The following is a 57,671-nucleotide window of genomic DNA, read 5'->3' as shown; positions in this document are numbered from 1 at the left end:
CGGCGTAATACGCTCTCGAACAGGACCACATCCATCAACACAGGCTTGATTTTTCGGTTGATGAGCCGCTGTCGCCGAATCTTGAGTTGCACGCGTCCTGCCAGCTCGATCGCAGAATCGGTTGGGCTTGCCGTCTGTGCGAGTACACGGGCGTAGTCCGCGATCTGGAGCAGGCCTGGCACGAGGTCGGGTTGATAGACCGTCAAGCGGCGTGCGGCGGATTCGAGGCCCATGTACACGCTGAAGTTGGCGGGGATCAGGTCGCCGAATTCATGCAGCCAGGACTTCTCGGCCGCTTCCTTCGCCAGCCCGCGCAGCCCCGCCGCTTCCTCCTCCTCGATGCCGTAGATCCCGATCAGGTCATCGAGGTCACGGATGCGAACTTTCTGATTCAGTCCCTTCTCCAGACGCTGGAGACTGCTCTTGCCCCATTCCATCAGGGCGGAAGTCTCTTCCAGCGTCATGCCGACGCCCTCGCGCGCCTCGCGAAGATAGCGGCCGAGCTGTCGGCGGGTGATACTGCTGTCGTGCTCGGTCATGATCGTGCCCCCATCAGTAGTCGCGATACCCCTTGATGGCGACATGGTTGCACGCAGTCGGGCCGCCATGTCGGTGAATCGGGCAGATTCATCGAATTCCCGTTTCGCGCCGCTGAATATCCAATGCGGTTGAACCACAATGGAATTCACCAGATCGGTGGCTGTGCATCCGCGCTTTCCGGAGTGGTGAACCTACCCGAGTCGGCGAGACTTCGTAGCCCCTGGTCGATACGACTCCGGCGCACCTGTGGGCGGCGTCTACGTATCGGACGATGATGATTCGATAGCGAATGGCTGGTAGAAATCATCAGCGGCAGTGAGGGTTTCGGTGGGTACCGAGGTTCGGGCGCTGGGTTGGGTGGCCGAGGTGTCGCTTGGGGCGAGGGTGTAGGAGAAGCGTCGTAGCCTCGGCAACCAGAGCTGTAGATCCGACAGGTCGGAGAATGATGTGACTTCGGATGCGCGGAGCAGTCCGCGGTGGAGTCGATGCCATTGCGGCACTTGGTCGTCCGGTATCGGTCCGATGATAAGATTCACCCAGCCGACCGCCGCGCGTTGCGGTTCGATATCCGCGACGAACTGAACCCACCTCGTGTTCGACGGCCGATGTGCGAGGCCGCCGGGGGCCGGACCCGCGGAATCCGGGGGAGTGTCCAGTACGGCCCCGCACAGGTGTGAGCGACTGGTCGACAGCGCGAGCAGAATCGCGACGGCCTCGAATTCCCCTGCCCGGCCGTCGAGTCCGAGAAAGCGGGAAGCGGGAGACAGCGAGCGGGTGGTGCGCACCATCCGATACACATTGAGCAGCCGCTTGGCTTCCCGCGGCGTATCGATGAACAGATCCAGCGCGCCCAGCAGTGCCAGCTCCGGCTGGGTGAGGCGAATCGGCGGTTGTAGACCCGGTGCGATCCGCCACTGTGCGGCCACCTCGGAACCGGCTTCGACCGGTATGGCGGTGACCGAGGGATCGGTCGACCCGATCGGCCGCCGATCGGTGTATGCGTCCTGTGGCGCTGCCGATTCCGCTGTCCCATCGAGAGGACCGGCGAGGTCGCTCAGCAGGGCGGACAGGCCCATCGTCGTCATTCGCGGCAGCATCACGGGGATGTTGAGGATCTTCTGGATGTAGTCCTCCGGGGTATGCGGCCGATCCGCCTCGATTCCGTTGTCGTACAACATTTCCGCGTAGCAGCTGCGCAGCGACCGACGTAGCCAGCTCAGATCGACGCCCACCACCACGACGAACAGATCGAAGGCGAGCAGCAGGTGCACGGCCTGAAGAACGTCGACGACCTGCTGTGCGGAGCAGCGGTCGAGATCGTCGATATAGAGCACGATCCGGTCGATCGGTTGCCGCGTCGAGGCCGGGTCCGGATCCTTGCGCCACTCGTGCATGAGGTCGACGAGCTGCTCGAGGTCCTTGCGGATGGTGGAGATGAGACCGAGCCGACCGGCATACCGCTCGCTGTCGGCTCGTTCGGCCAGGAAGGAATACAGCCGTCGGCCCGGCTCCAATTCGGCCAGTTCCCGGCCCAGCTCGCCGACGTGGGCGATGACATCGTCGAGTTGCGCCTGCGCGACTCGCTGTTCCGATTCGGCTGCGCGCAGGCGTGCCACGGTATCGGTCAGGTCGTTGCTGACCGACCTTTCGGCGGACGTTCTCAGCTCCGTGCGCAATTCCTCGCCGACCGCCCGCAGTCGTCGCAGGCCCCGGTGTATCCGGCTCGCCAGAAAAGTCAGTCCGCCGAGTCCGGTCGCGGTAGCGGAAAGCCCTGCGCCCCAGGCGGAATAGTCCCTGATGTGGCCCGCCAGGACCGGCACGAGGATGCCGAGACCGAGCAGTGTCACCGCTCCGGCCAGTGAGATCCACCCGATCTTCGTCGTCGCCGCTCGACCGAGCACTGCGGTCTCGCTGAGGGTGCCCTGAACCTGCTCCACCAGAAGTGCGGCTTGCTCGCTCTCGTCGTCGATACCGAGCTTGCGCCACATGCTCGAGATCGTTCGCCGAAATGACGACGTATTTCCCACTGCCGCAAGGAGATTGAGGGCCGATGTCTCGCGGCTCGTCACAGCCCGGTCCACTTCTTCGCGCAGTCGCGTCGCCGTGGTGCGCGCCTGCCGTGTGGCGTCCTCGAGTCGACGGCGCTGATCCATGAGCGGCGCGAGTTCTCCGCGAATCAGGTCCGCGCGGCCGGGTGAATGTGCGTCGGTACCGGCGAGCTGACGGAATATCTCGTCACCGAGACTGGCCCACAGATTGCTGTCCGCGTAATGCCATGCGTTGAAACTGATCTGCACGACCTCCCGGCAATACCGCTTCTCGCCGGACTCGGCGAGTGCGTGAATCCGGTCGCGCAGCATGGCCATGAAATAGCTCTTGCCCGAGCCCCATTCGCCGAATATCCCGACCGACAAGGGAAGTGGCGTGCTCTGGTCCGCGATGACGGTCGCCAGCATGGCGACGTAGGGTGCGACGCCGAGTCGATCCTCGTTCAGCGGTATGCCGACATTCGGGTCGACCAGATCCGTCGAGACGCCACCGGCCAGCGGAGTCGGATTCGACGAGTCCCCCGAAACCGTTGCGGTGAATTGCGCCGTGATGGCGTCGGCGGTCGTGTCGTCCTGGCACAGGAATACCAGCTGATCAACCATTCGCGCGGACTGCCGCTGCATGGTGTCGATGGCGGCGGGCACGATGATCCGCGCTGCTTGCTCGGCTGGTTTGAACAGCGAGCCGGTACCCAGGAGAGGCATGCCGATCCGCCGTGCGTTGGCAGTCGCCGCGGAATCGAGTGCGTTTCTCGTCGCAGTGGCCAGCGTCCCATCGGTGATGCCGCTTGATTCGTTGCCGTCCACATGCGGCGAGACCAATACGGCCCGGCCGAGAGTCACGTCGGTTCTGTTGCCCTTGGGCAACGCTATGACGATCGGGTGCTGGGGAGTTATGTCACCGAATGGGATGGTAGGCCAAACAGAATCGTCGAATTGGTGGCGTAGTGCGTTGCCGAGTGAGCCGAAACCGGACCCGACCGATACGACGATGGCATCGATGTCGAGCAGCCAGGGTTCGTGTGTCTGGGCGATCGAGTAGGTGATGCCATCCAGTTCTCCGAGTTCGATCGGAGCTGGGCGTTCCGTTGTGGTCACTGCGGAATCACCTACCGGCGCAACGGGTCATGCGTCGGAATGAAGATGTGACAGCTCTGGGCATGGTCCCCCCGCAAGGATGACGCCGTTACCCCTCCGGCTTCGGTCGGTCTGTCGAGAGTGTACTCGCCGAACCCCCGGCAGCCACTGCGGCGAGCAGGCAGTTCGCCGTAGTGGCTGATAAGGGGGTGGGGTGGGGTTTCGACGCGGATTGTCCTCCAGCCCAGTCCATCCGCGACGCGGAGGCGGTCGCCGCCGTAGCCTCGCGCCGGGCTGATCCGTGTCGTCGTGCTGACTTCGTCGAAGCTGAATTGGATGAAATAGTCCATGTCGGGGGCACATTGGTCCGGAGGATCAGGCCGAGGTACGAATTGTGCGCCCGCACATGGATGTACGGGCGGTCGCACTGGACATCGACGGCCGGTATCGGTGTCGCCGTGAGGTATTCGGTCCGGCTCACAGCGGCCGATCGTCGCGCACCGGATCGGCTCCGGGCCGATCGTGCGGTGGTATCGGTTCAGAGGGCCGCGTGCAGCCAATCGAAGCTGTCCGCGCTCGCGCCCGTGGGGATGTATTCAGCGGCGACGTGGCCGCGATAACCGGCGTCGGCGATCTTGCCCAGATAACCGAAGATGTCCAGGTCGCCGGTGCCGGGCTCGTGACGTCCGGGTGCGTCGGCGATCTGGACGTGGGCGATCCGGTCGCCGTAGCCGTCGATGACCTTGTCCAGATCGTCGCCGTTGACCGTCAGGTGGTACAGATCCGCGAGCAGGCCGAGATTCGTCACTCCGTGCGTCGTAATCACCCGATCGATGACGCCGATCGCGTCGCGCGCGGTTCTCAGCGGATAGGTGGGGATCCCGCTGACCGGCTCGATCAGGACGGTGCCGCCGATCTCACCGAGGGCTCGGGCGGCCACGCCCAGATTGCGGATCGCCACCTCGTCCTGCACGCCGGGGACCCGACCCTCGATTCGATTGCCGTAGAGGGTGTTGAAGGCGGGGCAGCCGAGCCGTCCGCCGATCCGCGCGGCCGCGGCGACGCCCGCGGCGAACTCCCGCTCCCGGCCGGGCCAGGAGACCAGGCCGCGGTCACCGGCGGGCATATCTCCGGCGAACAGGTTGAGCCCGATCAGCTGTACTCCGGCTCGCTCGATCGCGACGACGAAAGCGTCGGCCTCGGCGTCGGCCGGGGTCGCGGTCGGGAAGGGCCACCAGAACTCCACCGCGCCGAATCCAGCGGCCGCGGCCGCGGCGGGGCGCTCGAGCAACGGCAGTTCGGTGAACAGGATGGACAGATTCACCGCGTAGGGCAGGGGGTGTCGTGTCATGCCGTCTCCGTCTCGGTTGCGTGCGGTCGAATGCTGTCGATCTCATCATGCACATGACGGGTGAATTTCGTAATGCGGAATTTCACTTCCGTAATATGGCGGTAACGGCTGTCGGGCATGGTGGTCAACACTTTTCGTAGCACGATTCGGTAGTTCGGCCTCGGGGCTCGGGCCCGCCGGAACAATGGGACTCGGAGGTGTGGCGGATGCGGCAACCCGTGACGATGACGCAGCTCAGACAGCTGTCCGAGGATGATTGGCGGGCCGCGCTCGGCGAGGTGGTCGGGCTGGCGGAGTGGATCGACGCGATCGCGGCCGCACGGCCCTACGCCGATCGCGCGGCCCTGCTTTCCCTGGCCGAACGCGAGGTGCTCGCACTGCGTCCGGAGCAGGTGCGCGCCGCACTGGCCGATCACCCTCGCATCGGTGCGGCCACCGTACCCGGCTCGCAATCCGCGGGGGAGCAGTCCGGCGTCGACCCCGCCGACGCGGCGTTGCGCGACCGGCTGCGCGCGGGAAATCTCGCCTACGAAGCCAGATTCGGGCTCATCTACCTGGTGTGTGCCGCCGGTCGCTCCGGACCGGAGCTGCTCGCCGATCTCACCGCGCGCCTGGACAACGATCCCGATGCCGAAATCCTGGTCACGAGAAGAGAACTCGCCGCGATCGCGCGAAAGCGGCTGGAACGGATGGTAATTCGATGACCCGTAGCGCCATCACCACCCATGTGCTCGACACCGCCGAGGGGCGTCCCGCGCGCGATGTCCCCGTCCGGCTCGAAGTGCGTACGCCCGAGGGCTGGCGCGAGCTGGGTTCGGGCCGCACCGACGCGGACGGCCGCTGCACCGCCCTGGGCCCCGAGCGGGTCGCGGCCGGGGATCATCGGCTCACCTTCGACACGGCCGCCTACTACGGCGATCGCGACCACTTCTTCCCCGAGGTGACGATCACCTTCACCGTCACCGATCCGCAACAGCATCACCATGTTCCGCTGTTGTTGTCCCCGTTCGCCATATCCACCTATCGAGGGAGCTGACCCATGGCCATCCGGCTCGGGCCCAATCAGTACGGCAAGGCCGCGAACCGTCTCGTGCGCGTCTTCCGGGACACCGACCGCCATCGGATCCGCGACCTCAACGTCTCCACCGCGCTGCGCGGCAGGTTCGAGGACGCGCACGTCACCGGTGATCAGCGCGACGTGCTGCCCACCGATTCGCAGAAGAACACGGTATTCGCCTTCGCCAAGGAGAAGGGCGTCGCGGCGATCGAGGATTTCGCGCTGACCCTCGGCGACCATTTCATCGACCGCTGTCCGGGCGCGGACGGTGCGCGCATCGAGATCGACGAGTACTCCTGGGATCGCATTCCGGTCGACGGGGTCCCACACGAGCATTCCTTCGTGCGGACCGGCGGTGGTGTTCGCACGACGGTGGTCAATATCGATGGCGTCGGGCCGGATCGGCGGGCGCATGTGGTGTCCGGGATCAAGGATCTCGTGGTGCTGAAATCGACCGGTTCGGAATTCCACGGTTTCTTCCAGGACGAGTACACGACCCTGGAACCGACCACCGACCGGATCATGGCGACATCCCTGGTCGCTCGCTGGCGCTACGACACCGCCGACGCGATCGATTGGGACGGGAGTTTCCACTCGATTCGCTCGATCCTGTTGCGGCAGTTCGCGGTTGTGCACTCCTACGCCCTGCAACAGACCCTGTACAGCATGGGCCGCGCGGTACTCGAACAGCATCCGGACGTCGCCGAGATCCGCTTCTCGGCACCGAACAAACACCACTTTCTCTACGATCTGGATCGCTTCGGCGTGGCGAATCCGGGGGAGGTGTTCATCGCGGCGGACCGCCCGTACGGCCTGATCGAGGCCACCGTCGAACGCGACGACGCGCCCGACCCCGGCAACGCTTGGCACGGTATCCCCGGCTTCTGCTGAGCGGTGTCCTCGGCGCTGCGGAGCGCCTTCGAGACTGCGAGGATGGTGGAAACATCGATCTGGGAGGTGCGGCGCTGTGAGCGAGGCGCAGACGAGGGCCGGCGGCGGTGTGCAGTCCGTCGATCGGGCCTTCGAACTGCTGGAGCTGGTGGCCGACGCCGGTGGGGAGGCGACGCTGTCCCAGCTCGCGGAGGTTTCCGGGCTGCCGCAGCCGACCATTCACCGGCTGTTGCGCACGCTCATCTCGGGCGGGTACATCCGGCAGCAGCCATCGCGGCGATACTCCTTGGGGCCCAGGCTGATTCGTCTCGGTGAGACGGCCAGCCGGGCACTGGGCGCATCAGCCCGCACGCATCTGACCCGGCTGCGGGATCTGACCGGAGAGACCTCCAATATGGCTGTGCTGGACGGAGATCAGGTCGTCTACGTCGCGCAGGTGCCCTCCCCGCACGCCATGCGGATGTTCACCGAGGTCGGTCAGCGCGTGGACCTGCACTGCACCGCCGTGGGCAAGGCCGTGCTGGCCACCCTGCCGCCCGCCGAGGTCGATCGCATTCTGTCGCGAATCACGATGAGCCCCCGCACTATTCACACCATCACCGATCCGGCCGTGATCCGCGAGGAGATCGACCGCGTCCGCGAGCACGGCTATGCCGTGGACGACGGTGAGCAGGAGGCCGGCGTCCGCTGCTTCGCGGTGGCCATTCCCGACGCCCCCACCCGCGCCGCCCTGTCCATCTGCGGACCGCAGGCCCGCGTCTCCGGCCTGGATATGGCTACCGTCATCCCGCTGCTCAGGGACACCGCCGCGAGTGTCGGACGAGATCTCAGCGCGGCCAGCTGACGCTGAAACCTCAACGCGAACAACCAATTCCAACGTGTTGCGGCCTCGGTTTTCCCCCGCTGACGGTCGAGTCGACATCATGCGCCCAGCCACCCGCCCGATCACCAGCGCCGAGACGAACCACTGATCCCGCGACAACCGAAGCCGCTGCGACTTTCCGACCCGGTATCAGTATTCCAGTTCCGACCAGGGGATCCGAATGGGGAACGGGAAATCGAAAGTGATTCCGGCCGGGTCGAATACATCGCAATCCATGCCGTCCTCGGCCGCCGAGATACCGGACCGCCACTCGCCCGCGATAATGTAGTTGGCCGGTCGTAATGATGTCACTCCGGAGGGGAGCTGCGCGGGGCCGCTTTCGAGCCCGTATGCCCGGACGATAGTGGTGGGATGCGGGTCGCGTCCGAGTAGGACCTCCCAGTACCAGGGGATACCTGCGGCAGCATAGCGCATCTTCTTCGTCTCGATATCCCGTGGCGTATTCGACGGCGAAAGCACTTCACCGACCAAGTGGACGTCCGAGGCGCGAATATCCTGGTACCTTTCCGCGAGGCAGCCGTAGACCAGAAAGTCGGGCGTCAGAAAGTCGGATTTGCCGGTGTCGCCGAGGAATACGTTGGTCTCTACGCTCACCCGCCAGCACCTGTCCGGCCTCTCAGCCGTGTCCGCGCGGGCGCAACGCCGGAGTGCATTTCGGAATTCGACGGTGCAATCCTGATGTTCCGCGGGCCCGCGTCGTGCCCATACGACGCGGCCGTTCCACAATTCGATCTGACCTGCGATCTCCTCGGGGAGGAGTTCGAGTTCTTCCCAGGTCATATGCGTCGGAAGGTTCGGTGGCGCGGCGTATGGGACACCCATGCCGGTCATGATAACCGCAGATCGGGCGGCGGGGTCGGGTCGTTTTCCAGGCGCTGCGGCCGCACGCACTCGTGTTTCCGCGGTGTTCGGCACCGGCATCAGGCCGGGGTGACCTCGGGCGCTTATCGCCGGTGATGTTGTGACGCCGCTGGGCGGTCGGCCGGTGTCTTCACGCTGGTGGTCGTGCTGCCCGGGATTTCTCCGGAGCCGCGGGGGATCAGGCGGGTGGGGATGACTCGGTGGCGAGGTGGGGACGTGTCGCCGTCGAGGCGGGTGAAAAGGAGTTCGGCGGCGGTGCGGCCGATGCGGGTGGGGTCCTGGGCGATGGTGGTGAGGGGTGGGGTGATGAGGTCGGCGAGGGGGAGGTCGTCGAAACCTATGATGGCGATGGCGTGCTTCGGGTCGTACTTTCCGATGGTGCGCAGGAGGGCGGTGGTGATCAGGTTCTGGGCGCTGAAGACCGCGGTGGGACGATCGGGGCGGGTGAGCAGGGCTTCGGCCGCGGCGGTGGCGGCTTCCGGGGAGTGCAGGTCGGTGTGGATCAGGTTGGGGTCCAAGGTGATTCCGGATCGGGCCAGACCTTCGACGTATCCGGCGTAGCGGTGTGCGGCGGTCTGGATCGTGTGCAGGTCGCCGAGGTAGGCGATGCGGCTATGACCTTGTGCGGCAAGGTGTTCCACGGCGCGAATCGCGCCCTCGCGATTGTCGGCCGTGACGCTGTCGAATTCGGCGGATTCGGGTGCGCGGTCGACGAAAACCACTGGGGTGCCGCGCGTATGCTCGCGCAGCAGGATGCTGTGATCGGCGCCGACCGGCATCACGATGAGGCCGTCGACGCGGCGGGACAGCAGGGCTTCCAGCACCTCGCGCTGACGGTCCGGATCCTCGTCGCTCGAGACGGCGAACACCAATGTGCCACGGCCGTGGGCGAAATCCTCCACCGCCCGGTGCAGGGCGGCGGCGAACGGATTGGCGACGTCCATCAGCACCAAGCCGATCGCGGCGGTCTTCTGACCGTGTCCGCGCAGCGTGCTGGCCGCGAGATTGTGCCGGTAGTCGAGCATCGCGGCGGCCTCGGTGACTCGCGTGGTCAGCTCGGGGGACACTCCCGCCTCCCCGCGCACCACCCGCGACACGGTCTTGATGCTCACGCCCGCGAGCGCGGCGACCTCGCGCATGGTGGCGGCGCGTCGTGGTGCACCGGGGGGATGGTCCGGTGCGCGCGGATCCGACAACGCTGACATCGGCTCATTTCTAGCATGTCGAGGTGAGAACCCGCAGATGATATCCGGATTCCCTGGACGGATGGCAGGTCACCATCTATGGTTCTGACAACGTTGTCTTTTCATGATGCGGCGATCGTGACCGGTGAGGAGGTGGGCGGTGTCGGTGCTGAACGGCGAATCCGCCGCGGGGCCTGTGCGCATCATCGCCGTGGCCGGGGAAGCGCTGGTCGACCTCGTACCCGCCGACGTGCCGGGGCACTTCGCGGCGATGCCCGGCGGCAGCCCGACCAATGTCGCGGTGGGGCTGGTCCGGCTGGGGGCCCCGGTGCGGATGCTCGCGCGCATCGGCGCGGGCGCGATGGGGAACCGGGTACGGAACCACCTGCGGCACAACGGTTTGAGCCTCGACCACACGATCCAAGCTAAGGAACCGACCTCACTGGCCATCGTGGACCTGGACGCGAACGGCGTGGCGCAGTACGACTTCCGGATCGAGGGCACCGCGGACTGGCAGTGGACCGATGCCGAACTCGCCGACGCACTCGACGGTGACGTAATCGCCCTGCACACCGGCTCGCTGGCGATGACCCAGCAGCCCGGCGCCGATGCCCTGCTCCGCCTGATCAAACGCGCCCGGCCCGCGTCGACGATCTCCTACGACCCGAATATGCGGCCGCAGTTGATGATTCACGAACAGGCGCGGGCCAGGGTCGAAACCGTGTTGCCGCTGGCCGATGTGGTCAAGGTCAGTTCGGAGGATCTGGCCTGGCTCTACCCGGGACGTGCACCGCGCGACGTCCTCACGGACTGGGCATGCCGGGGCCCGGCGTTGGTCGTCGTCACCCTCGGCGGTGACGGCGCCCTCGCCGCCACCGCCGAGGATCGCACCCCGACTCACCACCCCGGTATGTCGGTCGAGGTGGTCGACACGGTCGGCGCGGGCGACGCCTTCTCCACCGGCCTGCTCGCCGGTCTGCTCCGCCGCGACCTACTCGGCGCCGATCGTCGAAAAGCGTTGCGCGCCATGGAACTATCCGACCTGGAACAACTCCTGGCCGAAGCGGCCGTGACCGCCGCCCTGACTTGCACCCGCCGCGGTGCGGATCCGCCCACGGCCGGGGAGGTCGACGAATTCGTGCACCGTCACCCAGCCTGATCGCTGCCTCGGGATGGGTGAGGTTACTCGAACCGCGAGGGACGCGGGGTTGATGCCTCGAGCCGGCGATCCCCGTGCAGCCGCCCGGTGATGGTTCTGCTGAGCCCGGCCGGTCCTCATGACTGGATTGTGGATCGTTCCGGTCGGAGCGGTTTCCGTGCGATCAGTTGGTCGTCGGAGCTTGCGCGTCCAGTTGCGTTCCCGGACCCGGGCCCATCCCGCCGGGGCCGAATTGCCCGGGCATGCTGGGCATCTGGTTGGGATCACCGCTGGTGTCGTCGTCCGCGCCGCCGGGATGCATGGACATGCGGCTGTTGCGGCGGCTCAGGCCGTTGCCGTTCTGGTTGGCGCTGGGCTCGGTGATGACCGTTGCCGTGGCCGTTCCATTGGCGTCGGTGGCCCGAATGCTCACCGTGTCACCGACTTTCAGGCCGGATTCGGACTGCGTCGAGGTGTTGATGGTATAGGTGTGGCTGTAGTCGTCGGTGCTCTTGGCGGTGATCGAATCAGCGGAAATCGCTGTGACAGTTCCGGTCTGGGTGAGTTCGGTGGTGTATCCGCCGTTGCCGTCGGAGATGACGAACTGACCGTGCAGAGTCGGCGCGCCGATCGCGCCGCCGTTGGCTCCGCCCGGACCGGCGGCATTCGCTCCGCCCTGGCCGCCGGGGCCGTTCATGCTCCAGCCGGGGCCGCCGCCCGGACCGCCGCGCCCGCCGTGCTCCGATGAATTGCCCGAGGCGGCGTAGATGACCCCGCCGCCGACGGCGGCGATGGCCGCGGCGATGCCGACCGTGGCGATGGTCTTGCGGGTGTTCCACGTCGACGGGGTGGTCTGCGGCGCGCCCCAGGTCGGTTCGGCGTGTTCGGGCTGCTCAGGGCGCTGGGGCTGCTCGGGAGCGGTCATGATGGAGGTACTCCTTGGGTACGAGGGCCCGACAGGGTCGTCGGTGTTCGCTCCACCGTGTGCGGCGAAGCTGTGTGCGGGCTGTACGCGGAGTCAGCGTTGGATATGTGCGCGCTGGTCAGGACTGTTTTCCAAGGTGGGCGTTTCACAGGTAGCGCACAGCCGAGACAAAGCCCGCACCGACAAACGGGCGCGACCATGATGAGGTGACCGCAATGACCAGTGCCAATTCCCCGACCGAACGCCCCGTGATGCGCCGTGCCGACGGCAGTCCCGTAACCGTGCTGGTCGTCGACGACGAGCCGATGCTGGCGGAGATGTTGTCGATGGCGCTGCGGTTCGAGGGCTGGGAGGTGCACAGCGCCGGCGACGGCCGCACCGCTATCGCCCGTGCCCGCGAGACCCGTCCCGACGTGGTCGTCCTGGACGTCATGCTGCCCGATATGACCGGGCTCGAGGTTCTGGGCAAGCTGCGTGCGGAAATCGCTCACCTGCCGGTTCTCCTGCTGACCGCCAAGGATTCGGTCGAGGACCGCATCGCCGGGCTCACCGCGGGCGGCGACGACTACGTCACCAAGCCGTTCAGCATCGAGGAGGTCGTGCTGCGGCTGCGCGCACTATTGCGGCGCACCGGAATCACGTTGCACGACAGCGGCGCTCAGATCGTCGTCGGCGATCTCGTCCTGGACGAGGACAGCCACGAGGTGACTCGCGGCGGCGACCCGATCACCCTGACCTCCACCGAATTCGAATTGCTGCGGTTCTTCATGCGCAATCCCAAACGCGTGCTGAGCAAGGCGCAGATCCTGGACCGGGTCTGGAACTACGACTTCGGCGGCACCTCCAATATCGTCGAGCTCTACGTCTCCTATCTGCGTAAGAAGATCGACAACGGACGCGAGCCGATGATCCACACGCTCCGGGGCGCGGGCTATGTCCTCAAACCTGCTACCTGAGCCCCCGGTGACCGGCGCGGCCGCGGTGCCGTTGCGGCGGCGGTCGTCCGGACCTGACGCGCGCAAGTTCGCAAGGGACACAGCCGATTCCGATCGGTCCGGTCTGTTCCGGCGTCGTCCCCGAGCCGGTGCCGCGCAGGAATCCTCCGACGAACAGGGCCGCTACCGCCGGCCCGGTCGCTGGTCCCCCCGACGTTGGTCGCTGCGACTGCGGCTGCTGGTGGGGCAGGTGCTGCTGCTGGTCCTGGTGGTCGTCGGCATCGGCACCGCGACGGAGATCGCGTTGCAGCAGTTCCTGGTTCATCAGCTGGATACGCAGCTGGTCGAGAGCGAGAAGCACGCCGTATTCGATTCCGGCGGCGGTCCCGACGTCGGCCCGCTTCCCGATGGTATGCCCGCGCATCCTCCGCCCGAGTCCAAGTCGTCCGGACCGGGTCCGGACTTCCTGAACCGCGGCGGTGTCCAGCCCGACTCGATCGGTGCTGTCATCACCGACGGAAAGGTAACGGCCGCAGGCAAAATCGGCTCCGACGGTGGTGAGGCGGCGCTGTCCGATGTCGCGAAGAGTCAGCTGACCGATATCGCGACCGACGGTAAGCCCGTCACCGTCGATCTGGACGGTATCGGCAGTTACCGGGTCGTGGCGGAGCAGACCTACAAGCACACCACCGTCATCACCGGCCTGCCGATGGCCTCGGTGAACGCGACACTCGTTCGGGGACTGCTCGTTTCGGTGATCGTCACGATCGTCGCGCTGGCCGTCGCGATCACGGTGGGCGTCTGGGTGATTCGTCGTGCCCTCGCACCGCTGGATCGGGTCGCGTCCACCGCGGCCCGGGTGGCGCGGCTGCCGCTGGATCGCGGGGAAGTCGAACTGCCCGTGCGTGTTCCGGCCTCGGACTCCGATCCGGGCACCGAGGTCGGCAAGCTCGGCGCGGCGGTGAACCGGATGCTGGACCATATCGCCGGGGCGCTCTCGGCTAGGCACGACAGCGAGACCCGGGTGCGGCAGTTCGTCGCCGACGCGAGTCACGAGTTGCGCACCCCGCTGGCCGCGATCCGCGGCTATACCGAACTGGCGCAACGGAATCGGGACGAGGTGCCGCCGATCGTCGCGGACGCCATGGGTCGGGTGGATGCCGCCGCGCATCGCATGTCCGGACTGGTGGAGGATCTGCTGCTGCTGGCCCGGCTGGATTCGGGCCGCCCGCTCGAACGCCAGACCGTGGATCTGACGCCGCTGACCGTCGACGCGGTCAGTGACGCCCATATCGCGGGTCCGGATCACCGCTGGGATCTTCGGTTGCCGGATCGTCCGGCGATGGTCGTCGGCGATGGCGCACGACTGCATCAGGTCCTGGCGAATCTGCTCACCAATGCCCGCGTGCACACGCCGCCGGGCACCGCCGTCATCGCCGCGCTCGATATCGATGCCGACGGTTCGGTGGTGTGGACCGTGCGGGACGACGGGCCCGGCATCCCGGCCGCGCTGCAACCGGAGGTTTTCCAGCGGTTCGCCCGCGGCGACTCCTCGCGGTCGCGTCATGCGGGCAGTACCGGGCTCGGGCTGGCGATCGTGGCCGCCGTGGTGAAGGCGCACGGCGGTGAGATCACCGTGGACAGCGTGCCCGGCCGCACCGAATTCACCGTCCGGTTGCCCTCGGCGCAAGTCGACTCGGCTGATCGCACGGCCTGAGCGCAGAACTCGTATCGTGCGGGAGGTAAGGCCTCCGGGTGGAGTTGCCCGCCAGCTCGCAGCGCACCCGGAGGTCTTCGTCACGTCGGGCAGCGGTAGTGATGGGCGGTACAACCTTCGGCCCATCTCACAGGCGATGCACAGCGACGACTTAGTGAGGAACCACGAATGATCCGGAGAATTGGAGCGTGACCTCGACATTGCTGGAACCTGTAGCCGCCCCGCCGGAGCCGCTGCCCGCCGAATCCCGGCGTCCGCAGCGGATCCGGCGCCTGAGTCTGGCGGCCCTGCTGGTCGCGACCGCGGTGTTGTATCTGTGGGATCTGGGTGCGACCGGCTGGGCCAACCAGTTCTATGCCGCGGCCGTGCAGGCCGGGTCGTCGAGCTGGAAGGCGATGCTGTTCGGATCCAGTGACGCCGCGAACTCGATCACCGTGGACAAGACGCCGGGTTCGCTCTGGGTGATGGACATTTCCGCACGGCTGTTCGGCTTCAATGCGTGGAGTTTGCTCATGCCCCAGGCGCTCGAGGGTGTCGCGGCGGTCGCGGTGCTGTATGCCGCGGTGCGGCGGGTCGGCGGCCACTGGGCCGGGATCCTGGCCGGGGCCGTGCTGGCGCTGACCCCCGTGGCCGTCGTGATGTTCCGTTACGACAACCCGGACGCGCTGCTGGTGCTGCTGCTGACCGCGGCGGCCTACTGCACGCTGCGGGCGGTCGAGAAGAATGCCGCCGCGTGGTGGTTGCCGCTGGCGGGCGTGTTCATCGGCTTCGACTTCCTGGCCAAGATGATGCAGGCGTTCCTGGTGCTGCCCGCGCTGCTCGTGGTGTATCTGCTTGCGTCGCGCCGCTCTTGGCCTCGACGGCTGCTGCAGGCGGGCGCCGCGGCACTGGCCGTGGTGGTCTCCGCGGGATGGTATCTGGCCCTGGTGGCGCTGTGGCCGGCCAGCTCGCGGCCGTACATCGGCGGTTCGCAGAACAACAGTGTGCTCGAGCTGGCCCTGGGCTACAACGGTGTCGGCCGCCTGACCGGCGATGAGACCGGCGGACTGGGAAATACCAACTTCGACGTCGGCTGGAATCGGCTGTTCGGCGATCAGATGGGCGGTCAGATCGCCTGGCTGATCCCGGCGGCGGTGATCCTGGGCCTGGCCGGGCTGTGGGTGCTGCGACGGGCTCCGCGCACCGACCGCACTCGCGCGGCGCTGCTGGTGTGGCTGGGCTGGCTGGTGGTCACCGGTCTCGTGTTCAGTTTCGCGAACGGAATTCTGCACCCGTACTACACCGTGGCTCTCGCACCCGCGATCGCCGGCGCTGTCGGAATCGGCGCGGCACTGATGTGGCGCAGCCGCAACGATATTCGCTCTCGCATCGTGCTGGCGGGCATGCTGGTCGTCACCGCCGTGCTGGCCTGGGTGCTGTTGCGGCGGAACTCGGACTGGCTGCCGTGGCTGGCTCCGGTCATCGTGGTTGCCGCGGTGCTCGCGGCCGTGCTGCTGCTGGTGGTCGACCGGTTGCCCAAGGCCGTCGCGACGGTGGCGATGCTGCTGGCGGTGACCACCGGCCTGGCCGCACCCGCCGCGTATTCCCTTGCGACGGTGTCCACTACGCAGAGCGGGGCCATGCCGTCCGCGGGGCCGAGCGGCTCGGGCTTCCCGGGCGGCGGCCGCGGCGGACCCGGCGGTGGCAATTGGAATGGCGGCGCGAATGCCGATGGTGGACAGGGCAATTCGACTGCCGGACCGGGTTCGAATACTGCCGGAACGGGAACCGCGGCCGGTAATGCCCAAGCCGGAATGCCCGGCGGCAAGCATGGCGGCGGTATGTTCGGCAGTGTCGACCCCGGTGCCGATATCGTTGCGGCCCTGAAGAACAACTCCAGCAGCTACACCTGGGTCGCGGCCACCATCGGCTCGGACAACGCCGCCGGATATCAGCTGGCCGTCGACTCTCCGGTGATGGCCATCGGCGGCTACAACGGCACCGACCCCTCGCCGACGCTGCAACAGTTCGAAACCTATGTGGCACAACACAAGATCCACTACTACATCGACGCGTCCGTCATGCGCGGCATGGGCGGAGGTTCCTCCGACAGCGGCAGCCAGGTCTCCGCGGAAATCGCCGCCTGGGTCAAGGCCAATTTCACCGCGCAGACCATCGACGGCGTCACGGTCTACGACCTGACGGCCAGCAGCTGATCGAGAGGGTTGGCTGAAAGCCGCACCCGTTCCAAGATCTGGAACGGGTGCGGCTTCATGTCAGAGGGTGTCGATAGAGTTCGGCATCGAATGGCGACTTCAGCTAGGCCCGGAAAAAAATACTGAGCGGATGACGGGATTCGAACCCGCGACCCTCACCTTGGCAAGGTGATGCGCTACCAGCTGCGCTACATCCGCATTCCGCGTTTCCGCGGCGAGTAGAAACCATAGCCCACCGGCCCGGAATTTTACGAATCGGCAGGTCAGAGGATGTGCTTTCGATGCGCCGGCGGCGCCCGCGACGGGCTGGAGGGTTCACAGGATGTGCACAGGGCGAACCAATATCCGGCCCATCACCGAATTCGAACATGGTAGGGACCGATGAGAGGACCAACCGATGACCATCACCGAAGCGCCCGTCCGCCGGGCCGCACCCGCTGAGCCCGTCGAGCCCCGCAGACGACCACCGTGGCGTCGCTGGGTCTACGGACCACCCGATCAACCGCGCTGGGCCCGCCCGAGCCTGTGGGGCCTGCTGGTCGCGGCCGCGTTCCTGTACTTCTGGGGCCTGACCCGCAACGGCATGGCCAACGACTTCTACGCCGCCGCAGTGCAATCCGGCACGAAGAGCTGGAAGGCGCTGCTGTTCGGCTCGCTCGATCCGGGCAACTCGATCACCGTCGACAAGCCGCCCGCGTCCATCTGGGTGATGGCCCTGTCGGGCCGTCTGCTGGGCTTCAGCTCGTTCTCGATGCTGCTGCCCGAGGCGCTGATGGGCGTTGCCTCGGTGGCTCTGCTGTACGCCGCGGTGCGGCGTTGGAGCGGACCGGCGGCGGGTCTGCTCGCCGGTGGCGCGCTGGCGCTGACTCCGGTGGCCGCGTTGATGTTCCGGTTCAACAACCCGGACGCGCTGCTGGTGTTCCTGCTCGTCGTGGCGGCCTACTGCACGGTGCGGGCCACCGAGAACGGCAGCGGTCGATGGCTGGCGCTGGCAGGGGTCGCGATCGGCTTCGGCTTCCTGGACAAACTGCTTCAGGCGTTCCTCGTGCTGCCCGCGTTGGCCCTGGTCTTCCTGGTGGCCGCGCCGATCTCCTTCTGGAAGCGGATTTGGAAGCTGCTGGGCGCGCTCGTGGCGGTGGTGATCTCCTGCGGCTGGTATGTGGCCCTGGTTTCCCTGTGGCCCAGCGATTCTCGGCCGTACATCGGCGGTTCCACGAACAACAGTCTGTGGCAGCTGGCCCTGGGCTACAACGGCCTCGGCCGGGTGTTCGGCGGCGAGGGCAACGCCAGTGGCGGTGGGGGTGGCGGCCCGGGCGGCACGGGGTTCGGCGGTAGCACCGGCATCACCCGGCTGTTCGGCGACTCCTTCGGCACCGAGATCTCCTGGCTGCTGCCCGCCGCGCTGATCGGATTGATCGCGGGCCTGTGGTTCACCCGGCGCACCCCGCGTACCGGACGGGCCCGTGCGGGCCTGATCCTCTGGGGCGGTTGGCTTCTGGTGACCGGCATCGTGTTCAGCTTCATGAAGGGCACGATCCACCCGTACTACATGATCGCGCTGGCTCCGGCGGTCGCCGCGGTGGTGGGCGTGTCGGTGGTCGAATTGTGGCGCGGCAGAAACAATCTCTCGGCGCGCGTGGTGCTCGGCGCGATGCTGGCCGCCACCGGAATCTGGAACTACGTCCTGCTCGATCGCACCCCCGACTGGTATCCGGCGCTGCGCTGGATCGTGCTGGTGGGTTCGATCCTGACCGCGGCGGTGCTCATCGTGGGCGCTCACGCCCTGGGCCGGTTCACGGTGATCGTCGCGGCGGCGGGCCTGCTGTTCGGCGTCGCGGGTTCGGCGGCCTACACCATCGACACCGTGGCGACCTCGCACACCGGTTCCGTCCCGACCTCCGGCCCCAACTCCGGCCAGGGGATGGGCGGGTTCGGCGGCGGTGGGTCGCACAAGAGCCCGGGCACAACGGGTTCGAACACCACGCCGCCCGGGGCTTCCACCGGAACGAATTCGGACAAGTCCACGCAGAACTTCCAGGGGCCCGGCGCGGACACGAGCAACAACACCGCTCTGCAGAACCTGCTGAAGGGCAGCAGCAACTACCGCTGGGCCGCGGCAACGAACGGTGCCATGTCGGCAGGCAGCCTCGAATTGTCAACCGGTGCTTCGGTGATGGCCATCGGCGGCTTCACCGGCAGCGACAATTCCCCGACCCTGGCGCAGTTCGAGAAGTACGTCGCCGACGGTGACATCCACTACTACATCGACAGCGGCAACCACGGTGGCCCCGGCGGCAACGACAACGGAGTGGCATCCCAGATCAGCACCTGGGTGAAACAGCACTACAGCTCGACGACGGTGGGCGGCACTACGGTCTACGACCTGACCAAGCCGATCTCCTCCTGACCGATTCGTCGGTGGTCCCGAAACGCGGGCCCGGAAATATCAGGCACTCACCTGATGTTTCCGGGCCCGTTCCCCGTACTTCCGGCCGTTGGCGCCGGACCGCCCTCGCGCGTGCGGTTTTCGCGGCACGCCGGTTCACCGAAAACGAGTCGCTCGGGCGTCGCGCTCTCTACGATGCCTGGCGTGAAGATTGTTCCGGCGGCCGGATCGGCTCGCAGAAGTCGGCCTTTGGCATATGTCGTTGCCCTGGTGGCGGCAGTGGTTACACCGTTGTGCGCCTCGCCATCGATCGCGAACGCGCAAGCCACTGTCGACCACATCACGCAGATCTCCGCGCAGCGCGAGGAGATCTACGTCCAATCTCCGGCGATGCGGCGGATCGTCCAGCTCGATGTGCTGCTGCCCGCCGATCAGGGATCGACCCGTCCCACCCTGTATCTGCTGGACGGGAACGGTGCGTCCGACACCGAGGGACAGAGCACCTGGGCCATGCGCGGCGGCGCCGTGCAGTTTTTCGCGGACAAGCCCGTCAACGTGGTGATGCCGGTCGGCGGACCCGGCAGCTTCTACACCGACTGGGAGAAGGACGATCCCAAACTGGGCCACAACAAGTGGGAGACCTTCCTCACCGTCGAGTTGCCTCCGCTGGTGAACGGACTGCTGAAGGGCAACGGCGTCAACGCGATCGGCGGTGTCTCGATGGGCGCGCAGGCCGCCGCGACATTGACCGTTCGCAATCCGTCCCTGTACCGGGCATTGGCCACCTTCAGCGGCTGTCTGTATTCGAGTAACGCCGGGCAATTGTCGGTGCGCCCCGTGGTCATCTCCGACGGCGGAAATCCGGACAACATGTGGGGCCCCGCGACCGACCCGCAGTGGAAAGCGCACGACCCCAGTGCGCATCTGGACCAACTGCGCGGCAAGCCCGTCTTCGTCTACACCGGCACCGGCGTGGCCGGCCCCGCCGACGCCAACTTCGACCCCAGCTTCACCTATCCGGCCACCCTGACCGAATCGATCGCGATCGAACAGGCCGCCCACGATTGCACCGTCTCCATCCTGGCAGCGATGAAACTGTCCGGCATACAACCGCAGGTCGTATGGAACGCGATAGGCACCCACTCCTGGCCGTACTGGAAGGAAGCCCTCCCGAAGTCCTGGCCAACCCTGAAAGCCGGCCTGGGCGTCTGATCGGCGAGACACGCGCTCCTGCTACGGAAGGGGCCGCACGGTGCCCTGTGTCCCCCATCGGACACAGGGCCGCCGTTGCTTGAAATGTAGTGCAGTTCAGCGGAATCCGCTGTCATAATGGCGGGACGATCAGCTGAGCAGGAGATGAACCTGGAGTTCTCCGACGAGGAAACCGAGGATGCCGCCGATAGCCACCAGCTTCCACTCGTCCTGCTTGAAGGCCGGGCGCAGCAGACCCTCGTATTCGAGATCGGTGAGGTTGCGGGTCTTCTCGACGACGAGGTTGCGAAGGTCCAGCGTGCGCATGGCCTGCTCCTCGAATCCGGCTGCGGCGCCGCGGATGTAGGTGAGCATCTCGGGGACCATATCGCGTTTGAGGGCGGCGATGGTGTCACCGGCGACCAGGGTGACCAGTGGCCGGGCCGGAGCAGACTGGGCGTCGATGAATTCGCTCATCCGCCGGGACAGGATGGCGGCGAGACGATCGGCACGTTCGCCGTCCAGGATGGCTTCGAGCATCCTTGCGGGAGTGAGGATCTCGGTGGCGATCAGATTCCCGTAATCGTTGCAGACCTCTTCGCGGCGTTTGTGGAACAGGCCCTGCCAAGGCACTATGCCCAGAATCCACCGGCGATTCACCGGACGGAAGATCATTTGCAGCGCAAGCCAATCCGTACTGAGTCCGGTGATACCGCCGAACAGTGGCATCAGCATCGGCGAATGGGTGAACGCCCAGGTGATCATCTGCACGAAACCCAGCACCGTGCCGAACAGCAGTCCCGAACGCACGATGAACCGCAGTTCGTTGGTGCCGATGTCGCGTACCAGCTTCACCAGCAGCGCCTTGTCGTTGACGAGCGTATCGATCGCGATGGCGCGCAGATCCATCACGTGTTCGAGGTTGACGCGCAAGTCGTTCGCGATGTCGTCGATCAGGGCGGGCGCGTCACGCTGCACGCGCGCGATCATCGCGGTGCGCGCGAACTCCGGCATGGTCACCCAGATCCGCGGTTCGTAGCGCATCATCAGCTCGTGCACCATGTGCGCGATGGCCTCGTCCAGGGGTTCGCGCAGGGTGGTCGTGAGTTCGGTGACGTCGATGCGGCTCAGCAGTTCCCTGGGGTCGATGAGCCGGGTGAACATCAGATCCACCGCGACGGTCGCCATCCGCGGCGCGGCCTTGGGAACCACGCCCTGCCAGCCGAACCACGGCCGGATACCGATGAATTCCAGTGGCCGGAAGAGCATCTCCACCGCGACCAGTTTGGTGGTCCAGCCGATGAGCGCGGCGACGATGGGTATCGAGCAGTACAGCGGCCAATGCTGTAGAAAATCGTCGATCACGCGACAGCTCCGAGCGCGAGGGATGAATCTGAGCCCACCGCGGAACAGTAACAGGTTTCTAACGATGAGCCCGGAGACGACCTGGGCATCCCGAGGCGGGTGCTATCAGGCCGACGGCGCGACGAACATGTATCCCTTCTCCTCCTCGCGCCGCCGGATCCGCCACTGCCCGTCGATCCGGACGAAGGTGTCCAGATACCACAGCCCGCACAGCATCAGGCTCTGCTTACCGTCGGCATCGGCGACCAGCATCGGGTTGTGGCACAGCGTGCGCCCGGTCGCGGTATCCCCGTCGACGCTGATCGAGGAGTTGCTGATCAAATGCTGGAACGCCAGGAAATTCGGCAGCATGGTCGCCAGGAACTCCTTGGTGGACAGCAGATCTCCCGCGGACCCGCCCATCGCGCTGTAGTCGATATAGGCGTCCCGGGTGAACACCTCGTCCAGCAGATCCCATTGCCGGGTATCCACCGCGTGGGAATACCGCACCATCAGATCCTGGATTTCCAGCCGATCGGAAATTTCTTGTAGTGACAACATGGCAACCTCCGGGTAGCGCCGAGTGTGATCATGTCATCAGTGATCACGCTCGGCGGTGGCGGTTTCGGCGAATTGCCTGGTGCAGTGCCGGAGGCCGCACTCGGGTCGGGCCGGGATCTCGCCGACGGCCGCGTACCTCCTCGCTGAGCATGGCGCGCAGGTGTTCCGGATCCGGCAGGGGAGAGGATCTCGCTCAGTCCTCTGTCCAGTAGCCGACGCGGACGTGGTGGGTGGCCTCGCCTCCGGCGACGGTGATGCGGCTGGAGACCGGCGGGTAGCCGCGGGTGACCACGGTGTACTGGCCGTCGGCGAGATCGGGGACGAGGTAGTGGCCGTTGTCGTCGGTGCGGACGGTGGCGGTGACGCCGCCGGTGGCGTCCAGGACCGCTACCTGGGCATCGGGTACCGGCCGATCATCCTGCGCGACAACGGATCCGGCGAGTACCGCGCGGGGAGCCAGGACGATGTCGTGGTTCAGGATCCGACTCTCGGGCACGGTCAGCGTCGCCGCGCCGGGGCGCATGTGGTCGGCGAGGGCCACCAGCGTGTAGGTGCCCGGTACGACGCCGTGACAGACGTAGCCGCCGTCCGCGGCGCTGACCGCCGAACCCACCACCTCGCCGTCCTCGTCGGTCAGGGTGACGATGGTGTGCGGCACGGGTGTGCCGCTCCCGGCCATGCGCACCGCGCCGGAGACTTCACCCGCGCCGTACAGTACGACGTCGAATTGCTGTGGCGTCCAGCCGATCACGATGCCCGAGGCGGTCGGCTGATGCCCCGAGGACGATACGATCAGCACGTAACTTCCCGGCTCGGGTGCGGCGATGAGATAGCCGCCGTCCGCATCGCCGGTCGTGCGGGAGACCTGCCGACCGCGCGGGTCGATCAACGTCAGCGTGGCGCGGGGGACCGGTTGGCCGCCGTCGTGGCGGATATGGCCGACGACGCAGTAGTCGGCCTCGGCGTCGGCGCGGGCGAGCAGGGCGTCCACGCTCCGGTACCGGTCCTGCTGCGCGGTGGACGGCGGCTGCGGGGTCTCCAGGAGTTCGGCGGCGTCGTCCGGAATCGTGGTCGCGGGTTCGGAGTGCGGATCGTCCTGTAGCGGAATCTCTTTCATGAACAGCAGGACCACGGCGGCCAGTACCGCCACGACCGCGGCGATCAGGAACACCTCGCGCATCGCGTGCGTGTAGCCGATCAGGATCGGGATGCGTATCTGCTCGGGCAGGGCGGTGATGCCGCTGGTATCACTTTGCAGCGCGGCGAGTTTGCCCGAGGCGAGTTCGGCCGGAAGCCGCCCGCCGAAGGCTGCCTCGATACGCCCGGGAATGAGGTTGAACAGGATCGTCAGGAAGACCGCGATGCCGAGTGTTCCGCCCATTTGCCGCACGAATGTGGCTGTTGCCGTGGATGTTCCACGGTCCTGCGGACGACAGGCGTTCTGCGCGGCGATGATCAGCGTCTGCATGCAACCGCCGAGGCCGAATCCGATGATCCCGCAGTACAGCAGCGGTTGCCACAGCGGGCTGTCGTACTCGACCCGGCCGAACAGCGCCGCGCCCGCCGCGAACGCGACACTGCCCACGACCGGCAGGATCTTGTATCGCCCGGTGTACTTCGTGATCACCCCGGCCAGTTGCGAGCCCACCATGATTCCCACGACCAGCGGCAGCATCAACAGTCCGGCCCGGGTCGGCGAATATCCGCGCACCACCTGGAAATACAGCGGAACCAGGACGATGACGCCGAACATCGCGATGCCCACGATCGTGCCGCCGAGAATGGAGACGCTGAACGTCGAGCTGCGGAACATGCGCAGCGGAATCAGCGCCGCATCCTTCATCATCAGTTCGGCGAGCAGGTACAGCACGAATCCCGCGGCCCCGATGCCGTAGCACAGCAGCGCGCGGTGCGAATCCCAGCCCCATGCGCGGCCCTGTTCGGCGACGATGAGCAGCGGAACGACGCAGGCGGTGAGCGTCAGCGTGCCGAACCAGTCGATGCGATGGTCCTGCCGGGCGTGCGGAACGTCGAGCACCTTGGCCACCACGGCGAATGCGATCACTCCGATGGGCACGTTGACCAGGAACACCCATCGCCAGCCGTCCAGGCCGAGCAGGCGATCGTAATCGGACAGGAATCCGCCGAGCACCGGCCCCAGGACGGTCGCGCCGCCGAACACCACCATGAATCCGCCCTGGTACCGGACGATTTCGCGTGGCGGCACGATATCGGACAGGATGGTGAACGCCAACGCCATCAATCCGCCCGCGCCCAGTCCCTGGAACGCCCGGAAGGCGGCCAGCTCGTACATCGAGGTCGCGAATGTGCAGGCCACCGAACCGATCACGAACAGCGCGATGGACGCCAGGTACAGCGGTTTGCGGCCGTAGATGTCGGCCAGCTTGCCGTACAGCGGCGTGGTGATCGTCGCGGTGATCAGATAGGCCGTTGTCGCCCAGGCCTGTTCGTCGAATCCGTGCAGACTGTTCGCGATTCGCACGATCGCGACGCTCACGATGTTCTGATCCAGCGCGGCCAGGAAGATCCCCAGCATCAGCCCGGTCAGCACCGTGCGAATCCGTCGAGGCGCGAGCGTCGAGCGCTCACCCGTCTCCGGCTCGGAAAGCGTCTCCTGTTCCTGGATCACGGTATTCGTCACTGTTGTCGGGTTCCCTGGGGTCGTTTCGGGGCTGATGACGCACAACAGTGGTTATTCGTCAGCGAAACGAATTTGGATCGGCGATCATGTGGTTTGCCTCGGGGCGGCGATCACCATGTGGTTCGGAGCAGTGGCTGAGCCCCGCAGTTCACTTGGGCGAGTGGGTGATTCGTGACTGCATTGCGGCGAGACGTGCGGCGAACTCCGGGGAGTCGAGTGATTCCAACTGGGGCACGATCTCGGTGTCGACGGCGTCGGCGTGAGCGGGGAGTTCGCGGGTGGCGCGGAGGGTGCGTTTGGTGGCGATGAGCAGGTCGCGTGGGGCGTCGGCGGCGGGTTGGGCGTAGGCGACGGCCTCGGCGACGAGGGTGTCGTGGTCGCCGAGGACGACTCGGTGTGCCAGTCCGGCGGCCAGGGCGTTCTCGGCGTCGAGGATCTCGCCGAACAGGGTCATGGCGGCGGCGCGCTGCGGGCCCAGGGCTCGCTGGATCATCCAGGTCATGCCCCCGCCCGGATGCAATCCGAGTTGCAGGAAGCGGGCGTCGAATCGGGCGCGGGGACCGGCGATACGGATATCGGCGGCCAGCGCCAGATTGAATCCCGCACCCACCGCCGCACCACCGACCGCCGCGATCGTCGGCAACGCGCAATTCGCCACTGCGAGGAATCCCGCGTAGACCGCCCGCAGCCCCTCTTCGCGCGCCGCGCCCAGCAGTGTGAGATCGGCCCCGGCGCAGAACGCGGGCGGCGTCCCGGTGACGACCAGCGCATGAACGTCGCGATCGTTCTCCGCATCGGCCACCGCGCCGGCGAGCCCGGCCGACAGATCCCTGGTCAACGCGTTACGTCGCTCCGGATCGTGCACCGTGACAACAGCAACCCTGCCGTGCCGCTCCACCAGGATCTCAGCCATCCGGGGATCGTATGCGATGTGAACGTCGCCGGGGGATGCGGCCCACGCCAGCCGACTGCTCCGGTCGCGACGAGCCGAGTCCTACCGCACACCTCGGCGATCGGTCCGCGACGGCGTAACCCGACTCGGCCCGTCCCACGAGCGGTCAGGTCCAGGGGACGCCCGCGCGGAGCAGGACGTTGGCGTAGGGCTTGGCTTCGCCGGTGCGGACTACGAAGCGGCAGTTGGCTATGCGGGACTTGAAGGCTTCGTGGTCGAGTAGTTCGGGGTGCAGGTTGCCGGTGAGAAGGGTTGCGGCTTCGGGGTTTTCGGTGGTCACCTCGCGGCTGGCCCAGGCGGCTTCGATGGTCACCTCGCGCAGGATGAGATCCAGGATCGGGGCGAAGCGGGGGAATCCGTAGCTGATGCCGAGATCGATGACGGGCACGGCGGCGGGTACCGGCAGGCCGGAGTCACTGACCGCGAACAGGTCGGTGTGACGTAGGGCGGTCAGGGCCGATGCCAGTCCGGCGTGGATGATTCCGGTGGTGCGCATGGTGAATCTCCTGGTCTGTGGAGCGGGAGCCGCATGAGGCGAATCACGAAGTGAGCGAGCGGGATTGCGGTACCGCCGCGAGTGCGTCGGTGATTCGTTCACCGGTGGGATAGGAGTTGTGGGTGCCGGGCGACTGGACCGCGAGGGCTCCGGCGGCGGTCGCGAACCCGACGGCTGAGCCGAGTTCGCTCCCCTCGGCTAGGGCGGTGGCCAGGGCTCCGACGAAGGCGTCGCCCGCGCCGGTCGAATCCACCGTATCCACACGCGGGGCAGGTTGATACGCGCCGACCACCTTCGAGTCGGCGGTTTGCGCCCATACCGATCCGGCTGCGCCCAGGGTCGCCACCACCGACGGAACGCCCCGCAGGCACAGTGCGCGCACCTGCGCGAATGCCTGTTCGGGGGTTTCGGGGATCGTGCCACTCACCGCCGCCAGTTCGGATTCGTTGACGATCAGCGGATCACAACGACGTAGCAGATCTTCGGACAGTTTCGTGGCGGGAGCTGCGTTGAGAATGAACCGCCGGGCGCGAGAGGAAACCCAGTCGACCACGCGCACGGGGATTTCCAGCTGCGCCACCACAACCTGTGCCGCATCCAGGAGTCCGGTTTCGACGGCCAGCCCGTCCAGCTCGGACTCGCTCTCCCAGTCGAAGTTCGCGCCGGGATCCACGACGATCTGGTTCTCCCCATCGGCCACGGTGATATACGCGGTACCGGTCCGGCTGTCCGTGACCTCACGAACCGCCGTGAGACCGATGCCAAACTCCAGCAACGATTTCCACAGCCCCGGATCGGCCCCGGCGCCCACCCGTGCCACGAACTCGACCCGGCCCCCGGCTCGCGCGGCGGCAACGGCCTGATTGGATCCCTTACCACCCAGGTTCGTTCGCGACCGCAGCGCCAGCACCGTCTCGCCGGGCGCGGGCAGCCGCTCGACCTCGCTCACCACATCCACATTCACCGACCCCACCACCACAACGCTCACGACGTCGCCCCCGAGCCACCGGACGACGCCGACGCACGTGAATTGGCTGCTGTGCCATCAGCATTCGTCTCTTCGCCCGCGGTGCCGGGTGTCGCCTCGGCCGTGTCGGCGGCAATGTCGGCTGCCGGCTCGCTGAAATCGGGCGCTGGATCATCGGTGCCGGGTGTTGCGTCGGTCTTCCCGGATCCAGCGGCGTCGTCGCCTGCCGAGTCCGGCTCGTCCGGATGCTCGTCTCCGGGCACTGTCGCGGCGCTTTCGATCCCGGTATCGGCCGTGGGCGGGGTCTCCAGATTGCCCGGGATCGCGCCGGTGATCAGACCGACCAGGCGATCGCCATCCACCTCTGAGATGCTGTGCGCGGCAACGGATCTACCGCGACGCAACACGACGACGTTGTCGCAGATGCGCATCACCTGGGCCAGGTCGTGGCTGATGATCAGTACCGTGACGCCGCGTTCGCGCAGCCCGCGGACCAGTTTCTCCACCGCGGCGGTCTCCCGGACGCCCAGGGCGGCGGTCGGCTCGTCCATGATCACCATGGCCTTGCCCCAGGCAACGGCGCGGGCGATGGCGATGGATTGGCGCTGGCCGCCGCTCATCCGGCGCACGGTGGTGCGGACCGAGGGCACGTCGACGTCCAACTCGCGCATGATCTCACCGCTGCGCGCGATCATGCCGCGGCGGTTGACGATTCCGAGCGGATACACCAGCTCCCGGTTGAGGAACAGGTTCTGCCACACCGTCAGGTCATCGATCAGGGCCAGATCCTGGTAGACGGTTTCGATGCCCATCTTGCGCGCGTCCTCGGGGGAACGCAGCCGAACCGGTTCGCCGCGGAACAGGATCTGACCGGTATCGGGTGACTGCACGCCGGTCAGGCAGCGCACCAGCGTCGATTTCCCGGCACCGTTGTCGCCGACGAGCGCGGTCACCTCGCCCTCGGGAATGCGCAGCGACACCCCGCCCAGCGCACGCACCGAGTCGAAGGATTTGGTCAGGTCCCTTGCCTCTAGCAGAGGAGTTGTCATGGGGCGCACCTACTTTCGGAACCGGGAGATACCGGCGGCCAGCAGCAGCACCGCGCCGACCGCGACCGGCTGGTAGTACTGCGAGATGCCCAGGATGGTGAAACCGTTGATCAGCGAGGTGAACAGTACCGCCCCGGCGACCGTCCCCAGCACCGACGCCTTGCCGCCGGCCAGCGACGAACCGCCGAGAACCACCGCCGCGATCGAACTCAGCAGATAGGTGGTCTGCAGCGAGGGATCCGCGCCGCCGTTGCGGGCCACGAGCATCACTCCGGCGACCCCGCACAGCAGACCGGACATCGCATAGGCGAACAGCCGGATGCGGTTCACCGCGATGCCGGTGTCGCGCGCGGCCTCCAGACGACCGCCGGTGGCCAGCAGATGGGTGCCGATTCGGGTGCGGAAGATGATGCCCGCCACCACGAGTGCGGCGATCAGTGCCAGCAGCCAGAACCAGCGCACCGGGCCGATGCCGTCCAACGCGAGCTTCTGCAGGAAGGCCGAATTCACCGCGGTGGTATTGCCATGGGTCAGCAGCAGTGTCAACCCGCTCAGCACGCTGAGCATGCCAAGGGTGACCACGAAATCGGTCATGTGCAGCCGTCCGACCAGCACGCCGTTGATCACGCCGACGATCAGCCCGCCCGCGATCGCCACCACGATGCCGACCGCCACCGGGTAGCCGTGGCTGGTCGTGTAGCCCAATAGCGCAGCGGCCCAGGGCAGATTCGCGCCCACCGACAGATCGATGCCGCCGACGGTGACCGCGAACTGCTGACCCAGCGCCAGCACGGTGAGGATCGTCGCGGACACGAGCAGGTCGCCGATATTGGCCAGGGTCAGGAAATCCGGGGTGGCGATGAAGAATGCCACCCAGAGCGCGACCAGCGCGATCGGCGCCGCGTATTCGGCGAGCTTGGCCGGGATTTCGGTACGCCCCTCACGCGCACCGACGTCCGCGGCCCGCCCCGGATCGGTGGGTGCGATATCCGCCGTGGAGCTCACTTGTTCAGGAGTCCTTCCAGCGGGTTGTCGAAGCCGACGATCGGCCGCGGGAACGCCGAGATCTGCTGAGCCACATTGTCTTTGCCGATGAACGCGATCGGGGAGACGACCCGGTCGGGCAGCTTCCTACCCTGGTGCTGGGCCAGGCAACCCTGTACCGCGAGTTGTCCTTCGGCATAAGGGTATTGGGTGACGGTGCCGTACAGCGTGCCCTCCTCGACCGCGTTCAGCGCGGCCTGGATGCCGTCCACGGAGATCACCTTGATCTGCCCGGTGCGGCCCGCGTTCTTGATCGCCTGCGCCGCACCCAGACCCATGGTGTCGTTGGCGGAGAAGATGCCGGTGATATCCGGATGCGCCTTCAGGATCGCCTCGGTGACCTGCAGACCCTTGTCCTGCTCGTAGTCCGCGGGCGCCTCCTGCACGATGTCGAGTTTGCCCGCGACGGCCTCGGCGAAGCCCTTGTCGCGGTTGATGCCGTTCTGCTCACCGGCGATGCCCTGCAGGACAGCGACCTTGCCGGTGCCGCCCAGGGCCTCGAGCAGTTTCTGGCCCGCGGTCCTACCGGCCTCGATGTTGTCCGAGCCGATGAAGCTCGCGTAGGAGACCCCGGCGGCCTTGGACGCGGCCGGATCGATCTGGGTGTCCAGGTCGATGATCGGGATGTTCTTGCGGGCCACCGCGGTGAGCGGGGTGATGACGTTGGTGCCGTTGACTGGCACGACCCCGAAGCAGCCGAAGCCCTGCGCGGCCATGGTGGAGATCTGCGCGTTCTCGCCGTCGGCGTCCGTCTCGGACTGCCCGGCCTGCACGGTGACCTTCACCCCGAGCTTTGCCGCCTCGGCCATGGCCCCGTCGCGCAACGCCGCCCAGTAGGGGTTGGTGAAGTTGCGGGTGACGATGGCGATCTTGAATTCCCCCGAGCTGCTGTGATCGCCACGTCCGCAGGCGGCAGCGGCGAGCGCCCCGACGAGGACAAGCGGCGCCATTGCACGCCTGAATCGAGCATTCATCGGTGTTCGACCTATCCCTCAAATGATCAACTCGTGTTGATCAACACGAATTGATGAGTAGTCTGTGACCTGAGTCACCGACTGTCAAGGGGTTGGGCCCAATAGCGTGGAATCGAGGCGGACCGTGAGGCGAGGAGAACCCGAATGGCAGTGACACGCGCGGATGTGGCGCGGCTGGCCGGTACCTCGCCCGCGCTGGTGAGCTACGTGCTCAACGGCGGGCCGCGTCAGGTCGCACCGGCGACCCGTGCGCGCATCGAGGCCGCCATCGCCGAATTGGGCTACCGGCCCAATATGTCCGCGCGCAGCCTGCGGATGAATCGCGGACACGCGCTGGGCATGGTGATCCCCGACGGCGCGAATCCGTTCTTCGCCGAGCTGTCCGCGGTGGTCGAGGCGGCGGCCTTCGCTCGCGGGTATCCGCTGTTCGTCGGCAATGCCGCGGGTGATTCCGAGCGCGAACAGGCGTATGTGCGGACCTTCATCGATCGCAGAGTCGAAGGGCTGCTTGCCATTTCGTCGTCCTGGGAGACCGGCGTCGGCGATGCGTGCGCCGAGGCCGGGATGGCGCTGGTGGCCGTGGACCGCGTCATCGATCCGGCCCGCTTCACCCATGTGATGTGCGATTCGGTGAGCGGTGCGCAGGCCGCGGTGACCCATCTGATCGAGCACGGACACCGCGAGATCGCCTGCCTGAGTGGACCGCACGTCTCCACGGCCGAGGATCGTGTACAGGGCTACCGAAACGCACTGTCCGCGTTCGGGTTGGCCGAGGGACCAATCGTACGCACGGACTTCGGTGGCGCGTCCGGATATCGCGCACTGTCCGGCCTCCTCGTCGAACCTGCCCGCCCCACAGCGGTTTTCGTCACCAGCGACCTACAGGCGATGGGTATGCTCCGCGCCGCCTACGACGCCGGACTGCGCGTCCCGGACGATCTGGCCGTAGTCGCCTTCGACGGCATCGAATACGCCCGCTACACGCGCCCCGGCCTGACCACCATGGTCCAGCCCACCCGCCGCATGGGCGAACTCGCCGTACAACTCCTTCTCGACCAGATAGACAGCGGCACAGTGGACCCCGGCGTGCGAAACCTCGACGCCACCCTGAGCACCCGAGGCTCCTGCGGCTGCCCGGACGAATTCTGAACCGGCGCACGCGGAATCAGGAGTCGTCGTGCGAACTGCCCGGCTCGCGTGGCCGCGTAGCGGCTCGCTGCCGACCAGCAGCGTCCGCTTGAACGGCAATGACAGAGCCACGCAGTAGTGGCTGATCGGTGTGGCGCGGCGTCACCGTTGGACGGTCGAGGGAAGTGCGGCGATGCCTTTGCCGGATAGGGGAATTCGCCCAGCACGACCGGGAAGGGTATGCCCTCGGGGCGAGCGATATGACGATCTCGATCTATTGTAGGAATCCGCTGCTCAGTGGGGGCGGCGGGCGAAGTCGGGCGCGTGTTCGGGCAGGACGCCTCGGGCCACCAGGCGTGGTGGGATGTCGCGGAGGAATGGGGTCCGGCGTAGGAGCCGGAGGGGGAGTGGGGCTTTCGGGGTGTCGGAGATGTTGAGCCGACCTCCGAGGGCGGGGGCTATGGCGCGGGCGTGCAGGAAGCGTTGCAGGCCCTGGGTGACGGCGGTGGGCAGGCGTCGGCGGCGTTGGATTCGGGCCAGGTCGGCGGTGGTCACCCGGTGTGAGAGTAGTTCGGGGGCAAGGATTCTCGCCGCCGCCACCGCATCCTGGACGGCCAGATTGATGCCGACGCCGCCGACGGGGGACATGGCGTGCGCGGCGTCGCCGAGGCACAGCAGGCCGTCGGTGTACCAGCGGTCCAGGCGATCCAGTTGGACGTCGAGCAGTTTCACCTCGTCCCAGCTCGCCAGGGCGTCGGCGCGGTCCGAGAGCCAGGGCACGATATCGGTGAGCGGGCGCATGATCTCCGAGACCGGGCCGGTGCGCAGTGCGGGATCGCTGCCCTTGCCGATCAACGTGGCGCACTGCCAGTAGTCGCCGCGGTCGAACAGCAGCGCCACTCGCCGGGGGGTGAGGAAGCCGACGGCTCCGGCGGGATCGCTCTCGTTGCGCGGGATTCGGAACCACCACACATCGAATGGCGTTGCCCAGCGCCGTGATCCGAGACCGGCCGCCGCCCGCAACGCGGAGGCCCGGCCGTCGCACGCCACGGTGAGGTCCGCCCGGATCTCGCCGGTATCACCGTCGCGGGTGCGATAGCGGGCGCCGACCACCCGGCCCTGTTCGCGGATCACGTCGGTCGCCTCGGTGTTCATTCGCAGATGGAATGTCGGCTCGGAACCTGCCTCTTCAGCGAGCAGATTCAGCAGATCCCACTGCGGCACCATCGCGATGTACCGGTGTGGGCCCGGCAGCCGATCCATGGTGGCGAAGGTGAACATGTGTCCGCGGATCGGCAGCTGCACCGAAGTCAACCGGCGCTGCGGCAGTTTCGCGAAGCGTTCACCCAGGCCGAGTTCGTCGAGCAGGTCCAGGGTGGTGGGATGGACGGTGTCGCCGCGGAAATCGCGCAGGAAGTCCGCGTGCTTCTCCAGCACGGTGACCTCGACTCCGGCGCGGGCGAGCAGCAGGCCCAGCACGATACCTGCCGGGCCTCCGCCGGCGATGAGACAGGTGGTTCGATCCATCGGGCCCTCCACGGTGGTCGCGGCCTTGCGTATCCGTCATCGATGCTATTGCGCCGCATCGTGGTGCGCACCCGTGTCCGGGGAATGCTCTCGACGGGAATTGGTCATCTGTTGTTGTCCGGCTGCTCGGCTGCGCGTCGACCGGTCCGGATTGTGACGGCAGTACATTCGGCGCGGGGGTGTCGGAGCGGCGCCGGTGTATCGACGACCATTGCGAGGTATTTGATGACGAACGATCCGATTTCGCCGGACACCCTGTCGCGGGAAAGAGCGTGGACCAAGCCGATCTCGATGCTCGCCGCCATGACGCTGGCCACCCTGGTCGCGCTGTCGGTACTGCTGGGCGGTCTCGGCGCGGCGCATCCGGCCGGAACCGCCGCGCAGAATGTCACCGGCGTCCGCCCGATCGCCTGCTCGATTTCCGATCAGGCCCGGCAGACCCTGGGCCTGATCGATGCCGGACAGTGGCCGCCGCACGACGGTTCGGGCACCAAGGGCGGCACGACCTGGAGTGATCGCGAAGGGAATCTGCCCAGGACCGGCAACGGCAAAGCCATCCGCTACAGGGAGTGGGACGTGAACCGCAAGGTGTCCGGTCACAGTCGTGATGCCGACCGCATCGTCACCGGTGACGACGGATCGGCCTGGTACACAGACGATCACTACGCCACCTTCTGCCGGATGCGCTGATACGCAATCACTTCCGGCCAGGAGGAACATCCGCGCGCCCGAACCGTCCGGATCGGGCGCGCGGTCCCGTATCCGGGGGATCTCGGTACTAACGCTCCGGCGTGTTCGCCAGCAGATGAACGATGGAGCGCCCGAAATCCTCGAGCCGTTCACGCTGATATTCGGCTCTGGCGGATCGCCGTCCACACCATCTGCGGTGTCTGCGAGCGTCGGATGAGTTCCGCTGGTTCGCCCCTCGCCGACCCATTGCGCCGCTCACCCTTGGGAGATCGGGTGTGCTTGCTGCGTGATCAGGTGAAAGCCGTTGCGGCCATGGCGATCAGGACGATCGTCAGGAATATCGGATAGGCGATGGCGTGCAGTCGATCGGGCGCCCGGACCAGTGACCTACGGACGAGTGCGATGGTCGGCAGGGCACCGGCCAGGGCCAACGCGGCCGCCGGATCGACGTAGCCGATTGTTCCGTGTCCGTGATAGCCGTGCGCGGCAAGGGAATAGATGATCGTCGCGACGACGGCCACCGGGATGCTCAGCGGATTCGCCGTGCGGGCGGCCTCAGCCATCGGTAATCCCCTGCGCCGCAGCAGCGGTACCGTCACGACGCTGCCGCCGACACCGAGAAATGCCGCGACAGCGCCGATTCCGGTACCTCCGGCCATCGACGTCGCCGGTCCCAGGGCTCGGGGTCGCGCCGCGTGGGATTCGGCACGGGTGCGGAATCCGCTGCGTAGCAGGATGTCGGCGTTCCGCGCCGAGAATGGTCGGCGGCGATACGGGCCCGCGTACTCGGCTGAGCTCGAACCCGTTGCCGCCGTGGGGGCTCGCGATGCCGACTACCGGAACGGGACGATGTCCGAAAGGCGCTGGGCGCGAATCTTGTTCACCCATGCGGGGTCGGCGAGCAAGGCGCGGCCCAGGGCGACGATGTCGAATTCGCCGCGTTCGAACTGATCGTTCAGGAAGCGGAAGCGGTCGGCCTGGGTCTCATCGATCGCGTCGCCGCGGAAGACACTGTCCACACCCACCGAACCCACGGTGATCACCGGGCGGCCGGTGATCTTCTTGGTCCAGCCCGCCAGGCTCAAATCCGCTGCGTGGTCGGTGAATTCGGGCAGCCAGTGGCGTCGCAGCGAGGTGTGGAAGATGTCGACGCCCGCGTCGACGAGCGGGGTGAGCAACTCCTCGAGTTCGCCCGGGGTGTCGGCGATCCTGGCCCGGTAGTCGACGCCCTTCCACTGCGAATAGCGGTAGATGATCGGGAAATCGGGGCCGACGGCCTCGCGCACGGCCGCGACCACGCGGGCGGGGAACGCCGCGCGTCGACGCGATGTCACGCCGTAGTCGTCGGTGCGCTGATTGGTTGCGGCCCAGAAGAATTGGTCGAGCAGATAGCCGTGCGCGCCGTGAATCTCGATTCCGTCGAAGCCGAGCTGCCGGGCCAGCAGCGCGGACTCCACGTAGGAGGCGATGAGCGTGTCCAGATCATCGGTGGTCAGCGCCCGACCCACCGACGCTCCGGTGTGATCGATCCCGGACGGGCTCACCGACGGGGTCTCCGGTTCGAATTCGGGCTCTTTGCCCCGGGCGACGCCGGTGTGCCACAACTGCGGCACGATGGCAGCGCCCTCGGCGTGCACCGCCTCGGCGACCGCCCGCCAGCCCGCCGCGCTGTCGTCACCGTAGAACCGCGGAACACCCGATTCCGGTCCGGCCGCCGGGCCGCGAACGTAGGTTCCCTCGGTGATGATCAGCCCCACGCCACCGGCGGCATGCTCCCGGTAGTATTCGACGTTCTCCGAATTGGGCACGCCGCCAGGCGATTTCACCCGTGTCATCGGGGCCATGGCGAACCGGTTCCGCAGCCGCAGCGATCCCGTGTCGAACTCGGTGAACAATCCGTCGAGATGGATCGAGGGATCACCGGTCGTTTCTTGTGACATGGAGCATATTCCCTTCCGACGCGGCGATTCGATTGTCGAAATCCGGTCGCCCGAACAACACCGGTTACGTCCCGGCCATTCCTACCCGGGTGTGATCGGCGTAACGATGGCCACAGCACCCGGGTCCGTTCCGGCGGCTCTCGCCTTCCTGGGCCGATACGAGCCACGACATGGCTGCTGGGCTCCGGTGCGGGGTCACGGCTGAGGGCTGCGCAAGGCCGTCGACACCGGCCCGGGACCGGCAGATCCCGTCGTCCGCGAGGGCGTCGAAGCGCTGGTCCGGATGTCCTCGTGCTTCGCGCCCTTCACCGCCGAGGAGTCCTGGGAACGCCTGGGGCACCGGCCCTCGGTATCGGATGCGGGCTGGCCGGCGGCCGATCCGGCGCTGCTCGAACGCGACACCACGACCTGCGTCGTCCAGATCGACGGCAAACTGCGCGACCGCCTGCGGGTGCCCGCCGACAGGGGCGCCGCCTCCATCATCGGGAATGAGATGGCCCGCTGGTGTGGGGCGACGACCGAGAAGCCGACGTCATCGACGAGACGAGCCTGCGCGAACTCGCCCTGGCCTCGGCGACCATCACCGAGGCCCTGGCCGGTCGTGCGATGACGAGGGTGATCGTGCGCGCGCCGCGATTGGTGAACGTCGTCACCGAACGCTGATCTCAGCCGACCAGCAGCACCAGTTTTCCGCGCACGACGCCCTGTTCGCCGAGCCGGTGCGCCTCGGCGATCTCGGTGAGCGGGAAGGTGCGGGCGACCGGAAGCACGAACCGGCCGGAGTCGATCAGGTCGCCGATCTGCCCGATGACGTGCAGTGCGCGTCCGGAGTCGCCCCGGCTGAACCGCACGCCGTGCTCCTGGGCTCCGGCGAAATCGGCGATCGTCACGACATGTGCTGCGCCACCGGCGATTTCGATGAGTTCGGGCAGCACTCCGCTACCGGCGACGTCGAGTGCGAGGTCGACGCCGCCGGGGGCGAGGGCGCGCACTCGGTCGAGGAGGCCCTCACCGTAGGTGACCGGTTCCGCGCCGAGCGAGCGGACGTATTCCTGATTCGCCAGACCGGCGGTGCCGATCACCCGCGCGCCGCGAGCGAGCGCCAGCTGGACCGCCGCGCTGCCGACACTTCCGGAGGCGCCGTTGACCAGCAGCGTCACGCCGTCCGTGACGCCGAGCTGGTCGAGTGCGCGGGTGGCCGTCTCGATGGCGGCCGGCAGCGCGGCGGCGCCGGCGAAGTCCAGCGACGACGGGATCGGCGCGTAGTGGGACAGAACCGCCAGTTCGGCCTGCGTGCCCTCCTCGTCGGCGAAGCCGAATACGCGGTCGCCGACGGAAACGCCGGTGACGCCCTCGCCGACTTCGTCGACCACGCCCGCCGCCTCGTAGCCCATGGCCTGTGGGAGCTGCTGATCCATCAGGCCCGCCCGCTTCTTCCAGTCGCTCGGGTTGACCCCGGCCGCGCGCACCGTTATTCGAACCCGGCCGGGACCCGGATGCGGGTCCGGCAGCTCGACGATCTCGAGCACCTCCGGCCCGCCGAACCGGCTGAAACGAATCGCCCGCATCCTTCGCTCCTGTCTCGATTCCGCAATCGCGCCTCCCGCGCGGAAACAGTCTGCCAGCTCCTCCCCGTGGGGATGTTGGCTCGCGGATTGCTCGCGATCACCTAGCCTGGGAAGGCCGATCCGGTCGGACGGTATTCGCCGAGGGGTGTGAACGTTCTCGGCGGACGCCGTGCGGTCGAGGAATCGGGAGGTGGTCGTTAGTCGAGGAGGTCGTATCCGGTGAATGTGCTGATCCCGCGTGAACGTCCGAGGCGGTGGTCCCTCGACGACGTCGTCGTCACCGACCCGCCGATCATCCGCCGGGCCATCGGCGCGGCGAGCATCGGCAACATCACCGAGTGGTACGACTTCGGCGTCTACGCCTATTTCGAGCCCACCATCAAGGAGGTGTTCTTCTCCCACCTGGGCAATGCCGCGGGCACGATCGCGACCTTCGGGCTGTTCGCGGTGGCGTTCCTGGTCCGGCCGTTCGGCGGGATGTTCTTCGGACCGCTCGCGGACCGCATCGGCCGCAACAAGGTCCTGGCCACGACCATGATCCTGATGGCGGTCGGAACCTTCGCCATCGGCTGCATCCCGGACCAGAACTCGATCGGCCTGTGGGCGCCGATGCTGCTGCTGTGCGCGCGGTTGCTACAGGGTTTCTCCACCGGTGGCGAATACGGCAACGCGATGACGTTCATCGCCGAGTACGCGCCGGATCGCCGACGTGGATTCCTCGGCAGCTGGCTGGAATTCGGGACGTTCACCGGATATCTGCTCGGTGCGTTGATCGTCACGCTCGCCGATGCGGCAATGACGCACGATCAGTTGCTTGCCTGGGGATGGCGGCTGCCGTTCTTCGTGGCGCTGCCGCTGGGCGTCGTCGGTGTCTATCTGCGGATGCGGTTGGCCGACACTCCGGCCTTCGCCGCGCTGGAGAAGGAATCCGAGGATCGGGAGAAGGCGAACAAGACCGGTGAGGAGGCCAAGATCCTGGCCAGGCTGTGGCCTTACGTTCTGGTCTGCATGGGACTGGTCATCGTCTGGAACGTCACCAACTACATGCTGACCTCGTATATGCCGACCTATGTAACCTCGACCGTGCCCGATGCGACCGGTGGTGGCGTGTCGTCGACGACCTCGCAGTGGTTGCAGATCGTGGTGATGGCCATCGCACTGCTGACCATTCCGCTGCTGGGTGTGCTGTCCGATCGCATCGGCCGCAAACCGATCATCTGGGCCGGCATCGCCGCGCTGATCGTGCTGGCGCTTCCGATGGTCCTGCTGGTCCGCACGAACAACGCGTTCTCGGTCTTCCTCGGTCTGCTGATCATGGGGCTGACGCTGATCTGCTTCAGCGCGACGCTGCCCTCCACGCTGCCCTCGCTGTTCCCGACGAAGGTGCGCGGCGCGGGTCTGTCGGTCGCGTTCAACGTCGCGGTCTCGTTGTTCGGCGGTACCACCTCGGTGGTCGTCGGCGCACTCGTGGGAGCCACCGGAGATCTGAACTGGCCCGCCTACTACCTGATCATCGCGGGTGTCATCGGCGCGGTGTCGGTCTACTTCCTGCAAGAACCCAACGGTCGGCGGATGTGGGGTTCGGCGCCGGCCGCGCAGTCCGAGGAAGAGGCCGAACTCCTGGTCGGAGCCCAGGGCGCCGCTTCGGATCCGAGATGAGCGCAGCAACTGGCGCCCATTTCGGCCGAAACTCGGCCAGATCGTGTTGACCAGGGGATTCGGTAACGAGATGACGCCTGTTCCGGGCTTGTCGGCGGTGGTGTGAACGAGTGTGGCAATTACACTGTGCCTGAATTGGTTCCGTGGTCGGACGAAAGGTGTCACGTGAAGAAGTTCACTGTTCGGATCGGATTGGCCGGAGGTCTCGCGGCCGCACTGGCTTTCGCGTCGCTGGCGTACTCGGCGCCCGGTGCGTTGCCCCAGGCCGATGCGGCTCCCGCCAGGCCGGTGGCGGACGGTCTGGTCACTCTGCAGGAGTTCGCGACCGTGGGCGGATCGCGCGATCCGCGGAATACGGGGTTCTTCTTCACCACCAACCAGGCCGAGGCGGCGACCGCGACGAGCAAGTATCACTTCACCAAGGTCGAGGATCTCGGTCGTCTGCACACGGCGCCCGGAGCCAACCGGGTCGCGGTGCATCGCTTGCGGCTCAAGGACAGCAAGCAGCCGTCGTATCTGCTGGCGATTTCGGACAGCGACATCAAGAATCCCCGAACCGCGGACGAGGGCGTGATCGGCTGGATCGACAACGCCCCGGAAATCGGCGACCATCCGCTGCTGCGCTACAGCTACAACAACCGCTGGGCCGCCGCCATCGACACCTCGGCCGGACAGGCCGGACTGGTCGCGCACGGGTTCCACTCGGACGGCCCGGTCGGCTGGGTGGTGCCCTGAGCGCTCGCCTCACCCTCGGCCGAACAGGTCGCCGCCGTTGATCTGCAGGATCTGGCCCGTCGTCCAGCCCGCGTCGGGTGCGGCGAAGTGGGCGATGCCCGCGGCGACCTCGTCCGGTGTTCCGCCGCGGCCGAGGGGAATCCGGGCGACTCGCTCGGATTCGACCTCCTCGGTCAGCATGTCCGCCCACACCTCGGTGGCCGGTACGAATCCGGGGGCCACGACGTTGACCGTGATGCCTTCCGGCGCAAGGTGTTTGGCGAGTCCCAGTGACCAGCCGTGCATCGCGGCCTTGGACGCGCCGTAGGGGCCCGAACCCCGCAGGGCCGCGATCGAGCTGACCGAGACGATCCGGCCCCCGGGGCGAGGCATGTGCGGCAGGAGCGTTTCGGTCAGCAGGACGGCGGTGAGCAGGTTCGTGCGGTAGGTGTCGATGTACATCGCGGCGATATCGGCCAGATCCCGCGGCTCCCGCTTGCGGAACGTGCCCGCGTTGTTGATCAGCACATCGACCGGACCCGCCGTGGCGATCCGATCGCCGAGCACGCGGACCTGGTCGGGATCGGTGAGATCGGCCGCCGCACGGGTGACGCGTTCGGCGCCGATGTCCGCGTTGATCTCCTCGGCGGCGGCGTCCAGGACGGCCCTGCGCCGGCCGACGATCGTCACCCGATCGCCTTGTGCCGCAAGGCGTCTGGCTACCGCCTTGCCGATTCCGGTGCCGCCGCCGCTGATCACCGCACGTCGTGCCACGACTACCTCCCGACGAAATTGCTTGGTGCACAGGGTTTTCTGAACCGGACCGCCGTCACGACCGTGCTCGATCGAGCAGGGCCCGGGTGTGCTCCCGGCCCACCCGGGCGGCCTCCGGTGCGGACATCGCCGCGGTGGCGGGTGAGATGACCTCCGGTCCGACGCGCCGCAACGCCCCGATCCGGTCGAGCGTTCGGATGACGCGAACGAGGTCGAAGCAGCCGTCGCCGGGCAATCGCCGGAGGAAGGTGTCCTCCACGAGACTGCCCTGCACCTGTTCACCCCCGTCCGAGATCTGCACGGCGAAGATCCGTTCCCCCGGAAGCGATTCCAGCGCGGCGAAATCGGGGTTGCCGCGGAAGAAGTGCCAGGTGTCGAACATCAGCCCGCCGTTGGCGCGCGCCGCGGTGTCCACGATTCTGTGTGCGCTCGGCAGATCGGCGATCGCCATCACCGGCATGAACTCCAGCTGCACTCGCGCGCCGATATCGGCGGCGCGATCACACAGCGCCGCGAAATATCCGGCGACCTCGTCGACCGGCAGGTCGCAGGCCGGTCCGGCCAGCACCGTCAACGACACCGCCCCGAGCTCCTCCGCCATGCGCAGGACGTCGTCGGCGCTGAACGCGGTGAGTGGAATCTCCGCGGGCCGATCACCGGGATACCAGGTCATGAGCCCTTCCAGCTCGATATCCACCCCGGCATCGCGAATCGCGCGTCCCAGTTCCCCGGGCGAGCGATCCGAGGAGGTCACATCGATCGGGGTCAGAGACAGCCGGTCGAAGCCGCCGCCGACCGCGGCGTCCACCCGTGCCCGAACCGGACTCTCGTAACCGACCGTTCCGGCCCACAGCGTCCATTCGAAGTCGTTGTCGTGCATATCTTTTCCATTCACATCGGTTGCGCTCAGGCCGGGCGCAGCACGGCCGCGCGGGCATTGTGCAGGTGGGCGGTCATGACCGCGGCCGCCCACTGCGAATCGCCCGCGCGCATGGCCGCGACGATCTCGACGTGATGGGCCAGGCTGCGTCGCATCGACGCGTCGTCGTAGGCGTGGAAATTCCTCGCTACCAAGGGAGTTCGGACCGCGCTGGCCAGAGCGGCAGCGAATGCGGGAGCGTCGGCCAGCTTCACCAGTCTGCGGTGGAACGCCGCATTCATCGGGATCAGGGTGTCGATGTCCTGGTTCGGCCCGGGGGAGCCGACGGCGACCATGGAATGCGCCAGCTCGTCCAGTTCGGCGATGTCGGTCTCGCGGGCCTTGTCCACGGCCATCGCGGTCAATCGCGGTTCCAGCGTGGAACGCACCTCGAAGACGCTCTCCAACTCCGCCGCCGACCAGCTGGCCACACGCGCGCCCCGGTTGGGCAGCAGTTCCACCCACCCCTCCGCGGCCAGCTGACGCAGCGCCTCCCGGATCGGAGTCCGGCTCACACCCAACTGCTCCGCGAGTTCCACCTCGGCCAGCCGGGCGCCCGGCTCGAGCGTGTTGTCGGCGATGAGGTCGCGCAGGACGTCGCCGACTCGTTCGGCCGATGTCACCGGGCGTGGCGCCACCCATGCCTCCTGTCGTGATCGATGCACTTTGTATGCAATCTACGGGATCGTCATTCTGTCTTCAAGGTATTGAATGGTGATCGCCGATAGATGTATACAAGTTTGGACGGAGTTGTGGCGTTGGTCATAGCTCCGGGGTCAGCTGGAGGGAGTCGGAGATGACCGACGCATTGGGGTGGCGGTTGAAGATCGGGGTGGTGACCCCCTCGGTGAACACCGTCGTGCAACCCGAATACGACGATATGCGTCCGCGCGGGGTGACCAATCACATTGCGCGCATTCACATCCCGGACCGCGTCGTCGATGACGACGACGATTTCGGCGATCTGGTGCGTGATATTGACAACGGTGTCGACGATGCGGTGGGACGCGTGCTGACCTGCGAGCCCGCCTGTGTGGTGCTCGGGGTATCGATCGAAGCGGTGTGGGGCGACCCGAAAGCCGGTGTGGCCATTCGGGATCGGCTGCGCGCCAAGTTCGGCGCGAACCTGGAGCTGGTGCACGCGGGCGATGCGGTCCCGGCCGCACTGCGCGCCGTCGGCGTCGATGAGGGACCCATCGGGGTGCTCACGCCGTATCAGCCGGGGTCCGAGCCGCATCTGCGGACGTTCGTGGAAAGTTCCGGGTATCAGCTGCAGACGGCGGTCCACCTGCGATGCCCCACGGCCGTGCGGATCGCACACACGTCACCGGAGACGTTGCGGCGTGAGCTGAAGGCGATCGCGGCGCAGCGGCCGCGGGCGATCGTCCAGTTCGGCGCGAACATGGCCGTGGGCCGGGTGGCCGCCGAAGCCGAGCGGTGGCTCGGCCTGCCGGTGATCGCGGTGAACACCGCCACGTATTGGCATGCGTTGCGCACCAACGGAATCGAAGACCAGAAGGAGGGCTTCGGCTCGCTTCTGGCCGACCACTGATCTCCGGCGGAGGCACACATGTCCGAGGGCGATTACCCCACCCTGTTCTCTCCGATCGCGCTGGGCCCGCGTTCCGCGCGCAATCGCATCTGGATGACCGCGCACGCCACGGAGTTCTCCACCGACGGGACCTTCGCCGACGCCAGCGCCGAGTACTACGCCGAACGAGCCCGCGGCGGCGTCGCGGTCATCACGATGGAAGCCATGGCGGTGCATCCGTCGAGCCAGCCGCGGCGCGGAGTGATCCACGCGTATTCCCCTGCCGTGGTGGACAGTTACCGCAAGGTCGCCGCCGCCGTGCACCCGCACGGCGCGCTGATCATGGCGCAGCTGTGGCACCGCGGCCGCCAGACCGACGGCATCATCTCCCGCCTGCCCACCTGGGCGCCGAGCCCGGTGCCCGACACGGTGTATCGGGAGATACCGCACGAGATGACTCGCACCGAAATCGACGTGCTGGTCGAGCATTACGTGCTCTCGGCGCGGCACGCGATCGAGGGCGGCGTCGACGGTATCGAGGTGCACGGCCTCGGACACGGTTATCTGCTCGGTCAGTTCCTCTCGCCCGCGACCAACCACCGCGGCGACGAATACGGCGGGTCGTTCGAGAACCGGATGCGCGTCGTCCGGCGCATCGTCGCGGAGGTACGCCGGGTCGTGCCGCCCGACCGGGTTCTCGGGATTCGGCTCAACAGCAGCGACGGTGAGATGGAGAACGGTCTCGGCAACGAGGACTGGGTGCGCATCGCGACCGAGGTCGAGAGCTGGGGCGCGCTGGACTACATCTCCACCACCCAGGGCACCTATCTCGATCGCATGCAGATCTACGGGACGTCGGCCGCGCGCAAGGCCGGTTACGAGCTGGCCGACACTGCGAATATCACCCGCGCGGTCTCGCTGCCCGTCGTAGCGGTCGGGCGGATCACCACGCCGGAAATGGCGGAGGACATCCTCGTCTCGGGTAAGGCGCAGTTCGTCGGCATGGCGCGTGCGCTCATCGCGGATCCGTCGTGGCCCACCAAGGCTCGGCGCGGCCGACCGGACGATATTCGCCCCTGCATCGGCTCGAACTGGTGTGTCGCCTCCTTCGCCCGCGGCCCCGTGTCGTGCATACACAACCCGGCGGTAGGCCGGGAACGGGAATTCCGTCGCGACGACACCCGGCCGCGGCAGTCCCGGCGCGTCGCGGTGGTCGGCGGCGGACCCGCCGGGTTGCGCGCCGCGCTGAGCGCCGCCGAACTCGGTCACCGGGTCACCCTCTTCGAACAGAGCGACACGTTGGGCGGGCAGGTCGCGCTCATGGCACGGGCCGACTCCTATCGCGAGTGGTCCGGCGTCACCGATTGGCTGTGCGTCCAGCTGGAACGGACGAAGGCCGAGATCCGGCGTCGGCACCGGGCCACGGCCGACGACCTCGTCGATCGATACGAGGCGGTCGTGGTGGCCACCGGATCGACCCCGATCCGGCACGGCTGGACCGCCCGCCACCCCGCGCGCTGGGCGGCCGGCGCGCCCGCCCTACCCGGTGCCGACCAATGGAACGTCTACACCCCGGCGCAGATCCTGACCGGCCGCGCGGACCTGCCGCACCGCTTCCTGCTCGTGGACGACACCGGAGACCGGCAGGTGTTCGTCGTCGCCGAGTACCTGGTCCAGCGTCGCCACGCCGTCCACATCGTCTCCCAATACCCGCACCTGGGCCACGCGTTCGCCGACGGTCACGACCTTCCGTTCGCCTTCGGGCAACTTCGCCGCGCGGGCGTCACCTTCACTCCCGGCGTCGAACTCACCGCGATCCACGAGGACACCGTCACCCTCACCGACGTCTACACCGGCGAAACCTCCCAGCTGCTCGAAATCGATGCGGCGGTAATGATTTTGGGGAATTCCGCCGACGATGCCCTGGCGCGTGAGCTGGCGGGCGCCGACATCGACGTCCACCTGATCGGCGACGCCCGAGCCCCACGCCGCATCTTCAACGCGATCTGGGAAGCGGAAACCACGGCCAGAGAACTCTGAGCCTGTTCGAAAGTCACACTCTCCAAGGCGGATTCCATGTCCACTTCTGCCACTGCACGCACCACCGGGTCGCAGGACGACCCGACCGGACGTCTCGACGGCGCTTCCCGATGGCGGATCTTCGCCGTGATAGTGGTCATCGCGCTGTTCACCGAGATCGCGGCATTGCAGTACACCATCGTCGCGGCCGCGCTGCCGAAAATCGGGCGCGATTTTCCCGAGCAGGGCGCCAACATCAGTTGGGCGATCATCGTTTTCGGCCTCACCGGCATCTTCGCCTCGCCGCTGCTGGGCAAGATGAGCGACGTCTGGGGGAAGAAGTCCTTCTTCCTGCTGTGCGGCGTCTTCTTCGCCTCGGGCTGCCTGCTCGACGCGCTGACGCACAGTTGGTGGTTGTTCCTGGTCGGCCGCGGACTACAGGCGCTGGCCGTGGCGACCCAGCTGATCGGCTTCGGCCTCATCCGTGATCTCGTACCGCGCCGGTACGTGCCACTCGGCATCGGCATCATGTCGACGGGGCTGGGGTTCTCCTCGGTGACCGCGCCGCTGGTCGGCGGGTGGCTGGTCGACAACTTCGACTGGCGGGCGATCTTCTGGTTCTTGCTCGCGTATGTCGTGGTGATGGAGCCACTGGTCGCGCTCATCGTGCCCGATTCGACGTTGCGAGTGCCGCAGCGCATCGATTATCTCGGCGCGGTACTGCTGTCCGCGGGCGCGGCGCTGGTCCTGCTGTACCTCGACAAGGGCCAGGACTGGGGATGGGGCAGGCCCCGCGCGCTGGCCTGGTTGATCGGCGGAGTGCTGCTCCTGGTCGCGTTCGTGCTGATCGAACTGCGGGCGCGGGTGCCGATCATGGATATGCGGCTGCTGTTCCATCCGAAGGTGAGCATGGTTCTGCTGATCGTCGTCTGCGGTAGCTGTATGGGCGCTGTCCAGGGATATGCGATCGCCTACATGACCGAGACCCCCAGTGTCGGACAGATGCGAGATCTCCTACTGCGACAAGCACTTCCGGCGATCCACGACGCGGCGCCGGCATCGGCCATCGATGTGCGACTGGTCCCGCACTACGCGTACGGCAACGGATTCACCCTGTTGCAGTACGGCATTCACATCGCGCTGGTGCAGGCGGTCGTCGCCATGATCATGGGTGCGCTGGCCGGAATGATGGCCCGCCGCTACGGCGCGCGGCTGCCGCTCATCCTGGGGCTGGTGATATTCGCCGGTTGCGCCGTCGCGTTCGCGGGTCTCGGGCACACCTGGCCGATCTTCGCGCTGGTGAGCGCCGTCTACGGGATCGGCTTCGGCCTCTACTACGCCTCGACGCCGATTCTGATGGTCGAGGCGGTTCCGCAGGAGCAGCAGGGCATCAGCATCGGCATGTTCGGCGTCATGCAGAGTCTCGGCGGAGCCATCGGACCGGCCGTGCTGACCGCCCTGCTCATCGCGAATCCGGTTCGCGCGCATCTGCTCGTCGCCGGACACGACACCGGCGCCCGGCCCGTCCCGCAGGTCTTCGCCGACCGCGCCTACGACATCGGATTCCTGGTGGCCGCGGGCATGTGCCTGTTCGCCCTGGTGGTCGCCCTGTTCATGCGCCACGGCCGCACACCCGCCACCGGCGGCGCGAACGAAAATTCCGCGACCGAGGTCGGGAACGTCATGCAGTGAGCCTTTCCCGGACGGTCTCGGTTCGGCTGTCGCGAACCAGGTACGCGGCTGTCAGACAGCCCATCGCGGCGATGGTCAGTGCGTGGGCGAAGCCGGTCGCCGGCGGGACGGCTGCCGCGCCGAAGCGTGCCGAGAACGGCCACGCCGACCACGCTGCCGACCTGACGCGTCATCGTCAGCAGGGCCGATGCCGCCCCGGCGCGGCCGGTGGACGCCGCGCGGAGCATCTGCGTGGTCGCCGGTCGAGTACGCGCTCGTGCGCGTGGATCCCCACACATGCGCACGAGCCGGGTGCGGGTTGGTTCGATGTTTACCGCGCGATCGGCGCGGATACTGTTAGGGGACAGACGCTGGACCCGCTGTTCAGCGGATCGCATTCCTATGTTGCGCCCCCGGCAGGAATCGAACCTGCGACCTAGGGATTAGAAGGCCCTTGCTCTATCCAACTGAGCTACGGAGGCAGTGCGGCACCAAACACCATGCCGCTTCGAAGGCGTGCTGTCCAGTGAGGGGAGTATAGCGACCGTCCAGGTTTGTTCTGGTTTCCGGAGAGCAACTTGCGGGCATGTCGGCGAAGGTGTGGTGTCGTGACGTTGGCGTCGGTGCGGCCGTTATCGGTGGGGAGTGCCGAGGATCGAGCCGGTGATCAGGGCAGAGAGCTGTTCGCGGTGCGCGGGGTCGACGGTTACCAGGAGTTCGTCCAGCTGCGCGATGACGGCTCGGTGGGTGGCTTCGGCGCGGATGGCGCCGGCGTCGGTCAGGGCGATCTGGAATGCGCGGCGGTCCGTCTCGTGTGGGATGCGCACGACGAGACCTCGTCGCTGCGCGCGATCGACCAGGCCGGTCAGGCTCGATTTCTCCAGTGCCAGCCACCGCGTCAGATCGGACATTCCTACAGGCCCGGCCGCGAGTCGGCACAGCAGTTGAGCCTGCTGGGGGGTGAGGTCGTGTCTGCGGCTGACCTCGGCGAACACCTGCTGCACCCGATGAGACAGGCGTACCAGTGCCTCGGCGAGGGGCAGTTGTCCGACGGTTGTGGTCACGAAACCTCCTGATACCGGTCACCGCTATTTTACTGCCGCTTGCATGTTGTTGGTTGTACGAACTAAATTAGTTCGTACAACCAACAGTATGTAATGCGAACTTGGAGAAGTCATGGTTGACGTGGTTGTCATCGGCGGCGGATTCGGCGGTACAGCGGTGGCGAAGGCATTGGATGACATCGCGGACGTGACCCTCGTCGAGCCGCGTGATGCCTTCGTATACAACGTGGCCGCGTTGCGCGGGCTGACCGATCCGGCCTGGACCGACCGGATGTTCTTTCCCTACGACCGGCTGTTGCGCCGCGGCAGCGTCGTGCGCGAGCGCGCGGTGCGGGTCGACGCGTCGAAGATCGAACTCGGGTCCGGCCAGCGGATCGACGCCGACTTCGTGGTGCTCGCGACCGGCTCGGCGTATCCGTTCCCGGCCAAGACCGACGATGATGACAGCGCGGACGCGAAGGCGCGGTTCCATGCCGCGCGCACGAGACTGGCAGCGGCCGAGCGAGTCCTGTTGCTCGGTGCGGGTGCGGTCGGCCTGGAGTTGGCCGGTGAGATCACCGCGGCCTGGCCGGGCAAATCGGTGACGATCATCGACCCGGCGCAGGACGTTCTCGGCGGCGCCTACCATCCCGACCTCCGAGCCGAATTGCACCGGCAACTCGGCGAACTCGGAGTCGAGTTGATTCTGGGCACGGGCTTGCGCGCGGATCCGCCCTCGCGGGCCGGAGAACTCGAGACCTTCACCGCGCTTACTCGCTCGGGCCGCGCGATCGCTGCCGACATCTGGTTTCGCTGCTTCGGTGTGCGGCCGATGACCGATTACCTGGCGGCGGAGCTGTCCCACGCCCGGCGGCCCGACGGGTATCTGGAGGTGACTCCCGAACTTCGATTGCCTGGCCAGGACCGGGTATTCGCGGTCGGCGACCTGGTGGCCACCTCAGAAGGAAAGACCGCCAAGGCCGCGGGCCTGCACGCGGACGTGGTCGCGGCCAATATCCGAGCGCTGATCACCGGTGTGGACGAGTTGCGCGGATACCGTCCTGGGCCCGAAGGGATAGCGTTGCCGCTCGGGCCTGGCGGGGGTGCGTCCTATTCGCCCGAGGTGGGCGTGCTCGGCGCCGAGGCCACCGCGCGGTTGAAGGGAGCCGACCTCAGGATCAGCGCGTATCGCGAGGTGTTCGGGCTCGCGCCGCAGTGATCGAGACGGCGACTCGCGGGCATGTCGGCAGGGTCACAGCGGGTGCGTCGACGGCCGGGGCGGGGCCGATGTGCGGGGCGGACCGCATTACGCTCGATGCATGTCGTCACCGCAGGACTCGATCACCGAACCTGACAGCCAGGCTCCTCGGTCGGAGTCCGCGTCGACGTTTTCCGCGCTCACCACGATGGCGGTCGCGGTCGCGGCATTCGTCGCGCCGCTGATCGTGGGGTTGTCCGCGGCACAGGCGCTGACACTGCTGGGCATTCCCGATCCCGGTCCGCTGACCACCTACGGGCTTCCCGCGGTGCGGGCGATCGCGGATCTCTCCGGGGCGCTGACGATCGGGTCGTTGCTGTTCGCCGCGTTCCTGACCCCGCCGCAGCGTAACGGCCTGCTCGACGTGGCCGGATATCGCGCGCTGCGCCGGGCCGGGATCTGCGCGCTGGTGTGGGCGGGCACCGCCGCGCTGCTGGTGCCGCTGACGTTGTCGGACACCACCGGGCAACCGGTGCTGCGCACCCTGCGGCCGGAACAGGTGTGGCATGCGATCGGTCAGGTGGAGGTCGCCGGAGCCTGGCGAACGACGGCCGTCATGGCCCTCGTCCTGGCGGTCGCCTGTCGGCTCGCGCTGCGCTGGGGCTGGACGCCGCCGCTGTTCGCCTGGTCGCTGGCCTGTCTGCTGCCGATCACGCTGACCGGGCATTCCTCCGCGGGCGGTGCGCACGACATCGCGACCAACAGCCTGATCCTGCATCTGGTGGGGGTGACGGTGTGGACGGGCGGGCTGTTCGCTGTACTCGCGCACGCGGTGCGCGGCGGCGCGCACACCGATCTGGCCACCAGGCGGTTCTCGGCGGTCGCGACCTGCGCGTTCGTCGTCGTCGCGATCAGCGGCGTGATCAACGCCTGGGTGCGGGTGCCGCTGAGCGATGTGCTCACCACGACCTACGGGCAGCTCGTGATCGCCAAGACGGTCGCGCTCTGCGCTCTGGGGCTGATCGGATTCCTGCAGCGGCGCAAGGCGATTCCCGCGCTCGCCGCCGATCCGGGGGACAGGGGCGCGCTCATCCGGTTCGCCGGTGTGGAGGCGCTGGTCTTCGCCGCCACGATCGGGCTCGCGGTGGGGCTGGGCCGCACCCCGCCGCCGGATCTGCGGCGGGTGCCCTCGCCGGTGGAGGTGGAGATCGGCTACGACCTGCCCGGACCGCCGACGATCACCCGGATCCTGTTCGATTGGCGATTCGACCTGATCTTCGGGACGTTGTCGATCGTGCTGGCGGTGCTGTATCTGATCGGCGTGCGCCGCCTGCGTGCGCGCGGCGACGCCTGGCCGGTCGGACGCACCATCTCCTGGATGTGCGGATGCGCGATCCTGCTGATCGCCACCAGTTCGGGCGTCGGCCGCTACGCGCCGGCCATGTTCAGCGTGCACATGGCACAGCACATGATGCTGTCGATGCTGGCGCCGATCCTGTTCGCGCTGGGCGGCCCGGTGCTGCTGGCGTTGCGGGTGCTGCCCGCGGCGGGTCGCGACGCGCCGCCCGGACCGCGGGAATGGATTCTGGCCGCGGTGCACAATCCGGTCTCGCGGTTCATGACCAATCCCGTTGTCGCCGCGGTGTTCTTCATCTCCGGGTTCTACGCGCTGTATCTCGGCGGCATCTTCGACGCCGTCATCGATCAGCACGGCGCGCACCTGGCGATGAATCTGCACTTCCTGGTGTCGGGCTACCTGTTCTACTGGGTGGTGCTCGGCATCGACCCCAAACCCCGGCAGGTGCAGCCGCTGACGAAGGTCGGCATGATCTTCGGCTCGCTGCCCTTCCACGCCTTCTTCGGTGTGGCGCTGATGAGTATGACCACGGTGATGGGTGGCTGGTTCTATCGCTCGCTGGGCTTGAGCTGGGATCACGACCTGCTCGGCGATCAGCACACCGGCGGCAGCCTGGCCTGGGCCAGCGGTGAGCTGCCGCTGGTCGTGGTCATGCTGGCGCTGCTGATCCAGTGGTCACGCAGCGATTCGCGTGAGGCGAAGCGCATCGATCGCGCCGCGGACCGCGATCACGACGCCGAACTCGCCGCGCACAACGCGATGTTCGCCGAATTGGCCCGGCACGACGGGGAGCGCCGGTGACCACACTGGGTCGGGTACCGCGGCTGTACCGCTCGGACGTGCGCGCCGCTCGTCGGCGACTGGGCCGCCACATCCGGGTGACGCCCGTCTGCCATACCGAGGTCGCCGGTCCGAACGGGCCGGTCGGGGTGAGTCTCAAATTCGAATATCTCCAGCACGGCGGCACTTTCAAGGTGCGCGGCAGTCTCAACGCGCTGCTCGCCTCCGGGAACCACGAGCGTCCGGTGGTCATCGCATCCGGCGGTAACGCGGGTATCGCGGCCGCACTGGCCTGCGCGATCCTGGGACGTTCGTGCACGGTGGTGGTGCCCGAGTCCGCTCCGCACACGAAGGTCGCCGCGATCTGGGCCTATGGCGCCGAAGTGCTGTGGCACGGAACGACTTACGCCGAGGCGGCCCGGTACGCCGAGGAACTCGCCGCCGAACGCCGGGCGCTGCAGTTGCACGCCTACGGCCTGCCGGAGGTGGTCGCCGGTGCGGGCACGATCGGACTGGAGATCGAACGTCAGGTGCGGGCCCGCCCGCCGGTTCTGGTGCCGGTGGGCGGTGGCGCGCTGGCGGCCGGAATCGCGGCCGCGCTGGGTCTGCGCGGACGTGTGATCGGGGTCGAACCCGCGGGCGCGCCGACTCTGCACGCCGCCCTCGCCGCCGGGCGCGCGGTGGACGTGCACGTCAACACGATCGCATCGGATGCGCTGGGCGCCACCAGGATCGGCGATATGGCGTTGGAGCTCGCGCAGCGCTACCGGATCGGCTCGGTCCTGGTGAGCGACGACGCGATCTCGATGGCGCGGGAGTATCTGTGGCGCGAGTTCCGGATCGTCGTCGAGCCCGCTGGGGCGACCGCGCTGGCCGCGATCCAGTGCGGGGCGTATGTGCCGCAACCTGGGGAACGGCCGGTCATCGTATTGTCGGGGGCCAATACGGACCTCACCACGTACTGACGCGACGGCCGGAGAAATCCGGAACACCATCTGCTCACAAGGCGAAAGTTATCCCCAAATCGGGATTCGCTCTGTTGCGCTCCTCGATGATCGGCCAGGCTTGTCTGCAACGTCGAAATGTCAAGGGGTGGAGTCATGTACGAGGCATATACGGCACTGATCGGCAATGTGATCACCCATCCGGTGCGGCGCAGTCTGCCCAACGGTCAACAGCTGGTGACCTTCCGAATGGCCAGCACCGCGCGCAGGCTCGATCGCGGCAGCGGGGACTGGGTCGACAACGGAACCGTGTACGTCACGGTGAACTGCTGGCGCAGATTGGTCGAAGGGGTCGGCGCCTCGCTGAGTGTGGGCGATCCGATCCTGGTCTACGGCCAGCTGCGTTCGAGTGAATATCGCACCAAGGAGGGGCATTCCCGGCAGGACCTGGAACTGCGGGCCAGCGCGCTCGGCCCCGATCTGGGCCGGTGCACGGCCACCGTTCTGCGACGCGGCAATCACCGCAAACCGTCGGAGCCGATGTTCTCCGACGCCGCGTCGTCGAGCAGGGCCGACAGACCGTCGCCGGAGTCCGCCGAGCGACTCGTGGCAGCCGTCGACGCGAATGCCTCCGGGCGCGGCTAGCCCGTTCAGGTGCGGGCGATACGATCGCTCCGCGCTGCTATCGATGCCGTGATCAGCACGGCTTCCGCGACTGGACCCCTGTTCGCGGCCCGACGCGTCGGCCGTACGTCCGGACCGGAACCACGCGGTTCCGCCCGGGGTGGGGCACCGGGGCAAAACCCGTTGTCTAGCTGGGCGGATTCGCTGGGCGGGTGCGGTCGATCGGTTCGAAACCACTAGGGTGAGGGATATGGCTGAGTTCATCTACCAAATGAGGAAAGTTCGTAAGGCACACGGCGACAAGGTCGTCCTGGACGATGTGACCCTGAACTTCCTTCCCGGCGCCAAGATCGGTGTCGTCGGGCCGAACGGCGCTGGTAAGTCGAGCGTGCTCAAGATCATGGCCGGACTGGATCAGCCCAACAACGGTGACGCGTTCCTGTCGCCCGGCGCGACCGTCGGCATCCTGCAGCAGGAACCCCCGCTGAACGAGGAGAAGACCGTCCGCGGCAATGTCGAGGAGGGTCTCGGCGAGGTCAAGGTCAAGCTGGACCGCTTCAACGAGATCGCCGAGCTGATGGCGACCGACTACTCCGACGAGCTCATGGACGAGATGGGCAAGCTCCAGGAGTACCTGGATCACGCCGACGCGTGGGATATCGACTCCCAGCTCGAGCAGGCCATGGACGCGCTGCGCTGCCCGCCGCCGGACGAGCCGGTCACCAACCTCTCCGGTGGTGAGCGTCGTCGTGTCGCGCTGTGCAAGCTGCTGCTGAGCAAGCCGGATCTGCTGCTGCTGGACGAGCCGACCAACCACCTCGACGCGGAGAGCGTGCTGTGGCTCGAGCAGCATCTGGCCTCCTACGCCGGCGCCGTCCTGGCCGTGACCCACGACCGGTACTTCCTGGACAACGTCGCGGAGTGGATCCTCGAGCTCGACCGTGGCCGCGCCTACCCGTACGAGGGCAACTACTCCACCTACCTGGAGAAGAAGGCGCAGCGGCTCGAGGTCCAGGGCAAGAAGGACCAGAAACTGCAGAAGCGCCTCAAGGAGGAGCTGGCCTGGGTCCGCTCGGGCGCCAAGGCCCGGCAGGCCAAGAACAAGGCGCGTCTGGGCCGGTACGAGGAGATGGCCGCGGAGGCCGAGAAGCACCGCAAGTTGGATTTCGAGGAGATCCAGATTCCCGCGGGGCCGCGTCTGGGCAGTGTCGTGGTCGAGGTCGAGCACCTGGACAAGGGCTTCGGCGACCGCCAGCTGATCAAGGATCTGTCGTTCACGTTGCCGCGCAACGGAATCGTCGGCGTCATCGGCCCCAACGGTGTCGGTAAGACTACGCTGTTCAAGACCATCGTCGGCCTCGAGTCGCCGGACAGCGGCGAGGTGAAGATCGGCGAGACGGTCAAGCTCAGCTACGTCGACCAGAACCGCGCCGGGATCGACCCGAAGAAGAACGTCTGGCAGGTCGTTTCGGAGGGGCTGGACTTCATCGAGGTCGGCAGTCAGGAGATGCCCTCGCGCGCCTACGTCAGCGCGTTCGGCTTCAAGGGGCCGGATCAGCAGAAACCGGCCGGGGTGCTCTCCGGTGGTGAGCGCAACCGCCTCAACCTCGCGTTGACCCTCAAACAGGGCGGCAACCTGATCCTGCTCGACGAGCCGACCAACGACCTGGACGTGGAGACGCTGAGCTCACTGGAGAACGCGCTCGAGCAGTTCCCCGGCTGCGCCGTGGTCATCTCCCACGACCGGTGGTTCCTGGATCGCACGTGCACGCATATCCTTGCGTGGGAAGGTGATTCGGACAACGAGGCATCCTGGTTCTGGTTCGAGGGCAACTTCGAGGCCTATGAGGCCAATAAGATCGAGCGGCTCGGCCCGGAGGCGGCCCGCCCGCATCGGGTCACCCACCGCAAGTTGACCCGGGACTGATCCCGGCCGGCATGGCTACCGCGCGGTAACCCTCCGACGAAACGTGTGTTTCGCCACAACTGGATACAATCGCCCAATAGGCAACGGGCGCAACATATGTCGGGCTTCACCTGGTAGTGCGCTCGTGCCTGAGCGTGGTAGGACCAACCGGGCCGCATTGGCGGCTGGGCGTCGCCGGGACTTTGGGAAGTATTTCCTCCGGTGTTCGCGACGCCCAGCTACCCTCGACTCCGGCGTCACTTTGTTACGGAACCGAATCCGAGGAGTTGGCGAAGAAAATGACGGTCTCGTCCGAATTGTCCAGTGCCGCGTGGGCGGCGGGGTTACCGGAGCCGCTGCGAGGCGAACTCGCGACGCTCGAGGAAGCCTATTTCCGCCACGTGGACGCCGGCGATGTGGACTGTGCTATCAGCGGAAGTTCGAGCCTGGTGTTCCGCCGACACCTCGAGCTCGGTATGCAGCGCCGGGCGGGTGAGCGCCGCGTTCTGGTTCATCATCCCGACGACAACACCGGACTCGGTGCGGCGGTCCAACTGGTCACCGACGACATGCCCATGCTGGTCGAGTCCGTCACGGCCGCGCTGACCCGGATCGGTGTCAGCGTCAGCGAGGTGATCCACCCGATCTTCGAGGTGATCCGCGACGCCGACGGTCGGCTCGAATCCGCGGCCGCGCACGAGGTGGACGGTCACGGCATGGTCGGGCTGCGCGAGTCGTGGATGCATGTTCAACTGCACCCCTCGACCAGCCGTGAACTGCTGGCGCGCGTGGAGAACGAGATTCCCGACGTGCTCACCGACGTGCGTCAGGTCATCGGCGACACCCAGGCCATGCGCGAGGTGCAGGACACCATCGCCGGGCGGTTGAGGCTCGCCGCGAAGAACGGCACCGGGCCGTTCTCCTCGACGGATCTGATCGACTGCGCGAATCTGTTGCGGTGGCTGGCCGACGGCCACTTCACCGTGCTGGGGTACGCCCGGTACGAGCGCGCCGACGCGGAGTCGAAATCCGTTGTCGTGCCGGACAGTTGCCTCGGCGTACTGCGCCCGGACGTGGGCACCGACTTCCGGGTCCCGGTCAATGGTCGCGACCGGCCGCTGCTGATGCTGACCCAGGGCCTGGTACCGGCCACGGTCCATCGCTCGGTGTATCCCTACTTCATCGGTGTCACGGATTTCGACGACTCCGGCGCTCTCGTCGGAAAACACGTCTTCATCGGCGTCTTCACGGTGACCGCCCTGCATGCGAACGTGCTGGAAATTCCGGTGATCGAGCGCCGGGTACGGACCGTCATCGAGGCCAGCGGATTCGACCTGGATTCCTTCTCCGGGCAGGGCATGCTCGAGGTGATCCAGTCCTTCCCGCGCACCGAACTGTTCTCCTCGGATGTGGAGACGATGCGCCGCACGGCCAGCGCGGTGCTGAATGTCGGTATGCGGCGGCAGGTTCGGCTGTTCCTGCGTTCGGACTCCTACGGTCGTTTCGTGGCCTGCATGGTGTATCTGCCGCGCGATCGCTACACCACCGCGGTCCGGCTCGAGATGCAGGACATCCTGGTTCGTGAGCTCGGCGGCGTCTCCATCGACTACTCGGCGCGGGTGTCCGAGAACGAGCTGGCCAGTGTGTATTTCACGGTCCGGCTCGCCCAGCCGGGCACGCCGGTGGACGCCTCGGAGGCGAACCGGCTGCGCATCCAGGATCTGCTCGGGCAGGCCAGTCACAGCTGGGACGACGATCTGCGCGACGAGGTGTCCAGCTCCACGGTGCTCGATCCCGCTGTCGTGCAACGTTATTCCGATGCCCTGCCCGAGGCGTACAAGGAGGATTTCGGTCCGGCCCGCGCGCTGGCCGACATCGTCCGGCTCGAACAGCTCGGCGGCGACCGCATCGAGCAGCATCTGTACCGTAAACGCGGATCCGCTTCCGGCTCATGGCGTTTCACGCTCTATGTCGGAAGTGGCATTTCGCTCAGCCAGGTCCTGCCGCTGTTGCAGAGCCTGGGCGTCGAGGTGGTCGACGAGCGTCCGTACCAGGTGGCGTTCGAGAACGAGCGGCAGTGCTGGATCTACGATTTCGGGCTGCAGGCACGCCCGGATCTGCTGAGCCGCGCGCTCGACCGGAACATGGACGACGAACTGATCGATACGGCCGGCCGGCTCGATGAGTTCGAGGCCCGTAAACACGGTCTGCGCCAGCGGTTCACCGAGGCATTCGACGCGCTGTGGTACGGCCGCGCCTCGGCCGACGCGCTGAACGAACTGGTCCTGCGCGCCGGTCTGCACTGGCGCACGGTCTCGATCCTGCGCGCCTACTCGCGGTATCTGCAGCAGGCCGATTTCCCCTACAGCCAGGCCAATATCGCCCGGGTGCTGCTGGCCGCACCCGATGCGGCGCGGCTGTTCGTCGAACTGTTCGCCGCGATGTTCGACCCCGATTCCGCCTCGCCGGAGCGGGCCGCCGAACTCGAGCAGGAGGTGGCCGAGCGGATCAACGAGGTCGTGAGCCTGGATGCCGACCGCATCCTGCGCGCGATCCTGAGTCTGGTCAAAGCGACGCTGCGAACCAACTACTACCGCACCGACGAGAACGGCGAACCGCGGTCCTACCTGTCCATCAAGGTGGAACCGCGGGAGATCGCCGAATTGCCCAGGCCCAGGCCGCAGTTCGAGATTTTCGTGTATTCGCCGCGGGTGGAGGGTGTGCATCTGCGGTTCGGTCCGGTGGCTCGTGGTGGGTTGCGGTGGTCGGATCGGTTGGAGGATTTCCGTACCGAGATCCTGGGGTTGGTCAAGGCCCAGGCCGTCAAGAACGCGGTGATCGTGCCGGTGGGTGCCAAGGGTGGTTTCGTGGTGAAGCATCCGCCGGCGGTGACGGGGGATCCGGTGGCGGATCGGCAGGCGATGCAGGCCGAGGGGGTGGCGTGCTATCGGACGTTCATCTCGGGTTTGCTGGATGTGACCGACAATGTGGATCGTGCGTCGGGTGCGGTGATTCCGCCTGAGCGTGTGGTTCGTCGTGATGGTGATGACACGTATTTGGTGGTGGCCGCGGACAAGGGGACCGCGACGTTCTCCGATATCGCCAATGAGGTCGCGCAGTCGTATGGTTTCTGGTTGGGTGATGCGTTCGCTTCGGGTGGTTCGGCGGGGTATGACCACAAGGCGATGGGTATCACGGCCAAGGGTGCGTGGGAGAGTGTGAAGCGGCATTTCGCTGAGTTGGATGTCGAC

Annotated in this window: 47 protein-coding genes, 2 tRNA genes and 1 pseudogene (1 of these 50 running past the window's edge); 25 read left to right on the top strand and 25 right to left on the bottom strand. The window is 67.0% G+C overall.

All coding sequences use genetic code 11. The features are described from left to right. From NM2_RS38375 to NM2_RS38360, 3 genes are all read right to left on the bottom strand, one after another. Positions 1 to 689, bottom strand: the 5' portion of a protein-coding gene (locus NM2_RS38375) for a helix-turn-helix domain-containing protein (protein ID WP_245718418.1). 349 nt of this gene lie to the left of the window's left edge; 689 of the gene's 1,038 nt are visible here — the first part of the coding sequence; its start codon is at positions 687 to 689; the stop codon falls past the left edge of the window. Between the two features lie 108 nt (positions 690 to 797). After that, positions 798 to 3,686: a P-loop NTPase fold protein gene (locus tag NM2_RS38370; protein WP_067679981.1), complete on the bottom strand. Its 2,889-nt coding sequence runs from the start codon at positions 3,684 to 3,686 to the stop codon at positions 798 to 800. 517 nt (positions 3,687 to 4,203) lie between these two features. After that, on the bottom strand, positions 4,204 to 5,016 hold the full coding sequence (locus NM2_RS38360) for a hydroxypyruvate isomerase family protein (RefSeq protein ID WP_067679975.1): 813 nt from the start codon (positions 5,014 to 5,016) through the stop codon (positions 4,204 to 4,206). Positions 5,017 to 5,222: 206 nt separating this feature from the next. Here NM2_RS38360 and uraD point away from each other — a divergent pair, with 206 nt between their 5' ends. From uraD to NM2_RS38340, 4 genes are all read left to right on the top strand, one after another. Next, complete coding sequence (uraD, locus tag NM2_RS38355; RefSeq protein ID WP_067679972.1) at positions 5,223 to 5,720, top strand: 2-oxo-4-hydroxy-4-carboxy-5-ureidoimidazoline decarboxylase; 498 nt, start codon at positions 5,223 to 5,225, stop codon at positions 5,718 to 5,720. Beyond that, positions 5,717 to 6,052 (top strand): hydroxyisourate hydrolase, encoded by a 336-nt coding sequence (gene uraH, locus NM2_RS38350; RefSeq protein ID WP_067679969.1) that lies wholly within the window; start codon positions 5,717 to 5,719, stop codon positions 6,050 to 6,052. The genes uraD and uraH overlap by 4 nt, the downstream gene beginning before the upstream one ends. A gap of 3 nt (positions 6,053 to 6,055) precedes the next feature. Further along, on the top strand, positions 6,056 to 6,964 hold the full coding sequence (gene pucL, locus NM2_RS38345; protein ID WP_067679966.1) for a factor-independent urate hydroxylase: 909 nt from the start codon (positions 6,056 to 6,058) through the stop codon (positions 6,962 to 6,964). 76 nt (positions 6,965 to 7,040) lie between these two features. Then, positions 7,041 to 7,808, top strand: a complete 768-nt coding sequence (locus NM2_RS38340; RefSeq protein ID WP_067679963.1) for an IclR family transcriptional regulator — start codon at positions 7,041 to 7,043, stop codon at positions 7,806 to 7,808. Positions 7,809 to 7,976: 168 nt separating this feature from the next. Here the strand turns inward: NM2_RS38340 and NM2_RS38335 are convergent, their stop codons facing one another. Then, entirely contained in the window at positions 7,977 to 8,627 is a 651-nt protein-coding gene (locus tag NM2_RS38335) for a Uma2 family endonuclease (protein WP_157121649.1), read from the bottom strand. A 164-nt stretch (positions 8,628 to 8,791) separates the two neighbouring features. Continuing rightward, positions 8,792 to 9,913, bottom strand: coding sequence for a LacI family DNA-binding transcriptional regulator (locus NM2_RS38330; RefSeq protein ID WP_067679960.1), 1,122 nt, complete (start codon positions 9,911 to 9,913; stop codon positions 8,792 to 8,794). Positions 9,914 to 10,052: 139 nt separating this feature from the next. Between NM2_RS38330 and NM2_RS38325 the strand changes: the two genes are divergently transcribed. Beyond that, the gene (locus NM2_RS38325; protein ID WP_218026079.1) at positions 10,053 to 11,051 is read left to right on the top strand and encodes a carbohydrate kinase family protein; all 999 of its coding nucleotides are present in this window, start codon (positions 10,053 to 10,055) and stop codon (positions 11,049 to 11,051) included. Between the two features lie 163 nt (positions 11,052 to 11,214). Here NM2_RS38325 and NM2_RS38320 read toward each other — a convergent pair whose 3' ends face one another. Then, entirely contained in the window at positions 11,215 to 11,955 is a 741-nt protein-coding gene (locus NM2_RS38320) for a DUF5666 domain-containing protein (RefSeq protein ID WP_067679957.1), read from the bottom strand. Positions 11,956 to 12,206: 251 nt separating this feature from the next. Here NM2_RS38320 and NM2_RS38315 point away from each other — a divergent pair, with 251 nt between their 5' ends. The 3 genes from NM2_RS38315 (at position 12,207) to NM2_RS38305 (ending at position 16,802) form a co-directional block, all read left to right on the top strand. Beyond that, on the top strand, positions 12,207 to 12,911 hold the full coding sequence (locus tag NM2_RS38315) for a response regulator transcription factor (RefSeq protein ID WP_169816319.1): 705 nt from the start codon (positions 12,207 to 12,209) through the stop codon (positions 12,909 to 12,911). Next, on the top strand, positions 12,889 to 14,607 hold the full coding sequence (locus NM2_RS38310; protein WP_084531995.1) for a sensor histidine kinase: 1,719 nt from the start codon (positions 12,889 to 12,891) through the stop codon (positions 14,605 to 14,607). The genes NM2_RS38315 and NM2_RS38310 overlap by 23 nt, the downstream gene beginning before the upstream one ends. Positions 14,608 to 14,795: 188 nt before the next feature. After that, positions 14,796 to 16,802: a glycosyltransferase family 39 protein gene (locus NM2_RS38305; RefSeq protein ID WP_084531994.1), complete on the top strand. Its 2,007-nt coding sequence runs from the start codon at positions 14,796 to 14,798 to the stop codon at positions 16,800 to 16,802. A 125-nt stretch (positions 16,803 to 16,927) separates the two neighbouring features. Here the strand turns inward: NM2_RS38305 and NM2_RS38300 are convergent. Further along, positions 16,928 to 17,000: transfer RNA gene (locus tag NM2_RS38300), tRNA-Gly, on the bottom strand. 199 nt (positions 17,001 to 17,199) lie between these two features. Here NM2_RS38300 and NM2_RS38295 point away from each other — a divergent pair. Continuing rightward, positions 17,200 to 19,209: an ArnT family glycosyltransferase gene (locus NM2_RS38295; RefSeq protein ID WP_067679951.1), complete on the top strand. Its 2,010-nt coding sequence runs from the start codon at positions 17,200 to 17,202 to the stop codon at positions 19,207 to 19,209. A 183-nt stretch (positions 19,210 to 19,392) separates the two neighbouring features. Beyond that, positions 19,393 to 20,400, top strand: coding sequence for an alpha/beta hydrolase (locus NM2_RS38290; RefSeq protein ID WP_245718417.1), 1,008 nt, complete (start codon positions 19,393 to 19,395; stop codon positions 20,398 to 20,400). A gap of 129 nt (positions 20,401 to 20,529) precedes the next feature. Here the strand turns inward: NM2_RS38290 and NM2_RS38285 are convergent, their stop codons facing one another. From NM2_RS38285 to NM2_RS38245, 9 genes are all read right to left on the bottom strand, one after another. Beyond that, a complete protein-coding gene (locus NM2_RS38285; protein WP_067679945.1) occupies positions 20,530 to 21,744 on the bottom strand; it encodes a DUF445 family protein in 1,215 nt (404 codons plus the stop codon). 105 nt (positions 21,745 to 21,849) lie between these two features. Continuing rightward, complete coding sequence (locus NM2_RS38280; protein WP_067679942.1) at positions 21,850 to 22,284, bottom strand: nuclear transport factor 2 family protein; 435 nt, start codon at positions 22,282 to 22,284, stop codon at positions 21,850 to 21,852. 193 nt (positions 22,285 to 22,477) lie between these two features. Further along, a complete protein-coding gene (locus NM2_RS38275; protein WP_067679939.1) occupies positions 22,478 to 24,946 on the bottom strand; it encodes an MFS transporter in 2,469 nt (822 codons plus the stop codon). 148 nt (positions 24,947 to 25,094) lie between these two features. After that, positions 25,095 to 25,859: an enoyl-CoA hydratase gene (locus NM2_RS38270; protein WP_067679936.1), complete on the bottom strand. Its 765-nt coding sequence runs from the start codon at positions 25,857 to 25,859 to the stop codon at positions 25,095 to 25,097. A 145-nt stretch (positions 25,860 to 26,004) separates the two neighbouring features. Then, positions 26,005 to 26,394 (bottom strand): D-ribose pyranase, encoded by a 390-nt coding sequence (gene rbsD, locus NM2_RS38265; RefSeq protein WP_067679933.1) that lies wholly within the window; start codon positions 26,392 to 26,394, stop codon positions 26,005 to 26,007. Positions 26,395 to 26,437: 43 nt separating this feature from the next. Then, positions 26,438 to 27,382 (bottom strand): ribokinase, encoded by a 945-nt coding sequence (locus NM2_RS38260; RefSeq protein WP_067679930.1) that lies wholly within the window; start codon positions 27,380 to 27,382, stop codon positions 26,438 to 26,440. After that, positions 27,379 to 28,410, bottom strand: a complete 1,032-nt coding sequence (locus NM2_RS38255; RefSeq protein WP_245718416.1) for an ATP-binding cassette domain-containing protein — start codon at positions 28,408 to 28,410, stop codon at positions 27,379 to 27,381. The genes NM2_RS38260 and NM2_RS38255 overlap by 4 nt, the downstream gene beginning before the upstream one ends. Positions 28,411 to 28,419: 9 nt before the next feature. After that, complete coding sequence (locus tag NM2_RS38250; RefSeq protein ID WP_067679927.1) at positions 28,420 to 29,415, bottom strand: ABC transporter permease; 996 nt, start codon at positions 29,413 to 29,415, stop codon at positions 28,420 to 28,422. Continuing rightward, positions 29,412 to 30,404 (bottom strand): sugar ABC transporter substrate-binding protein, encoded by a 993-nt coding sequence (locus tag NM2_RS38245; protein WP_245718415.1) that lies wholly within the window; start codon positions 30,402 to 30,404, stop codon positions 29,412 to 29,414. Before NM2_RS38245 ends, NM2_RS38250 begins: the two co-directional genes overlap by 4 nt. A gap of 168 nt (positions 30,405 to 30,572) precedes the next feature. On the opposite strand from NM2_RS38245, the gene NM2_RS38240 reads away from it, so the two are divergent. After that, a complete protein-coding gene (locus NM2_RS38240; RefSeq protein ID WP_067679921.1) occupies positions 30,573 to 31,577 on the top strand; it encodes a LacI family DNA-binding transcriptional regulator in 1,005 nt (334 codons plus the stop codon). Between the two features lie 273 nt (positions 31,578 to 31,850). On the opposite strand, the gene NM2_RS38235 is transcribed toward NM2_RS38240, so the two are convergent. Beyond that, on the bottom strand, positions 31,851 to 33,083 hold the full coding sequence (locus tag NM2_RS38235; RefSeq protein WP_067679996.1) for an FAD-dependent oxidoreductase: 1,233 nt from the start codon (positions 33,081 to 33,083) through the stop codon (positions 31,851 to 31,853). A gap of 225 nt (positions 33,084 to 33,308) precedes the next feature. Between NM2_RS38235 and NM2_RS38230 the strand changes: the two genes are divergently transcribed. Continuing rightward, positions 33,309 to 33,773, top strand: a complete 465-nt coding sequence (locus NM2_RS38230; protein WP_067679918.1) for a guanyl-specific ribonuclease — start codon at positions 33,309 to 33,311, stop codon at positions 33,771 to 33,773. Positions 33,774 to 34,063: 290 nt separating this feature from the next. On the opposite strand, the gene NM2_RS38225 is transcribed toward NM2_RS38230, so the two are convergent. Together NM2_RS38225 and NM2_RS38220 are read right to left on the bottom strand one after the other, a co-directional pair. Then, positions 34,064 to 34,507, bottom strand: a complete 444-nt coding sequence (locus NM2_RS38225) for a TSUP family transporter (protein WP_281182749.1) — start codon at positions 34,505 to 34,507, stop codon at positions 34,064 to 34,066. 99 nt (positions 34,508 to 34,606) lie between these two features. Further along, positions 34,607 to 35,713 (bottom strand): NADH:flavin oxidoreductase, encoded by a 1,107-nt coding sequence (locus NM2_RS38220; RefSeq protein ID WP_067679912.1) that lies wholly within the window; start codon positions 35,711 to 35,713, stop codon positions 34,607 to 34,609. Between the two features lie 283 nt (positions 35,714 to 35,996). On the opposite strand from NM2_RS38220, the pseudogene NM2_RS52170 reads away from it, so the two are divergent. After that, positions 35,997 to 36,119: pseudogene (locus NM2_RS52170) on the top strand (class I tRNA ligase family protein); the annotation flags it as partial. Between the two features lie 98 nt (positions 36,120 to 36,217). Beyond that, the gene (locus tag NM2_RS52165) at positions 36,218 to 36,376 is read left to right on the top strand and encodes a hypothetical protein (protein WP_245718420.1); all 159 of its coding nucleotides are present in this window, start codon (positions 36,218 to 36,220) and stop codon (positions 36,374 to 36,376) included. Between the two features lie 2 nt (positions 36,377 to 36,378). Here the strand turns inward: NM2_RS52165 and NM2_RS38210 are convergent, their stop codons facing one another. Further along, positions 36,379 to 37,281 (bottom strand): NADP-dependent oxidoreductase, encoded by a 903-nt coding sequence (locus NM2_RS38210; protein ID WP_067679906.1) that lies wholly within the window; start codon positions 37,279 to 37,281, stop codon positions 36,379 to 36,381. Between the two features lie 219 nt (positions 37,282 to 37,500). On the opposite strand from NM2_RS38210, the gene NM2_RS38205 reads away from it, so the two are divergent. Together NM2_RS38205 and NM2_RS38200 are read left to right on the top strand one after the other, a co-directional pair. Further along, positions 37,501 to 38,940: an MFS transporter gene (locus NM2_RS38205; RefSeq protein ID WP_067679903.1), complete on the top strand. Its 1,440-nt coding sequence runs from the start codon at positions 37,501 to 37,503 to the stop codon at positions 38,938 to 38,940. Positions 38,941 to 39,105: 165 nt separating this feature from the next. After that, a complete protein-coding gene (locus tag NM2_RS38200) occupies positions 39,106 to 39,675 on the top strand; it encodes a hypothetical protein (protein ID WP_067679900.1) in 570 nt (189 codons plus the stop codon). A gap of 9 nt (positions 39,676 to 39,684) precedes the next feature. On the opposite strand, the gene NM2_RS38195 is transcribed toward NM2_RS38200, so the two are convergent. From NM2_RS38195 to NM2_RS38185, 3 genes are read right to left on the bottom strand one after another with little or no spacing between them, the layout of a single operon-like run. Next, a complete protein-coding gene (locus tag NM2_RS38195; RefSeq protein ID WP_067679897.1) occupies positions 39,685 to 40,428 on the bottom strand; it encodes an SDR family NAD(P)-dependent oxidoreductase in 744 nt (247 codons plus the stop codon). A 55-nt stretch (positions 40,429 to 40,483) separates the two neighbouring features. Further along, a complete protein-coding gene (locus NM2_RS38190) occupies positions 40,484 to 41,308 on the bottom strand; it encodes a sugar phosphate isomerase/epimerase family protein (RefSeq protein WP_067679895.1) in 825 nt (274 codons plus the stop codon). 26 nt (positions 41,309 to 41,334) lie between these two features. Beyond that, entirely contained in the window at positions 41,335 to 41,985 is a 651-nt protein-coding gene (locus NM2_RS38185; protein ID WP_084531992.1) for a GntR family transcriptional regulator, read from the bottom strand. 158 nt (positions 41,986 to 42,143) lie between these two features. On the opposite strand from NM2_RS38185, the gene NM2_RS38180 reads away from it, so the two are divergent. The 3 genes from NM2_RS38180 to NM2_RS38170 are packed head-to-tail and all read left to right on the top strand — an operon-like array spanning position 42,144 to position 46,589. Further along, positions 42,144 to 42,899 carry a maleate cis-trans isomerase family protein gene (locus tag NM2_RS38180; protein ID WP_067679890.1) on the top strand — a complete coding sequence of 252 codons (756 nt, stop codon included), beginning with the start codon at positions 42,144 to 42,146 and terminating at the stop codon, positions 42,897 to 42,899. Positions 42,900 to 42,917: 18 nt separating this feature from the next. Further along, positions 42,918 to 44,918 carry an oxidoreductase gene (locus tag NM2_RS38175; RefSeq protein WP_067679888.1) on the top strand — a complete coding sequence of 667 codons (2,001 nt, stop codon included), beginning with the start codon at positions 42,918 to 42,920 and terminating at the stop codon, positions 44,916 to 44,918. 36 nt (positions 44,919 to 44,954) lie between these two features. Further along, entirely contained in the window at positions 44,955 to 46,589 is a 1,635-nt protein-coding gene (locus NM2_RS38170) for an MFS transporter (RefSeq protein ID WP_067679886.1), read from the top strand. 387 nt (positions 46,590 to 46,976) lie between these two features. Here the strand turns inward: NM2_RS38170 and NM2_RS38165 are convergent. Together NM2_RS38165 and NM2_RS38160 are read right to left on the bottom strand one after the other, a co-directional pair. Next, positions 46,977 to 47,050 (bottom strand) — tRNA-Arg (locus NM2_RS38165). Positions 47,051 to 47,200: 150 nt separating this feature from the next. Further along, positions 47,201 to 47,632 carry a MarR family winged helix-turn-helix transcriptional regulator gene (locus tag NM2_RS38160; protein ID WP_174575735.1) on the bottom strand — a complete coding sequence of 144 codons (432 nt, stop codon included), beginning with the start codon at positions 47,630 to 47,632 and terminating at the stop codon, positions 47,201 to 47,203. Positions 47,633 to 47,744: 112 nt separating this feature from the next. Here NM2_RS38160 and NM2_RS38155 point away from each other — a divergent pair, with 112 nt between their 5' ends. From NM2_RS38155 to NM2_RS38130, 6 genes are all read left to right on the top strand, one after another. Continuing rightward, complete coding sequence (locus NM2_RS38155) at positions 47,745 to 48,830, top strand: FAD-dependent oxidoreductase (protein ID WP_067679883.1); 1,086 nt, start codon at positions 47,745 to 47,747, stop codon at positions 48,828 to 48,830. Positions 48,831 to 48,930: 100 nt separating this feature from the next. Further along, positions 48,931 to 50,967: a bifunctional copper resistance protein CopD/cytochrome c oxidase assembly protein gene (locus tag NM2_RS38150; protein ID WP_067679880.1), complete on the top strand. Its 2,037-nt coding sequence runs from the start codon at positions 48,931 to 48,933 to the stop codon at positions 50,965 to 50,967. Continuing rightward, the gene (locus NM2_RS38145) at positions 50,964 to 51,911 is read left to right on the top strand and encodes a threonine/serine dehydratase (RefSeq protein WP_245718414.1); all 948 of its coding nucleotides are present in this window, start codon (positions 50,964 to 50,966) and stop codon (positions 51,909 to 51,911) included. Before NM2_RS38150 ends, NM2_RS38145 begins: the two co-directional genes overlap by 4 nt. Positions 51,912 to 52,046: 135 nt before the next feature. Beyond that, a complete protein-coding gene (ssb, locus tag NM2_RS38140; RefSeq protein WP_084531991.1) occupies positions 52,047 to 52,535 on the top strand; it encodes a single-stranded DNA-binding protein in 489 nt (162 codons plus the stop codon). A gap of 229 nt (positions 52,536 to 52,764) precedes the next feature. Further along, a complete protein-coding gene (ettA, locus tag NM2_RS38135; protein ID WP_067679877.1) occupies positions 52,765 to 54,441 on the top strand; it encodes an energy-dependent translational throttle protein EttA in 1,677 nt (558 codons plus the stop codon). 278 nt (positions 54,442 to 54,719) lie between these two features. Further along, the coding region (locus tag NM2_RS38130) for an NAD-glutamate dehydrogenase domain-containing protein (protein WP_174575734.1) at positions 54,720 to 57,671 on the top strand (2,952 nt) is incomplete at its 3' end.

Origin of the sequence: Nocardia miyunensis NBRC 108239 (assembly GCF_001613065.1) — a bacterium.
GTDB lineage: Bacteria > Actinomycetota > Actinomycetes > Mycobacteriales > Mycobacteriaceae > Nocardia > Nocardia miyunensis.
Note: the sequence above shows the minus strand (reverse complement) of the source record. Positions and strands in the feature narration are given on the sequence as shown.

What these genes read in the sequence shown, in the direction of transcription:
- NM2_RS38220 (WP_067679912.1), bottom strand. Translation starts at nt 35,713, where the DNA reads ATGTCACAAGAAACGACCGGTGATCCCTCGATCCATCTCGACGGATTG.
- NM2_RS38320 (WP_067679957.1), bottom strand. Translation starts at nt 11,955, where the DNA reads ATGACCGCTCCCGAGCAGCCCCAGCGCCCTGAGCAGCCCGAACACGCC.
- NM2_RS38330 (WP_067679960.1), bottom strand. Translation starts at nt 9,913, where the DNA reads ATGTCAGCGTTGTCGGATCCGCGCGCACCGGACCATCCCCCCGGTGCA.
- ettA (WP_067679877.1), top strand. Translation starts at nt 52,765, where the DNA reads ATGGCTGAGTTCATCTACCAAATGAGGAAAGTTCGTAAGGCACACGGC.
- NM2_RS38235 (WP_067679996.1), bottom strand. Translation starts at nt 33,083, where the DNA reads ATGGATCGAACCACCTGTCTCATCGCCGGCGGAGGCCCGGCAGGTATC.
- NM2_RS38180 (WP_067679890.1), top strand. Translation starts at nt 42,144, where the DNA reads ATGACCGACGCATTGGGGTGGCGGTTGAAGATCGGGGTGGTGACCCCC.
- NM2_RS38240 (WP_067679921.1), top strand. Translation starts at nt 30,573, where the DNA reads ATGGCAGTGACACGCGCGGATGTGGCGCGGCTGGCCGGTACCTCGCCC.
- NM2_RS38255 (WP_245718416.1), bottom strand. Translation starts at nt 28,410, where the DNA reads ATGACAACTCCTCTGCTAGAGGCAAGGGACCTGACCAAATCCTTCGAC.
- NM2_RS38295 (WP_067679951.1), top strand. Translation starts at nt 17,200, where the DNA reads ATGACCATCACCGAAGCGCCCGTCCGCCGGGCCGCACCCGCTGAGCCC.
- NM2_RS38150 (WP_067679880.1), top strand. Translation starts at nt 48,931, where the DNA reads ATGTCGTCACCGCAGGACTCGATCACCGAACCTGACAGCCAGGCTCCT.
- NM2_RS38230 (WP_067679918.1), top strand. Translation starts at nt 33,309, where the DNA reads ATGACGAACGATCCGATTTCGCCGGACACCCTGTCGCGGGAAAGAGCG.
- ssb (WP_084531991.1), top strand. Translation starts at nt 52,047, where the DNA reads ATGTACGAGGCATATACGGCACTGATCGGCAATGTGATCACCCATCCG.
- NM2_RS38360 (WP_067679975.1), bottom strand. Translation starts at nt 5,016, where the DNA reads ATGACACGACACCCCCTGCCCTACGCGGTGAATCTGTCCATCCTGTTC.
- NM2_RS38280 (WP_067679942.1), bottom strand. Translation starts at nt 22,284, where the DNA reads ATGTTGTCACTACAAGAAATTTCCGATCGGCTGGAAATCCAGGATCTG.
- NM2_RS38155 (WP_067679883.1), top strand. Translation starts at nt 47,745, where the DNA reads ATGGTTGACGTGGTTGTCATCGGCGGCGGATTCGGCGGTACAGCGGTG.
- NM2_RS38190 (WP_067679895.1), bottom strand. Translation starts at nt 41,308, where the DNA reads ATGCACGACAACGACTTCGAATGGACGCTGTGGGCCGGAACGGTCGGT.
- NM2_RS38335 (WP_157121649.1), bottom strand. Translation starts at nt 8,627, where the DNA reads ATGACCTGGGAAGAACTCGAACTCCTCCCCGAGGAGATCGCAGGTCAG.
- uraH (WP_067679969.1), top strand. Translation starts at nt 5,717, where the DNA reads ATGACCCGTAGCGCCATCACCACCCATGTGCTCGACACCGCCGAGGGG.
- NM2_RS38245 (WP_245718415.1), bottom strand. Translation starts at nt 30,404, where the DNA reads ATGGCGCCGCTTGTCCTCGTCGGGGCGCTCGCCGCTGCCGCCTGCGGA.
- rbsD (WP_067679933.1), bottom strand. Translation starts at nt 26,394, where the DNA reads ATGCGCACCACCGGAATCATCCACGCCGGACTGGCATCGGCCCTGACC.
- uraD (WP_067679972.1), top strand. Translation starts at nt 5,223, where the DNA reads ATGCGGCAACCCGTGACGATGACGCAGCTCAGACAGCTGTCCGAGGAT.
- NM2_RS38315 (WP_169816319.1), top strand. Translation starts at nt 12,207, where the DNA reads ATGCGCCGTGCCGACGGCAGTCCCGTAACCGTGCTGGTCGTCGACGAC.
- pucL (WP_067679966.1), top strand. Translation starts at nt 6,056, where the DNA reads ATGGCCATCCGGCTCGGGCCCAATCAGTACGGCAAGGCCGCGAACCGT.
- NM2_RS38270 (WP_067679936.1), bottom strand. Translation starts at nt 25,859, where the DNA reads ATGGCTGAGATCCTGGTGGAGCGGCACGGCAGGGTTGCTGTTGTCACG.
- NM2_RS38175 (WP_067679888.1), top strand. Translation starts at nt 42,918, where the DNA reads ATGTCCGAGGGCGATTACCCCACCCTGTTCTCTCCGATCGCGCTGGGC.
- NM2_RS38170 (WP_067679886.1), top strand. Translation starts at nt 44,955, where the DNA reads ATGTCCACTTCTGCCACTGCACGCACCACCGGGTCGCAGGACGACCCG.
- NM2_RS38310 (WP_084531995.1), top strand. Translation starts at nt 12,889, where the DNA reads ATGTCCTCAAACCTGCTACCTGAGCCCCCGGTGACCGGCGCGGCCGCG.
- NM2_RS38210 (WP_067679906.1), bottom strand. Translation starts at nt 37,281, where the DNA reads ATGCGGGCGATTCGTTTCAGCCGGTTCGGCGGGCCGGAGGTGCTCGAG.